Annotated in this window: 39 protein-coding genes and 1 tRNA gene (1 of these 40 only partly in view); 20 read left to right on the forward strand and 20 right to left on the reverse strand. The window is 68.0% G+C overall.

Going from position 1 to position 44,719, the window contains the following annotated elements:
- From ABIB15_RS06580 to ABIB15_RS06605, 6 genes are all read right to left on the reverse strand, one after another.
- Window positions 1-802 carry the 5' portion of an ABC transporter permease gene (locus tag ABIB15_RS06580; protein ID WP_354476194.1) on the reverse strand. It extends 170 nt beyond the left edge of the window, so 802 of the gene's 972 nt are visible here — the first part of the coding sequence; its start codon is at window positions 800-802; its stop codon lies beyond the left edge, outside the window.
- Complete coding sequence (locus ABIB15_RS06585) at window positions 795-1,694, reverse strand: ABC transporter permease (protein ID WP_354476195.1); 900 nt, start codon at window positions 1,692-1,694, stop codon at window positions 795-797. The genes ABIB15_RS06580 and ABIB15_RS06585 overlap by 8 nt, the downstream gene beginning before the upstream one ends.
- Window positions 1,691-2,428, reverse strand: a complete 738-nt coding sequence (locus ABIB15_RS06590; protein ID WP_354476196.1) for an ABC transporter ATP-binding protein — start codon at window positions 2,426-2,428, stop codon at window positions 1,691-1,693. Before ABIB15_RS06590 ends, ABIB15_RS06585 begins: the two co-directional genes overlap by 4 nt.
- 104 nt (window positions 2,429-2,532) lie before the next feature.
- On the reverse strand, window positions 2,533-2,913 hold the full coding sequence (locus ABIB15_RS06595; RefSeq protein ID WP_354476197.1) for a hypothetical protein: 381 nt from the start codon (window positions 2,911-2,913) through the stop codon (window positions 2,533-2,535).
- A 384-nt stretch (window positions 2,914-3,297) separates the two neighbouring features.
- Window positions 3,298-3,915: a hypothetical protein gene (locus ABIB15_RS06600; protein ID WP_354476199.1), complete on the reverse strand. Its 618-nt coding sequence runs from the start codon at window positions 3,913-3,915 to the stop codon at window positions 3,298-3,300.
- Window positions 3,916-4,938: 1,023 nt separating this feature from the next.
- Window positions 4,939-5,352, reverse strand: a complete 414-nt coding sequence (locus ABIB15_RS06605) for a heavy metal-responsive transcriptional regulator (protein WP_354476201.1) — start codon at window positions 5,350-5,352, stop codon at window positions 4,939-4,941.
- A gap of 46 nt (window positions 5,353-5,398) precedes the next feature.
- On the opposite strand from ABIB15_RS06605, the gene ABIB15_RS06610 reads away from it, so the two are divergent.
- Window positions 5,399-5,698, forward strand: a complete 300-nt coding sequence (locus tag ABIB15_RS06610; protein ID WP_354476203.1) for a thioredoxin family protein — start codon at window positions 5,399-5,401, stop codon at window positions 5,696-5,698.
- Window positions 5,695-7,056, forward strand: coding sequence for a dihydrolipoyl dehydrogenase family protein (locus ABIB15_RS06615; RefSeq protein ID WP_354476205.1), 1,362 nt, complete (start codon window positions 5,695-5,697; stop codon window positions 7,054-7,056). Before ABIB15_RS06610 ends, ABIB15_RS06615 begins: the two co-directional genes overlap by 4 nt.
- A 40-nt stretch (window positions 7,057-7,096) precedes the next feature.
- Here the strand turns inward: ABIB15_RS06615 and ABIB15_RS06620 are convergent, their stop codons facing one another.
- Complete coding sequence (locus tag ABIB15_RS06620) at window positions 7,097-7,315, reverse strand: hypothetical protein (protein ID WP_354476206.1); 219 nt, start codon at window positions 7,313-7,315, stop codon at window positions 7,097-7,099.
- 130 nt (window positions 7,316-7,445) lie between these two features.
- On the opposite strand from ABIB15_RS06620, the gene ABIB15_RS06625 reads away from it, so the two are divergent.
- Window positions 7,446-10,052 (forward strand): AMP-binding protein, encoded by a 2,607-nt coding sequence (locus ABIB15_RS06625; protein ID WP_354476208.1) that lies wholly within the window; start codon window positions 7,446-7,448, stop codon window positions 10,050-10,052.
- Window positions 10,053-10,087: 35 nt separating this feature from the next.
- Here the strand turns inward: ABIB15_RS06625 and ABIB15_RS06630 are convergent, their stop codons facing one another.
- A complete protein-coding gene (locus ABIB15_RS06630; RefSeq protein WP_354476210.1) occupies window positions 10,088-11,641 on the reverse strand; it encodes a PLL family lectin in 1,554 nt (517 codons plus the stop codon).
- Between the two features lie 147 nt (window positions 11,642-11,788).
- Between ABIB15_RS06630 and ABIB15_RS06635 the strand changes: the two genes are divergently transcribed.
- A complete protein-coding gene (locus tag ABIB15_RS06635) occupies window positions 11,789-12,073 on the forward strand; it encodes a hypothetical protein (RefSeq protein ID WP_354476212.1) in 285 nt (94 codons plus the stop codon).
- 214 nt (window positions 12,074-12,287) lie between these two features.
- Here ABIB15_RS06635 and ABIB15_RS06640 read toward each other — a convergent pair.
- The 3 genes from ABIB15_RS06640 to ABIB15_RS06650 form a co-directional block, all read right to left on the reverse strand.
- Window positions 12,288-12,361: transfer RNA gene (locus ABIB15_RS06640), tRNA-Met, on the reverse strand.
- 152 nt (window positions 12,362-12,513) lie between these two features.
- Window positions 12,514-15,429, reverse strand: a complete 2,916-nt coding sequence (locus ABIB15_RS06645; protein WP_354476214.1) for a UPF0182 family membrane protein — start codon at window positions 15,427-15,429, stop codon at window positions 12,514-12,516.
- A gap of 90 nt (window positions 15,430-15,519) precedes the next feature.
- Window positions 15,520-16,629 carry a YlbL family protein gene (locus ABIB15_RS06650; protein WP_354476216.1) on the reverse strand — a complete coding sequence of 370 codons (1,110 nt, stop codon included), beginning with the start codon at window positions 16,627-16,629 and terminating at the stop codon, window positions 15,520-15,522.
- A gap of 136 nt (window positions 16,630-16,765) precedes the next feature.
- Here ABIB15_RS06650 and ABIB15_RS06655 point away from each other — a divergent pair, with 136 nt between their 5' ends.
- The gene (locus ABIB15_RS06655; protein WP_354476218.1) at window positions 16,766-18,145 is read left to right on the forward strand and encodes a zinc-dependent metalloprotease; all 1,380 of its coding nucleotides are present in this window, start codon (window positions 16,766-16,768) and stop codon (window positions 18,143-18,145) included.
- An 816-nt stretch (window positions 18,146-18,961) separates the two neighbouring features.
- On the opposite strand, the gene ABIB15_RS06660 is transcribed toward ABIB15_RS06655, so the two are convergent.
- Together ABIB15_RS06660 and nudC are read right to left on the reverse strand one after the other, a co-directional pair.
- Window positions 18,962-20,707 (reverse strand): ATP-dependent helicase, encoded by a 1,746-nt coding sequence (locus ABIB15_RS06660; protein ID WP_354476220.1) that lies wholly within the window; start codon window positions 20,705-20,707, stop codon window positions 18,962-18,964.
- Between the two features lie 25 nt (window positions 20,708-20,732).
- Window positions 20,733-21,659, reverse strand: coding sequence for an NAD(+) diphosphatase (nudC, locus tag ABIB15_RS06665; RefSeq protein WP_354476221.1), 927 nt, complete (start codon window positions 21,657-21,659; stop codon window positions 20,733-20,735).
- Window positions 21,660-21,756: 97 nt separating this feature from the next.
- Between nudC and ABIB15_RS06670 the strand changes: the two genes are divergently transcribed.
- Complete coding sequence (locus ABIB15_RS06670) at window positions 21,757-22,749, forward strand: phosphotransferase (RefSeq protein ID WP_354476223.1); 993 nt, start codon at window positions 21,757-21,759, stop codon at window positions 22,747-22,749.
- Here the strand turns inward: ABIB15_RS06670 and ABIB15_RS06675 are convergent.
- Entirely contained in the window at window positions 22,746-24,128 is a 1,383-nt protein-coding gene (locus tag ABIB15_RS06675; protein WP_354476225.1) for an MFS transporter, read from the reverse strand. The two genes, ABIB15_RS06670 and ABIB15_RS06675, sit on opposite strands and share 4 nt — an antisense overlap.
- Window positions 24,129-24,215: 87 nt before the next feature.
- Between ABIB15_RS06675 and ABIB15_RS06680 the strand changes: the two genes are divergently transcribed.
- Complete coding sequence (locus tag ABIB15_RS06680) at window positions 24,216-25,085, forward strand: LysR substrate-binding domain-containing protein (RefSeq protein WP_354476227.1); 870 nt, start codon at window positions 24,216-24,218, stop codon at window positions 25,083-25,085.
- A 29-nt stretch (window positions 25,086-25,114) separates the two neighbouring features.
- Here the strand turns inward: ABIB15_RS06680 and ABIB15_RS06685 are convergent, their stop codons facing one another.
- Window positions 25,115-28,336, reverse strand: coding sequence for an ATP-dependent helicase (locus ABIB15_RS06685; protein WP_354476229.1), 3,222 nt, complete (start codon window positions 28,334-28,336; stop codon window positions 25,115-25,117).
- Complete coding sequence (locus ABIB15_RS06690) at window positions 28,329-31,553, reverse strand: PD-(D/E)XK nuclease family protein (RefSeq protein WP_354476231.1); 3,225 nt, start codon at window positions 31,551-31,553, stop codon at window positions 28,329-28,331. The genes ABIB15_RS06685 and ABIB15_RS06690 overlap by 8 nt, the downstream gene beginning before the upstream one ends.
- A 109-nt stretch (window positions 31,554-31,662) precedes the next feature.
- Here ABIB15_RS06690 and ABIB15_RS06695 point away from each other — a divergent pair, with 109 nt between their 5' ends.
- Both ABIB15_RS06695 and ABIB15_RS06700 read left to right on the forward strand, forming a co-directional pair.
- Entirely contained in the window at window positions 31,663-31,887 is a 225-nt protein-coding gene (locus ABIB15_RS06695; RefSeq protein ID WP_354476233.1) for a DUF3107 domain-containing protein, read from the forward strand.
- A 10-nt stretch (window positions 31,888-31,897) separates the two neighbouring features.
- The gene (locus ABIB15_RS06700) at window positions 31,898-32,188 is read left to right on the forward strand and encodes a hypothetical protein (RefSeq protein ID WP_354476235.1); all 291 of its coding nucleotides are present in this window, start codon (window positions 31,898-31,900) and stop codon (window positions 32,186-32,188) included.
- Between the two features lie 41 nt (window positions 32,189-32,229).
- Here ABIB15_RS06700 and ABIB15_RS06705 read toward each other — a convergent pair whose 3' ends face one another.
- Complete coding sequence (locus tag ABIB15_RS06705) at window positions 32,230-32,907, reverse strand: ferritin-like fold-containing protein (protein ID WP_354476237.1); 678 nt, start codon at window positions 32,905-32,907, stop codon at window positions 32,230-32,232.
- A gap of 221 nt (window positions 32,908-33,128) precedes the next feature.
- Here ABIB15_RS06705 and ABIB15_RS06710 point away from each other — a divergent pair, with 221 nt between their 5' ends.
- Window positions 33,129-34,679, forward strand: a complete 1,551-nt coding sequence (locus ABIB15_RS06710; protein ID WP_354476238.1) for a DEAD/DEAH box helicase — start codon at window positions 33,129-33,131, stop codon at window positions 34,677-34,679.
- 201 nt (window positions 34,680-34,880) lie between these two features.
- Here the strand turns inward: ABIB15_RS06710 and ABIB15_RS06715 are convergent, their stop codons facing one another.
- Window positions 34,881-35,732, reverse strand: coding sequence for a PHP domain-containing protein (locus tag ABIB15_RS06715; RefSeq protein WP_354476240.1), 852 nt, complete (start codon window positions 35,730-35,732; stop codon window positions 34,881-34,883).
- A 102-nt stretch (window positions 35,733-35,834) separates the two neighbouring features.
- Here ABIB15_RS06715 and ABIB15_RS06720 point away from each other — a divergent pair, with 102 nt between their 5' ends.
- Window positions 35,835-36,857, forward strand: coding sequence for an endonuclease/exonuclease/phosphatase family protein (locus tag ABIB15_RS06720; protein WP_354476242.1), 1,023 nt, complete (start codon window positions 35,835-35,837; stop codon window positions 36,855-36,857).
- A 48-nt stretch (window positions 36,858-36,905) separates the two neighbouring features.
- Window positions 36,906-38,417: an aminopeptidase P family protein gene (locus tag ABIB15_RS06725; protein ID WP_354476244.1), complete on the forward strand. Its 1,512-nt coding sequence runs from the start codon at window positions 36,906-36,908 to the stop codon at window positions 38,415-38,417.
- Between the two features lie 118 nt (window positions 38,418-38,535).
- Here the strand turns inward: ABIB15_RS06725 and ABIB15_RS06730 are convergent, their stop codons facing one another.
- Window positions 38,536-39,033: a YflT domain-containing protein gene (locus ABIB15_RS06730; RefSeq protein WP_354476246.1), complete on the reverse strand. Its 498-nt coding sequence runs from the start codon at window positions 39,031-39,033 to the stop codon at window positions 38,536-38,538.
- 36 nt (window positions 39,034-39,069) lie between these two features.
- On the opposite strand from ABIB15_RS06730, the gene ABIB15_RS06735 reads away from it, so the two are divergent.
- Genes ABIB15_RS06735 through ABIB15_RS06745 form a run of 3 tightly spaced genes read left to right on the forward strand, consistent with a single transcriptional unit; the run spans window position 39,070 to window position 42,053 of the window.
- Entirely contained in the window at window positions 39,070-40,425 is a 1,356-nt protein-coding gene (locus tag ABIB15_RS06735; protein WP_354476248.1) for a magnesium transporter MgtE N-terminal domain-containing protein, read from the forward strand.
- Window positions 40,412-40,933, forward strand: coding sequence for a DUF1003 domain-containing protein (locus ABIB15_RS06740; protein ID WP_354476250.1), 522 nt, complete (start codon window positions 40,412-40,414; stop codon window positions 40,931-40,933). Before ABIB15_RS06735 ends, ABIB15_RS06740 begins: the two co-directional genes overlap by 14 nt.
- Window positions 40,926-42,053 (forward strand): Mrp/NBP35 family ATP-binding protein, encoded by a 1,128-nt coding sequence (locus tag ABIB15_RS06745; RefSeq protein WP_354476252.1) that lies wholly within the window; start codon window positions 40,926-40,928, stop codon window positions 42,051-42,053. Before ABIB15_RS06740 ends, ABIB15_RS06745 begins: the two co-directional genes overlap by 8 nt.
- A gap of 92 nt (window positions 42,054-42,145) precedes the next feature.
- On the opposite strand, the gene ABIB15_RS06750 is transcribed toward ABIB15_RS06745, so the two are convergent.
- On the reverse strand, window positions 42,146-42,280 hold the full coding sequence (locus ABIB15_RS06750; RefSeq protein WP_354476254.1) for a hypothetical protein: 135 nt from the start codon (window positions 42,278-42,280) through the stop codon (window positions 42,146-42,148).
- 132 nt (window positions 42,281-42,412) lie between these two features.
- Here ABIB15_RS06750 and ABIB15_RS06755 point away from each other — a divergent pair, with 132 nt between their 5' ends.
- The 5 genes from ABIB15_RS06755 to ABIB15_RS06775 all read left to right on the forward strand — a co-directional run.
- Entirely contained in the window at window positions 42,413-43,333 is a 921-nt protein-coding gene (locus ABIB15_RS06755; RefSeq protein WP_354476256.1) for a LysR family transcriptional regulator, read from the forward strand.
- Window positions 43,334-43,361: 28 nt separating this feature from the next.
- Window positions 43,362-43,610 (forward strand): aldehyde dehydrogenase family protein, encoded by a 249-nt coding sequence (locus ABIB15_RS06760; protein WP_354476270.1) that lies wholly within the window; start codon window positions 43,362-43,364, stop codon window positions 43,608-43,610.
- A complete protein-coding gene (locus ABIB15_RS06765) occupies window positions 43,543-43,857 on the forward strand; it encodes an aldehyde dehydrogenase family protein (RefSeq protein WP_502908919.1) in 315 nt (104 codons plus the stop codon). Before ABIB15_RS06760 ends, ABIB15_RS06765 begins: the two co-directional genes overlap by 68 nt.
- Window positions 43,812-44,168 carry an aldehyde dehydrogenase family protein gene (locus ABIB15_RS06770; RefSeq protein ID WP_354476258.1) on the forward strand — a complete coding sequence of 119 codons (357 nt, stop codon included), beginning with the start codon at window positions 43,812-43,814 and terminating at the stop codon, window positions 44,166-44,168. Before ABIB15_RS06765 ends, ABIB15_RS06770 begins: the two co-directional genes overlap by 46 nt.
- Window positions 44,169-44,349: 181 nt before the next feature.
- On the forward strand, window positions 44,350-44,719 hold a 370-nt coding region (locus tag ABIB15_RS06775), incomplete at its 3' end, for a hypothetical protein (protein ID WP_502908915.1).

Below are 44,719 nucleotides of genomic sequence, written 5' to 3' on the forward strand. Positions count from 1 at the left end.
GTCGCTCGAAGTGCTTGGTGATCGAGGAGACCTCCAGGCCGTTACGGACGCCGTCGAAGGCAGCGAAGTTCGCCAGCACCTTTAACTCGTCCGGCTTCTGTATTTGCAGGGTGGCGAAGAGGCCGCCGGGAACCTGGTTGTCGGGGTCCATGGTGTCGCCGATCTGCGGGATGATGAGCACAAATGCCAGCCACACCACAATCGCGACAATGAGGCCCGTGCTGAGCCTGTGCGAGAGGGCTGTGATGCCGATTGCAAGCGAGCTCCAGAACACCAAATAAAGCCACGCGACAACCGCAGCAATGAGAGTCCGTACGATGTCGATCGGCTGCAACGGTGCATTTCCGATCACGAGGATCGCAGCCGTGGTCATCACTGTCAGCACAGCGACGACGACGAACCAGACCACCGCCAGTCCCAGCACCTTGCCTGCCGGAATCGCGAAGCGACCGACGGGCCGGCTCAGCAGAAGTTGCAGGGTCCCCCGGTACTTCTCCTTGGCCACGGTGCCGTATCCGAGAACTATCGCGAACAGGGCGCCGAGGATCTCGAGGTACTCCACTCCCCCACGCAACAACTGCAACGGGAAAAGTTGGGGTGCAGTAGGCGCGGTCGTACTGCCACTGGCCGCCAGCTGCTGAACGTACAAGTTGTAGGCGTCCAGCTGGGTGCGGAAGCTTGCTGCCGCGACCCCGACCGAGATCAGCGTCGCGACCGCGAGAAACCCGATGAGAACGGCGAAGAGCCGGTCGCGGCGCAGGTCGAGCAGTTCCTTCGCGGTGATGACCCAGGTGCTACTCATTGAGACCACTCCTCATTCGGATACGCGGAGTTGCCACGACGGCGACCGTCATGACGGCCAGGAAGACGAGGAGGACGACGATGCTGGATGTCGGATCGCCGGACACGGTGGTGTCCTGCAGGATGATGCTGGATGCCCGCTTGAACTGCTCGGTCAACGAGAGCGGGCCAGTGATTGTCGACACGATGTCGAAGTAGCCGCCCGTCGAACTCAGCGCCGGAACCGGATTGAGCAGCGAAACAGGGCGGGCCGCAGTGCCGATCTGCGGAAGCACGAAAGCGACCGCGCTCCAGATCACAAACGGCACGAGCAGCGCGGTTGTCTCCTGCTTGCTTCGAAGTCCGGTGAGCATCCCGAGCAGCGCGAAAGTCGTCAGGAGCACCCACGACAACAGGCCGAACGCGATGACGCGGCCCGTATCTGCCCAGCCGAGTGGCGCCCCGTTGATGAAGCTGATGATGATCCAACTCACCGAGAAGCTGATGCCGATAACCGCGGCGAGTACCACTCCGAGCCCGGCCAGCTGCCCGAGCAGTCGTGCGGCGGATCCCACTGGGCGACTGAGCACCAGGTCGACGGTGGACGCCTTCCGGTCGCGCAACGTGGCCTGCACGCCGAGCACGATTGCCATGAGGGAGCCGATCAGCAGGACATAGATGACGGCATTGCGGGCGTAGTACAGAGGTGTCACCCCGGCGAAAGGGTTCGGCGCTGTCGTCAGGCCGTCGGCGACGACCTTCTCGTAGACACCAGTTACCGTTTGGTTAGTGACCCATCCGATCACGGATGACGCAATCACCATTCCGATGAACACGATCAGGAGCAGGTGCACTGTGCGGGCGCGTCGGGTGTTCAGCATCTCGTGTCGGGCGCTCACCAGAAACGTGTTCACGAGACTGGCTCCGACTCCAGCTGGAAGTAGATCGCCTCTAGGGAATCCTCTCCAGGGAAGTCGGCGAGAGTCTTCGCCAGAGTGTCGTGGTGGACTAGCGTGCCGCCTCGGAGGATCCCGATGCTCGTGCACGTCTTCGTCACCTCGGAAAGCAGGTGAGTATTCATGAAGATGGTCATTCCGAACTCGGAGTTCAGCCGCACGATCGTCTCGCGAAGCGTGCGCACACCTTCCGGATCCAGGCCCGATGTGGGCTCATCGAGAAACAGCACCGACGGCGAGTGCAAGATCGCCTGGGCGATGCCGACGCGCTGCCGCATTCCCTTGCTGAACGTACCCAAGCGTTGGCGATCGTGACCTTGGAAGTCGAGGATGCGCAGAACGTCTCGGATGCGCTGGTCCGGCCGACGTAGGCCCGACAAGTGGGCAAAGAACCGCAGATTCTCCATCAGCGTGAGGTTGTCGTAGAACTGCACATTCTCGGGCAGGTATCCGATCGCACTACGGACCGCCCGCGCATCGGCGAAGACACTGTGGCCAGCGACTTCCGCGTCGCCCTGCGTTGGCTCAAGCAGGGTCGTGAGCACGTTCACGGTGGTTGTCTTCCCGGCGCCATTGTGGCCGAGAAGGCCGAACACTTCACCGGCGGCGACTTCCAAGGACAGCGCATCCAGCGCCAACTTCGATCCGTACGACTTCGACAGGTTGTCAGTCGCGATTGCTGATTTCGTCATAGCGCCGACCGTATTCAGGACATCGTGAGAGCACGATGAGTGCCCTCAGATGCACTGCGGACTACCTACGTGCCCCAACGTGGCGTAGCCGTGCTGCGGCGAGATCATCGACCGCGGTCGCTCTGCCTGCCGATGGTGATGGTCGAAGTCTGTGTCTGTGGCGACTCGGCGCGTCTTCCTATGACAGCTCCGCGCGGGTGGCGTGCCTGGTCGAGGTCGGCCTGTTTCCGTGCGGCAGCGGCGGCCGCCTGGTCGGGGCCGGCCTTGATTCCTACGACGTGCAGCTCGCGCCGCTCGGCCGAGTCCCACGACAACTTTGCGACGTGCTCGACATCGGCGGCGAGGTCGCGCAGTTCCTGCGCTTCCTCGGCCTCCGCGAGCTCCGCGGGCACTTCGAGCACTTCGGCGCCGACCAAGAGGCCGCCGGCGAGGTCCTCGTCGCGGAACGTAACCGCCGTCTCGTAGGCGCGGGCAACGTCGTGCACCTGGGCTTGGTCCCACGACGACTCGTGGACGGGGCACGAGCTGCGAAGTCGGGTTCCAGGACGGGGCTTCTCGACGCGAGCGCGTCCCAGCACGGTCCCTCACCAAGGTCGAACTGCACCTCATCGACTCGTTCCGATATCGCATCCGAGGCCGAAATGGTTTCGGCACCAAGAAGCGGTCCGAGGGTCGAGACCGAAGCGCCCGTCACCGGCAGAAACTGAACAAACGGTCGAGCCAGTTCCGAGACGCGACCGTCAAGACCGGACAGGGCCTTCGACGCTATCTAGAATGGATCCGTCGCCATCGATTCACCCCATCTCGCCCTCGACAACGCTAGGCGAAACGCCGAACCGGCAACCACCCCGGCGACCTGCGCGGTCGCGTCAGGAAGTGAGATCACGTGTCGGCGTTCGCGCGCGCAGGGTGCTGGCGCCGAATTGTGCCCAGCCGATGCCGGCACCGAGGTGAGCGAATACGCCGTAGATTCTGTATCCACCAATCGAATCGCTGAGCGGGCCCGGCAGCAGGGCCCATGCAAAGGCGATCGCGAGGCTCGCTCCGATGGATACCAGCATGACGCGGCTTGGCTTTCCAACACGGGGGTTGTGACGGGTTCCAACCGCGAGGAGCACCAGTCCGGTCGCGGCGACAGGAAGAAAGAAGGGGGCGCCCAGCGCCTGGATGCTGAGATCGATGAGCGCCGGAACGATGAGCCCGATCAGGAGCGGCGCGTACCCGACCCGCGCCAACCGGCCGGTGACCAGCGCCAGGCGCGAGGAGAGAACGACCAGCCCCGTCGCGATCAGCAGATTCGGAATACCGCCGAGCAACATGCGCCAGAACAACATCGAGCCACCTAGAACCGCGCGGTCCTCGTTGAATGAAGTCGGACCATGCACGGTCGCGAACACCAGCCAGAGTGGGGCCATGAGCAGGCCCCCTGCCACCACCGCCATCACGCCCGCAAAACCAACTCGATCGGGGGTTTTCTCCGCCCACATGCCGAAAACACTATGACCCGACCGTCAACGTGACTAGGTCCCGGCGAGAACCCTAGAGCCGCCAACCAAGGGGGCATTACATCAGGGACCCTGTCGAACTCCTCGAGGCCGGCGATCCGGGCCTTCACATCGGACAGGCGTAGGCGCAGTTCCTGTCCCACGCGGAAGCTTCGCATACCGCGGCCGGCGTGACGTAGGGCGTCGATGGTAAGCCAGCACGCCCGAGTTGCGCGGCATGAGCACGGGCTCGAGATAGGGATGCGCGCAGCAGAATCATTCAGGGGCCAGAGGCCCATCAGTTGCCCCGAGCGCTGTCGAGGCGGGGCGAGCCGCGCGTCGCCTTAAATAGAGAAATCCGGCGCGGGATTCACCAGCGCCGGATTTCCGCCGGATCTACCGCTGTTACCTGCCCTGTTAGGGGCGAAGAGAAGGGCCTGACCTGGACTTTTGTTGCGGGGATAGGATTTGAACCTGCGACCTCCGGATCAATCCCTTGGTCAGCGGTTGTTCCCTGATGTCTCGGAAACCGCCGAGTTCCCTTTAGTTGACAGGGATGCAGGCGATTGGCCTCGTCTGAGTTTAGCGGGTTCGTTGCGGTCAGTCACGGGTGATTTCGATGGGTAATCTGTGGGCGCGCGCACCCACGGGCTTGGCGTCGACCCACCAATCGTGAAGTCGACTTCAATCGGTGTCAGTCCAGACGAACGTCAATCGTCGACGACAAGCCTCGCCTCGCCTCGCCTCACCTCGATGGATCTCATCCCGATCGCGTACGCAGCTTTCTTCGGGAAATTGGGCAACGCATGAACCGGTTTCTCGCTGCTCGAGGACATCCCTCCCTCCCTCTCCCCCACCCTGCGCCGGTGCGCGGACGGGGTCCCGGCGCATGGCGAGTGTCACCTCAACGGAGGAATGGTGCGGCCGGCCGCGCTGCCGCCCAACGATGTGGCGCAGGATGGATGTCGGGTGGCGCTCTCCTTGCCGATCTCGGCGTCTCTGTCCTGCCCTGTCTCAATTTGCCCCTCAGCCTGCGGGTTGGGTGATGATGTGGCAGACGCTGCCTTCTGCGCAGTCGGCTGGGTTGAGGCCGTGGCTTGCGCTGATGAGCTGGTGTAGCTCTGTTTCGAGGAGTGCGAGTTCCTGTTGCCGGCGGTGTACATCCTTCAGCTTCGTGTCGAGGAGGGTGGAGACGTGCTCGCAGGGTGCTGTGCCGGCTTCGCGGACGGTGATAATGCTGCCGATTTCGGTCAGCGTGAGAGCGGCCGTCTGAGCCGACCGGATGAAGTGGAGCCGGGAGACGGCCCCCTCGTCGTACTGGCGGTAACCGTTCCGATCACGCGCGGCGGGGGGCAACAGGCCGCGCCGTTCGTAGAACCGGATTGTCTGTGCCGGCACACCGGTCGCGATGGCGAGGTCTCTTATCTGCATACTCCCCATTCCACCACTTGACCTTGCAGCGTGGTGCAACGTTTAGCGTGATGACATGGAAATCACATTGCAGTACTTCGACGGGTGCCCGAACTGGACGGTCGCGGCCGAGCGGCTCGCGGTGATCACGGCAGAGCTCCCCGATGTCGTCGTGAACCGACGGATGGTCCAGAACCTGGAGGACGCGGAGGCGATCGGATTCCGGGGATCCCCGAGCATCCTGATCGACGGAAGCGACCTGTTTCCCGATGCAGCGACTGCGGTGGGGCTCGCCTGCCGAATCTATGCGACCCCCGCCGGATTCGCTGGCGCCCCGACGATGGAGCAACTGCGGGCGGCGATCGGCGCAGCATGAGCGGCATAAGCGGGGAATTCGACCTGTTCGTCATTGGCGCCGGAATGGCCGGCAGCACGGCGGCGAACAGGTGCGCTGCGAAGGGGTGGCGTGTGGGCATCGTCGACGCGCTGCCATACGGGGGCACCTGTGCGCTGCGCGGGTGCGATCCGAAGAAGATCCTTCGCCGGGGCGCGGAAGTGATCGATGCCGCACATCTGATGCAGGGCAAGGGCATTAGCGAGAACGAGCTGGCGATCGACTGGCCGGCGCTCATGCGTCACAAGCGGGGCTTCACCGATGCTGTGCCTCAGGGCATGGAAGACGAGCTCGTGCGAAACGGCGTCACCACCTTTCATGGCACCGCCCGATTCACGGGGCCCCAGAAGCTCGAGGTCGACGGGGTGCAGCACCAGTCGAAGCGGTTCCTGATCGCTACCGGCGCGAAGCCGCGCCCGCTCGTTTTCCCCGGCCAGGACCACCTGATCGACAGCACCAACTTTCTCAACCTCGATGCCTTGCCCGACCGCATCGTGTTCGTCGGCGGTGGTTTCGTTTCATTCGAGTTCGCTCATATCGCAGCCCGCGCCGGTGTGGACTGCGTGATCATCGATCACGGCGACCGGCCGCTGCGCGCGTTCGACCCCGACCTCGTCGACCTGGTCGTGCGCCGGACCGAGCAGGCCGGGATACGTGTACACCGCAGCAGCTCGGTCAGCGGAGTGACTCGCACCGCGACGGGGCTTCAGGTGGCGGCGGAGCAGGCCGGCATCACGACGACGATCGAAACCGACCTGGTCGTGCACGGGGCCGGCCGGGTCCCGGACCTCGACGGCCTGAACCTTGCGGCTGCGGGTATCGCGTGGGGCCCGCGGGGCGTCGACGTGTTCGGGCACCTGCAAAGCCGCAGCAATCCCGCGGTCTTCGCCGCCGGCGACGCCGCCGACACCCGGGGAGAGCGCCTCACGCCCGTCGCAGTGTTCGAGGGCAAGGTGGCCGCGTCCAACATGCTCAAGGGCACGACAACCGTGCCCGACTACACCGGAACCCCCACAACCGTGTTCACGATCCCGGAGCTGAACCGCGTCGGCATGCTCGAGCACGAAGCCCGACGTGACGGCCGGGACGTTACCGTCCGGTACAACGACACCAGCGGCTGGTACGCGAACTACCGGGTCGGCGAGACAACCGCGGCGACGAAAATCATCATCGACAACACAACCGATCAGATCCTCGGAGCACACCTGCTCGGCCCAGGCTACGCGGAGCTGGTCAACATTTTCGGCCTCGCGATCAAGCTCGGCCTCACCACTCGACAGCTAAAAACGATGACCACAACCTACCCCTCGGTCGGCTCCGACCTCGGCTCCATGCTCTGACCCAGGGCGCCGGTTGGGCGTCGTCGCGTGCACCGATCGTTCATCGATCCTGCTGCACCATGTAAGTGGTCGGAACAAGCTCCCGCGCCATGCGGCTTGCTTCGCGTTCCAGGGCGGCGTCGCCACCGACCTTCGCCGCCGTGATGGCCGCGTCGTAGACCAACACGAGGCGCGAGACCGAAACGGAGGCGGGGTCCTCCCCGAGGGTGCGCACGGGAACACACTCAGGCAGCTCGATGACCGCGTCGGTGAGCAGCACCTCGCGCGAGCAGTTCCGTGAGCAGTTATCTGGCCACCTCGGCACAGCGCCACAACGAACAAAGGGTAGGGTAGGGTAGGGTAGGGTAGGGTAGCCTAACCTAATCTCTCCTCTTGTCGAAGGCACCTGCATGATCACGACCGCGCCCGCACCGCACCTCAACTTTCTCGGCGGCGCCGCCGGCGACGTCGCGATCATCGCCGACGATGGCGAACTCAGCTACGCCGAGCTTGCCGGCAGGGTCGGGCGCCGGCGCATCGAACTCGGCGGCGTGCGCAGGCTAGTGATGCTCGAAGCAGCGAATTCGGTGGAGGCGATCGTGACCTATCTGGCGGCGCTGGAAGGCGGGCATCCGGTGCTCCTTATCGCCCCGGGAGACGATGAGGCATCAACGAAGCACCGCGCGTCGCTGGCCGAGCGGTTTGACCCCGACGTCATTGCAACCAGTGGCGAGACGAGGGCCGCGCTGCACGAGGTGCGCACCGGCACCGCCCACGATCTCGCGGCTGACCTTGCGCTGCTGGTCAGCACCTCGGGGTCAACCGGCACTCCGAAGCTCGTTCGCCTATCGCGGCAGAACCTACTGAGCAACGCGCAGGCCATCGCCAGTTACCTGCGCCTCACCCGCGACGACCGGGCCGCAACCACGCTGCCGATGCACTACTGCTACGGGCTCTCGGTCATCAACAGCCACCTCCTGGCCGGAGCGAGCCTCATGCTCACCGACCGCTCGGTGACCGACGAGCTGTTCTGGACTGATGCGACAGCGCAGCGGATCACCTCCTTCGCCGGCGTGCCGTACACCTTCGACCTGCTCGAGGCCGGCAAGTTGACCGATCGACTGCCGGCCAGCATCCGATACCTCACCCAGGCCGGCGGCCGTCTGGCGCCCGAGGCGGTGCGCCGGTTCGCCCGACTCGGCGAACGCCGCGGGTTCGAGTTCTTTGTCATGTACGGCCAGACCGAGGCGACGGCGCGGATGGCCTACGTGCCCGCGGAGGTGGCCGAGCAGGCCGCCGGGAGCATCGGCCGGGCAATCCCCGGAGGCCACTTCCGCATCGATGCCGAGGCCGGAGCGCATGTCGGCGAACTCGTCTACGAGGGCCCCAACGTCATGCTCGGCTACGCCGAAACACCCGCCGACTTCGCGCTCGGGCGCACGGTGAGCGAGCTCCGCACGGGCGATCTCGCGCGTCAGCGCGATGACGGAATGTTCGAGGTCGTCGGGCGGATGAACCGGTTCGTGAAGGTATACGGGCTGCGGGTCGACCTCGACTCGGTGCAACGCCTGCTCTCCGAGGAGGGATTCGATGCGCGGACCGCGAGCGCCGGCGAGCGGCTGCTCGTGTTCGTCCGTGCCGCCCGGCAGGTCGACAGCGCGCGCACCCGTGCGGCCGCGCTGCTCGGCATTCCCTTACACGCGGTGCGGGTGTACGCCCTCGCGGACTTCCCGTGCACGTCGAGCGGCAAACCTGACTTCGCCGCCCTCGTGCGGTACTCGCAGACGATCGAAGCGCGGGAGGAATCGGCGGCGCCCACCGATCAGACCGTCACCGCGGAGTCCCTCCGGGACCTGTTTGCCGAGCTTCTCGGGCGCCCGGACGCAACGATCGATGACAGCTTCGCGGGGCTCGGCGGGGATTCGTTGAGCTACGTCGAGGTGTCCGTGCGGCTGGAGGAGCTAGTCGGGACGCTGCCGCGGGAGTGGCCGGCCCAGTCGGCCCGGCAGCTGGCACCGCCCGTCAATGTTTCCGCCCGCGCCGAGGCCGACGACGTGCCGCAACCTGCACCGCAACCCCCAGCCACTGTCGGCGGCTGGCGGGGCGGTTTTCCCCGGATCGAGACCCCGGCCGTGCTTCGCGCGCTGGCGATCGTGCTGATCGTGGGCACCCACGCTGATCTCATCATCGCGGAGGGCGGTGCACACCTGCTGCTCGCCGTCGCCGGCTACAACCTCGCCAGGTTCCAACTCGCCGATGTGCCGGGGGCCTCGCGGGCGCGCCGCCTGGTGGGAAGCGCAGCCCAGATCGCCCTGCCGGCCGTGCTGTGGATCGGTGCCGTCGCCTGGATCAGCGGCAAGTACACAACGACCACGGCGCTGCTGGTGAACCACTTCGTTCCCAGCGACGGAAGATGGAACGAGCAGTGGCAATTCTGGTTCCTCGAGGCCGCCATATGGACGATGCTCGGCTTCGCCGCGATGTTCCTCATCCGTCCGATCGACCGCCTCGAACGCCGGCACCCTTGGGTCTTCGCCCTCGCCCTGTTCGTCCTCGCGCTCGCGGCCCGTTTCGCGCTGGTGGGAATCGAGGCGAGAGGTGTCGAACGGTACACGCCAATCATCGTGCTCTGGTGTGTCGTGCTCGGATGGCTCGTCGCGCGGGCCGACACGATCGGCAAACGCGTGGCCGTGTCGCTCGCGACGATCATCGCGACAGTCGGTTTTCTCGGAGAACCGGCACGCGAAGCGGTGGTGATTGCGGGGGTTCTTGTGCTGATCTGGGTGACGCGGGTGCGGCTTCCGCGGCCCCTCGTCCCGGTCGTGCGGCTGCTCGCGGGCGCGTCGTTGTTCATCTACCTCACCCACTGGGTGGTCTACCCCGCCTGGGAGCAAAGCGCCCCCTGGTTCGGCACCCTGTTGTCGCTGGCCGTCGGCATCGCGGTCTGGATTGTGTATCGACTGATCAGCCGAGTGATTGGTCAGACGGCCAACGCGCGTATCTGTGTGAACGCCTGATCGGGCCGGGATATCACTGCCGGCGGAGGTGAATCCTAAAGGTCCTCCGGTCCTTGCACTGTTTGCATCCCGTCATCAGACCAGTGATGCCTGGTCGCTCCGCTTCTCGATACGACGAACGCATCGTATCTGGTGCGATCCTCGGGCGGGTCCCAGGAGGCGATGGAAAATCCGATCGGGTCCTCCGCGACGAAGGCGAGTCTCCATTCCTCGCTGTGATCGGTGACTTTAACGTGGTGAACGAGCCCGTCGGTCCCGGTTACGAAGATCTCGAGTTCGTCTCTGTTTGTCAGCTTCTGACCAACCTTGAGGCCGATACGTTGTGTGAAGAAGATCGATGGGTTGGGTCCGCTGTTGGCATCCAATCGCTCCAGCCCAGACGGCATCAGAATGTTTGTACCGGTGACGTTGCCATCGTCTTCGGTGCGGAAGCGGGTTGTCTGCAACTTCCCGTCCCGGTTGACTGCTACGGCGGCCAATGCGTCGGCGTTGATCGGGCAGAGCGCGAGGCGCTTTGTTACCCAGGAGTCGTAACCTGCGACAGAGTCGTCGTGGTGCCATTTCGCGTCGTTGCCACTCCAATAGTGGTGATCAACGCCGGTCTGCGTGGCTATGAGGACATCGATTCGATCCGGTGTTACGGATGCAGCGGCGACCGCCATACTGCCATTTACGCCAACCGTCACGCGCTCCCAGCCGCCCCAGCGGCCGTTCTCGTACCAAGCGTGCAGGAGAGCGTCGCGGTCGTCGCAGGCGAAGACGTCGAGCACTCCGGGCTTGCGAGTTGACACCGCCACGAACTGAATGCTCCCAATCTTGTCGCCAGTAATCTGCTCCCATCCTTGGAGCGGATGATTCGGGGTCTGGTGCCAGATGTGGGCGATCAAACCATGATCTCGGCCGAACGCGTCGATGCGCCCCTCTCCCCAGCTGACTGCGCCGATCGGTCCCGGTTCCGGCTTTCCGCTCGGCCGAAGAATCGCTGGTACGACGGGAAAAGATCCTAAGCCTTCGGGGATCCGAACGTCGACAACCGCAGCATTGCCATCTCTCTTGCCGCTCTGAACTGCTCTGACTTCCAGGTGATAGTCGTGCTCCGCCAGCGGATTCTTGATGTCGTACTGACCGCTCTTGTTGTCTTGCTCCCCAAAGTCCGCGACAGCCCACCCGCGCAGCTTCACTGATGACCGATGCTTGTACTGGGTGCCGCCACTGAATTTGAACGTGAGCGCGGACGCCGAAACTGTCCAGGTGAGCGAGGTGATGTCAGGAGCCTGATTCTTCGGCGGGGTGACCGGAACCCCGACAAAAGTTGTTGCGCTGCTTGAGAGCTTCGACTCGAACGTGTAGCGGACCCCGACTGCGGTCATTCCCGTGGTCGCGCTTCGAGCCTTCGCCAGCTCCTTCTCGGGGATGTCGATCACGTCGTGCGCTGTGAGCGACCGCCCAGGATCCCACTCAAGCACGCCAAGGAAGATCTCGACGAGGGCGACTGTGCCCTGTCCTAAGCCGTCGTTTACTGGAGTCCAACCGACTCTCCAGCCGTCAGCCAACTTCGTGTGAGGAGTGACAAACTGCGGCTTGGTCATGGACTCTCCGATGCTTTGGGGTTCGCAAACTGCGTTAGAGACCGATCGTGAAAAAAGATTAGTACCACCCAAACAGCGCCGTCCAGCACTAACGAAGCGAAGGATCCCCTCCCCCACAACGGCACGGAATGGCGCGGCTACTTCGGCATGCGCAGCCTTGTCGAGAGCTCGAACAACCTGCTGAAGTCCCCCGCCCACGGCGATATTGAGAACACCAAGAAACGCTCCGGACGCGGCTACGCCGCCACCTTCCTCGCCCTGACATTCGCCGTCGTCACCTCGAACCTCAAGCGAATCGCGTCGTTCTTCGTGGCCGAAGCGAACCGCATCGAGAAATCACACACAAAGACCCGAGCCAGGCGACGAAGTGACGAGCGCGGCACACCGCTTCGCCGAGCAGAGCCGGCACCACCGCCGACCACTCTCGTCTAGCGACCGGTACTCACACTTCTCCCGCAACACCGAACAATTCGACCTGCCCAAACGCAGGTCGATTCGTCAGTTAACGACCTGCACGACGGCACACGCCCGCAGGAACGTCCATTTCCGGGCATGAAAAAAGGACCGGAACGGTTTCTCAACCATTCCGGTCCTTCTTCAGTCAATATCCGGAAACTCTCTCGAGTATTTCCGGAATGACCCTCTGTTGCGGGGACAGGATTTGAACCTGCGACCTCTGGGTTATGAGCCCAGCGAGCTACCGAACTGCTCCACCCCGCGGCGTAAGCACAACGATACCAGAGTATTCGACCGCCGATTCCACCTTGCGGCCACCGGCAGCATGTGCGTCCCACCTCGGGCCGCCCGGGGTAACGACGAAGGGCGGAACCCCGGCGCCATCGGCACCCGGATTCCGCCCTGGTCGTCCCGGACTACGGCGACGCGGTGATCGCCCGCTCGATGGCAGCCTGCAGTGCCTCGTCGGCCTCAGCGGCCGCGACCAGGTCGTTGGCCGCGTAAGCGGCCGCGCGGTCGAGGAGCGCCTGGCGGGCGTCCTCGAGCGCCGCCGTGAGCGCCGGGCTGTCGCTCGGCGTCGTGGGCGTCGTGGGCGCCTCTGGCTCAGGGGCGTCGGGATCGACCGGCTCGCTCGGATTGATCGGGTCGACCACCACGTCCTCGTCACCGGCATTTGCCCCGGAGTCGCCCCCGAAGACCGAGTTCAACGCGGCGTCGAGGGTGTCCTCGAAGCCGATCTGGTCGCCGAACGAGACGAGCACCTTGCGCAGGATCGGGTAGGTCGTCTCCGCCGTCGACTGCACGTACACGGGCTGCACGTAGAGCAGTCCCCCGCCGACCGGCAGTGTCAGCAGGTTACCGCGCACGATCTCGGTGTCACCCCGCGCGAGGAGCGCGAGCTGGTTGGCCACCTCGGTGTCGGTATTGAAGTTGTTCTGCACCTGACCCGGGCCCGGAACGGTGTTCTGCTTGGGCAGGGTCAACAGCGTGAACTTGCCGTAGGTGTCGGCCACCTCACCGGCTGTGCTTCCGGCATCCGCATTCACGGCCATGTAGCCCGTGAGCACGTTTCTCGTGCCCTCACCCGACGACTGCGGGATGAAGGTCGTGTAGAGCGAGAAGTTCGGCTGGTCGGAACCAGGCACCTGCATCGTCAGGTAATACGGCGGCTGGAACTCCGCCGTCGCAGCGGTCTTCGTCGGGTCGTTCGGCGTGATCCATGCGTCATCGCTCGAGAAGAACGAGTCGCTGTCGGTCACGTGGTACGTGCTCAGGATCTGGCGCTGCACCTTGAACAGGTCGGCCGGATAGCGCACGTGGCTCAGCAGGTCGCCCGACATCTCGCTCATCGGCGCGACCGTGGTCGGGAAGATCTTCTGCCACGTCTTCAGGATCGGATCCTCGTCGTCCCAGGCGTAAAGGGTGACCTCGCCGGTGTAGGCGTCCACTGTCGCCTTGACCGAGTTGCGGATGTAGTTGATGTTGTCGATCGCGTAGGCGGGAGTCGGCGTGTACGTGTCGACGATCGCGTTGCTGAGCTGCTTGACGTCGGAGTACGGGTAGTTGTCGCTCGTCGTGTAGCCGTCGACGATCCACACCACCTTGTCGTCGACGACCGCCGGGTAGGCATCGCTGTCGAGGGTGAGGTAGGGGGCGACCTTCTGAATGCGCTGCTTCGGGTCGCGGTCGTAGAGAATCTGCGACTCGTCGTTGACCGCGTCGGAGAGGAAGATCTGCTCCGACTGGAACTTGATCGCGTACAGCACCTTCTTGAACACGTTGTCGAGCGCGGGCCCGCCGTCGGCGGCGTAGGTGGTGGTGGCGTTCTCGGCGCCCTCCTCTTCACCGGACGGGAAGTCGAGCTCGACCGGGCGGTCGCCCTCCGGCGCGCCGACGATCGAGAACGGCGGGGACTGCTCGCCGAAGTAGATGCGCGGCTCGAAGTCGCTGCCGAGTGCCCCGTCGTTCGGGATTCCCGACTGCAGGAACACGGGCAGGCCCTCGGCCGACCGCTGGTTTCCGAACGCCGCGACGACGCCGTAGCCGTGGGTGTAGACGAAGGTGCGGTTGTAGAAGTTGTTCGCGCCGCCGAGGCCGTCAAGGTTGAGCTCGCGCACGGCGATGACGGTGTCTTGCACCTTGCCGTCGATCTCGTAGCGGTCGACGTCGAGTTCGGGGGCGAACTGGTAGTACTGGCGGAACTGCTCGAGCTGCGCGAAGGTCCGCGTGACGAGAGCAGGGTCGATGATGCGGATGTTCGCGGTCGTCTCGGCGTCGTTCTGGAGCGCGCCGGCCTCGGTGTCGGTCGACGGGTCGAACCGCTGCTCCTCGACGTCGGCGACGTCGTAGGCCGCGCGGGTGGCCTCGATGTTGCGCTCGATGTACGGGGCCTCGACGCTTCGCACGCTCGGTGCGACCTGGAAGCGCTGCACGATCCACGGGTACACCGATCCGATCAGCAGGCTGCTGACGATGAGCAGCGCGGTGCCGACGATGGGCAGGCGCCAGCGTCCGATGATGGCGGTGATGATGAAGAGGACCGCCACGATCGCGGCTATTCCGGCGAGGATCGCGCGGCCCGGGATCACGGCGTTGACGTCGGCGTACGAGGCGCCGACGAGCAGGTCGCTGCTGCTATTCACGAGGGTCGCGTACTGGTCGAGCCAGATGCTGACCGCCTGCACCGCGAGGTACACGGCGGCGATGATCGCAAGCTGGATGCGGGCGGCCTTGGAGATTCGCACCTCGCGTCCGTTGATGCGGATCGCGCCGTAAAGGTAGGAGGTCGCGAGGGCCGCGATGCCGGAGATGAGCACGATGGCCGACGCGAAGGCGACCACGGACTGGTAGAACGGCAGCTCGAACAGGTAGAACGAGATGTCGAGGCCGAACTGCGGGTCGGTCTCGCCACTGGGCGTGCGATTGAGCCACTGAAGTGCCACCGGCCAGCGGGACGAGGTCGCGACGCCGGCGAACAGCCCGAGCACGGCGGGGATGCCGAACATCGCGAGGCGACGAAGCGGCTCGATGACCTGCTGGTAGCGGTCGAGCTGCGAGTTGAGCTTGGCGTAGACCGGACGCGCCCTGAACGCGAGCGCGATGCTCACGTAGACGGGCACGGCCATCGAGAAGAAGCCGATGAGGAACATCACCGACGCGGCGATCCACCCCGTCGTGAGCACGTTCGCGAATCCGAGCTGGTCGAACCACAGCCAGTCGGTATAAAGGCTCGCAAAAATGAAGAAGACAATAACGAGTGCGGCGATTACTCCGGCTGCGATGGCGAGTGGTGCCCGCGTGCGCGAGGCCGGACGTGCTTCCGTGGAAGTCAAGAGACTGCTCCTGGCTGTAGATGGCTGTGGATTCCCATCTTAAGGGGCCTGCGCTGCGAGATCGCCGACGGGGCGCCTCGGAGCGCCGGATCAGCCGTCGCAGCCGGGCAGAGCGGCGGTGTCGCCGCCCTGCGCAACGACCTCGAGCGCCGCGAGGGCCTCGTCGAGGGTGCCGACGGCGAACACCGTGAGACCGTCGGGGATGTTGCCGGTGACCTCGCCGCAGTTCGCTGCGGGGGCGAGGAAGAACTCGGCGCCGTCATCCTTCGCGCCGTAGAGCTTCTGCCGGATGCCGCCGATCGGGCCGACCGAGCCGTCGACTGCGATCGTGCCGGTGCCCGCGATGTCCTGGCCTCCATTGAGGGCCCCCGGGGTGAGCTTGTCGATGATCCCCAGGGCGAACATCATGCCGGCGCTCGGGCCGCCGACCTTCTCCAGCTGGATCTTGACCTCGAACGGGAAGTCGTAGTCGGCCCCGACCGTGATTCCAACGATCGGGTTGCCATCGCCGTCGGGGTTCTCCCGCGGGGTCACCTCGACGGTTTCGGTGCTGCCCGCCCGCTCGATCTCGAGCGTCACGGGCGACGTGGTGCCGTTGTCGGCGATGATCGAGCGCAGCTGCGTGACGTCGAGCGGGTCCTCGCCGTTCACGCGCAGGATCTCGTCGCCCTCCGCCAGGATGCCGTCCGAGGGCGAGTCGGGCGAGAATCCGGCCACCGTCAGGGTGGCCTCGAGCGGGTAACCGAGTTCGGTGAGCGACGCGGCGATCGCGTCTTTCTGGGAGTTCTGCATGTCGACGGCGCTCTGCTCGTTCGACTGCTCGAGGCTCTGCCCCGGGGGGAAGACCTCGTCGAGGGGAAGGACGGCCCTGCTCGGGTTGCCCCAGGAGGTGATGACCTCGAACCAGTTCGGCCGGGTCTCGCGGTTGCCGACCACGTTGACCGTGAGCATGCTGAGTGTTCCCTCGGTGGGATAGGTCTCCTCGCCGGGAATGGAGATCAGCGGGACGGCCTCCCCCTCGACACTCACCTCGCCGAGGGTGTCGAAGACGGGTCCGGGGCGCTCGATCACATAGGGCGACGGGACGAAGGAGAGCGCGAGCGCGCCCACGATGCCCACCGTGAGGAGCGTCCAGCCGGCGCGGAGACGGCGCCGCGACCGTGGCGACGGCTCGGCATGGTCGTTCGAAAAGAGCGCCACTACAGTCCATTCCCGGGCCAGATCGGTCCCGTGCGTTCAAAGTTCGGCGGTGTGTTCGCCACGGGCGCACGACCAGTCGCACAGCCTAGGTCAAAATCCAGCCACCCCCCGCTGTGCACGGGCTAGCGTAGTTTGCATGCCTGAAGATCCTCAGCACGAGCCGAACGACGAGTTCCAGGACATGCTGCGCGAGTTGCTGTCGGGCAACTCCGACATTGACCCCGCCAAGCTCGCAAGTGCGGCGGGCCTGCCCGACGACCCGGCGATGCTCGCGCAGCTGATGGCCCAGTTGCAGGCCGCGATGCAGTACAGCGGCGAGGGAGTCAACTGGGAGATCGCGCGCCAGCAGGCAACAACGATCGCCACGAGCGAGACGCAGCCGACGTCTCCCGCCGACCGGGCCGCCATCGAGCAGGCCTACGGCATCGCGGCGCTGTGGCTCAGCGAGGCAACCTACGTCTCCGAGCTCAGCGTCACCCCAAGGCTTATGACGAGGACGGAGTGGGTCGCCGCCACCATGCCCGTCTGGACCCAGCTGGCCGAGCCCGTCGCACTCAGCATCTCCGACGCCCTCACCGACGTGCTGCGCCAGCAGGCGCCGGAGGAGATGACGGGAATGCTCGACAGCGCGAGCAAGCTCATGCGCAACATCGGCGGAACCCTGTTCGCGATGCAGCTCGGCCAGGTTGTCGGGCAGCTCTCGGGCGAGGTGGTCTCCGGAGGAGACATCGGCATCCCCCTGCTCGACTCGGCCAACGGCACCGAGCTCCAGGCCGCGATCCTCCCCCAGAACGTCGCGCCGTTCGGCGAGGGCCTCGACATCGAGCCCGACCAGATCCGGCTCTACCTCGCCGTTCGCGAACTTGCCCACGCCCGGCTGTTCCGGCACGCGAAGTGGCTCCGGCTGCAGTTGATGACGTCGATCACCGGCTTCGCCCACGGCATCCGCATCGACACGGGTCTCATGGAGCAGCTCGCCTCGGACTTCGACCCGTCGAACCCGGAGGAACTTCGCAAGGCCATGGCGAGCGGGGCACTCATCCCGCCGAAGTCGGAGGCCCAGCGAGACGCCCTCGACCGCCTCGAGACGATGCTCGCCCTCGTCGAGGGCTGGGTCGACGTTGTCACCGCGCAGGCGACGACGCGACTGCCCAAGTCGGCCGCGATCGCCGAGACAGTGCGCCGGCGGCGTGCCGCCGGCGGACCTGCCGAATCGGCGTTCTCGACCCTCGTCGGCCTCGAGCTGCGACCGCGGCGCCTGCGCGAGGCCGCCGCCATGTGGCAGGAGGTGACGGATGCCGTCGGCGCCGAGCGCCGCGACGAGCTGTGGTCCCACCCGGACGTTCTGCCGGGCTCGGGCGACATCGACGACCCGGCGGCCCTCATCGCGCGGCTGACCTCGACGACACCGGCTCACGACGACGTCGATCAGGCGATCGAGGACCTCCTCAACGACACGAGCGACGACCGACCGCACGAATCGGGCGACGGGCCGGCGGAGGACCCGCGCGGATAGCGCTCCCGCCCAGCCTGCGCGGCTGCCGCGCCTGTGCACTCTCGGCGACGACGTTGGCGCACGGCTGGCATCATTCGACGATGGTGCTTCGAATCGATCCTCGACTGCCACTGGTCTGGCGCAGTCCGAGCAGCCTCCAGTTGGGGGTCGACGCGCCGCCCGTCACCCTCGTCGACGTGTCGGAGGCGCAGGAGCGCATGATCTCGGCGCTCGTCGCCGGAATCACCCGGCCCGGTCTCGCCATGCTCGCGGCCACCGCCGGCGCCGACTCCGGCGAGGCCGACCGGATGGTGCGGCTCGTGAAACCAGCGCTGCTCGACAGCGTCGTCCCGGCTCCCAGCCCCCGCACCGTCGTGATCGCGGGGCGGGGCAGGGCGGTGGAGCGGCTGGCGGATGCCCTCGCCTCGAGCGGGGTGGAGCCTCGGCTCGTCGGCGGTGATCTCGCGGCAGCCGGAAACGCGCGGGACGTCGCGGTCGTAGTGGGGCACTTCGTACTCGACCCCGCGTTCCACGGCCTCTGGCTGCGACGCGACCTGCCCCACCTCCCGATCGTGTTCGGCGACACCGGCGCGCGAATCGGACCGGTCATCGAGCCGGGCCACGGCCCGTGCCTGCACTGCCTCGAACGCTGGCACACCGACGCCGACACGTCGTGGCCGGCGATGGCGTCCCAGCTGCTCGGCCGGCGGAGCCCGGTCGACGCCGGCATCGTCGCCGGAGAGGTGGCGGCGATCGCCGCCCGGATCGTGATCGCGCGGCTGGCGGGAGGCCCCGCCGCGACGGCGGTGTCCGTGCGACTGGATGCCGCGACGGGAGCTACCGCCCCGACACCGTGGCGGCGGCATCCGGAATGCGGTTGCGCAGCTCTGCCAGGAACCGGGACGGCTGACGCGGCGTCGACCGCTTCGGCGCAGCCTCGGCGAAGGACAGGTGCAGCCGCTCCCGCGCGCGCGTGACGCCGACGTAGAGCAGCCGGCGTTCCTCATCGACAGCCGCGGGGGTCTTCGCATAGCTGATCGGAACGAGTCCCTCACTCAGCCCGATGACGAAGACCGTCTCCCACTCCAGACCCTTGGCCGAGTGCAGGGTCGCGAGGGTGACGGCATCCATCGTCGGCTCGTGCTGCCCCGCCGACCGCTCATAGAGGTCGTCCGAGAACTGCCGCAGCGTCGTGCCCGGCACCGCCGACTCGGCGAGGCCCATGATCGCGTTGAGCGACTCCCACCGGTCGCGGACGGCACCGCGCGCCTCGGGCGCCTCCTGGGTCCAGCCGAGCGAGCGCAGCACATCGCTCACCGTCTTGAACAGCGGTTCGACGGTGTTCGCGACCGACGCGCCTTTGAGCATCATGAGTGTCTGCTTGACCTCGGGAAGGTCGAAGAACCGCTTGCCGCCCTTGAGCTGGTAGCCGATCCCGGCATCGCCGAGAGCGGCCTCGAGCACCGCGCCCTGCACGTTGATGCGGTAGAGCACGGCGATGTCCTGGGGGCGAGAGCCTGCGGCGACGAGGTCGGCGATCTGGCCGGCGACCCCGCGCGCCTCCGCGCGGTCGTCGCGGTAGGTCGTCACCGACGGCGCGATCGCCTTCGGATGCGCCTTGCCCGGCACCGGTGCCGGCCGGTCCGCGGCGCGCAGGCGCAGCGAGCCGGCCCGGCCGCGCATGAGCTGGTTGGCCGTCTCCACGATTGCGGGAGTCGAGCGGTAGTTCTGCTCGAGCCGCACGACAGTCGAGTTCGGGTAGCGGGACGGGAACGACAGAAGGAGGTCGGAGGACGCCCCGGCGAATGAGTAGATTGTCTGGCTCGCATCGCCGACGACGCAGACGTCCTGCCGGTCGCCGAGCCAGAGCTCGAGCAGCGACTGCTGCAGCGGCGAAACATCCTGGTACTCGTCGACGACGAAGAAGCGGTACTGCTCGCGCACCTGTTGCGCGACCCACGGTTCTGACTCGAGCATTCCGGCGGTGGCCAGCAGCACGTCCTCGAAGTCGATCTGGCGGCGTTCGTCCTTGACCTGCTCGTAGGCGCCGTGAAGGGCGACCATGCGGGTGGCGTCGAGGGAGTCGGGTGTGACGCGGCTTTCGACGACGGCCGCGTATTGGTCGAGGGTGAGCCTCGAAACCTTGCGCCACTCGATCTCGGCGGCGAGGTCGCGCAGCGTCGGGGTGTCGAGTTTGAGACGCAGGCTCTCCGCCGCGTGGGCGATCAGCCGCCCCTTCGACTCGAGGATGCGCGGCATGGTGCCGCCGACGACCTGCGGCCAGAAGAAGCCGAGCTGCGAAAGCGCGGAGGCATGGAAGGTACGGGCCGAGACTCCCCCGGCGCCGAGCTGGCGCAGCCGGCCGCGCAGCTCTCCGGCAGCCCGCGAGGTGAAGGTGAGTGCCATGACCCGGCCCGGAGGGTAGACGCCCGTCGCGACGCCGTAGGCGATGCGGTGGGTGATGGCCCGCGTCTTGCCGGTGCCGGCGCCGGCGAGCAGGCAGACCGGGCCGAGGAGAGCCTCGGCCGCGACACGCTGCTCCTCGTCGAGGCCAGCGAGCAGGGACTGGGCGGTCAGTGCCACGCGGTCGCCGTTCCCGAGACGGCGGTCACCAGTCGCGCCGATCGATAATCGGCCCGCCGAACCAGTCCTCGAGGATCGCGCGCGCGATCGACGTCGGGCCGGGCAGCGCGATCTCGTCGAGGGAGGCGGCGAGCTCCTCCCGGCTGAACCAGCGCAGGTCGAGAATCTCCTGGCCGTCGGGGGTGAGGCGTGACTCGAGGCTCTGGTCGACGATCGCGCGGAAACCCAGCATGATCGACGCGGGGAACGGCCAGGGCTGCGAGCCGAGATACACCGGCTCGGCGATGCGGATGCCGGATTCCTCGAACACCTCGCGCACGACGGCGTTTTCGAGCGACTCGCCCGGCTCGACGAAGCCGGCCAACAGCGAGTAGCGGTTGTTCTTCCAGAGCGCGTTGGATCCGAGCAGGATCCGGTCCTCGGCATCCGTCACGCCCACGATGATCGCCGCGTCGGTGCGGGGGAAGAGCTGGTGGTCGTCGTCCTCGGCCTTGCGCACCCACCCTCCCTGCACCGACAGCGTCGGCTTGCCGCTGCGCGGCGAGAAGCGGTGCGAGTCATGCCAATTGGCCATCGCGAGGGCCTCGGTGAACAGTCCGGCGTCACGGTCGCCGAGGCTCGCGCCAAGTGACCGGAGGTCGCCCCAGCGCGCATCGCCGCCGAGCGTCGCGGCGGCGGGCTCGGACAGCTTCGCGGCGACGAAGGGTGTCGCGGCGGCGTCGATGGAGCGGCCGAGGTAGATGAGGTACTCCGCCTCCGGGGCCTCGGCAGCGCCCAGCAGGGCGAGCGCTCCGTCGTCGGCCAGCAGCGCCTGCCCGTTGTGCAGCAGAAGCACGCGGGTGGAGTCGTCCGCCCACAGCTCGGCGAAGAGGTCGGGCCGGCCGCGTGCGAGGTAGTCGCGGTCGAGCTCGTGCCGCGATAGCGGCAGACGGGCCGTGAACTCAAATGACATCGACGAACCTTACAATCTCGGGGATGTTCATGGCCTTCGGGAGGATTGTGCGTGGCGCACGACCGCGGCCGCCGCTCGACAACTTACCCTTGAGACCATGGCCAGATCCCCACTCACTCTAGCCGCGCTCGCCACCTCGGCCGTAGCCGGCCTCGACGTCACGACAGCGAGCCGCCACGGCTCCGGTTCCGGGGGCGACTACGAGCAGGCCGCCCTCTCCACGCGTGACGGGCAGCGCCTGCTGATCCGTGTTCCCCGCAGCCCATCGGCTGAAACGCAGGCTTCCGCCGACCTGATCGCCCTGAGGGCGTTGAGCACCGGCATCCGCGCGCGCCTGCCCTTCTCGGCACCGACGCCCCTCGGCCACGCGCCCGTCGGCGGAACGCGCGCGGTCGTCTGCGACCTTCTGCCCGGCTCCCCCGTCGGGCTCGAGCACGTCGCCGATGCGGACCTCGCCGAGTCGATCGGCCGTGCTGTCGCCGCGATCCACGCGCTACCGACGAGCTTCGTCGCCGATGCGGGACTCAGCATCGTGCGGCCCCTCGACGCCCTCGCCGCCGCCGTGACGATCATGGACCAGGCCGTCGCGACCGGTCTCGTGCCCGCTGCGCTCGTCGTGCGCTGGGAGAACGCGACGGAGGACCCGACGCTGTGGCAGTTCGCCCCGACCGTCATCCACGGTGCCATCACCGGCGGCACGCTGCTCACCGACGGCCAGAGAATCACCGGAGTCGTCGAGTGGCACGCCCTGGGCGTCGGCGACCCGGCGCGCGATCTCTTCTGGCTTCTCGGGGCCCCATCCGGAGACGGGGCCGACGCGCTGCTCGACGCCTATAGCGCGGCGAGGGGCTCGACCGACCGCCAGCTGCGCAAGCGGGCGATGCTCTACGCCGAGCTCGAGATCGCCCAGTGGCTCCTCCACGGCACGACGCAGCGCAGCACCGAGATCGTCGATGACGCCGTCGGAATGCTGCACAACCTCGTCGACGTCGTACAGCACGACATCAACCGCCGGATCGACACGAACACGAGCCCGGTGATGACCGTCACCGAGGTCGAGGACATGCTCGACCGGAACGGCCGCAACTAGCCGGCTTTCGACTCGTCCCCGGCCGGGCGGGCGACGCGACGGGCGACGCTGCCGCTCCGGCGCGACACGATGCTCACGGGCGCCCGCGGGCTGCGGACGTTCACGCGGATGGTGAGCTCACCCGTGCGGGCGAGGGTCGCCGCGATGGCGAGGCCGGCGATCGCCGGAACCAGTCCGGCCACGGCGAGGGCGGAGCGCGCGCCCCACTCCTCGGCGATCCAGCCCATGAGCGGGCCACCGATCGCCTGCCCGCCGAGCAGAACCATGATGTAGAGCGACATGACGCGGCCGCGGATGCTGGTGTTGGACGACAGCTGGGTCATCGACTCCGCGGCCATCGCGAACAGCAGCCGGGACAGCCCGATGCCGACGAGCGCGACGAGGAAGATGCCGATGACGGGCGCGACGCCGGCTGCCGCGGTGATGAGCCCGTAGATGACGGCGCCCCCGACGATCGAGCGCAGCCGCAGGCTTGTGCGCCTGGTCGACAGCAGGGCGCCGAGGAACGCGCCGACGGCCGCGAGCGAGCTGTACAGGCCGTAGCCGCGTGCCCCCGTCTCGTAGACGTCGTTCGCCATCGCCGCGAGGAGTACGGGCAGCGACATGCCGAACGTCGACACGAAGAAGAGGGTGACGAGGCTCCAGAAGATCGCGGGCTTCGACATCGCGTAGCGCAGCGCGGCGCGGATCTGGCCGGTGCTGCGGGCGAGACGCGGCGAGGTGCGCAGCTCGCCCATCCGCATCGCGCCGAGGGCGGCGAGCACCACGAGGCCGGCGACAGCGTTGGCGGCGATCGACCAGCCGGACCCGACGACCACGATGAGCATCCCGCTGAGGGCGGGCCCGAGCATCCCGCCGAGGTGGAAGATCGACGCGTTGACGCTGATGGCGTTGCGCAGCCGCGAGTGCCCGACCATCTCGGAGATGAAGGCCGAACGGGCCGGTCCGTCGACGGCAGCGGCGGTTCCGAGCAGGACCGCGGCGAGAAAGACATGCCAGACCTGCACCACTCCCACGATGGTCAGTGCCGCGAGGAGCGCACAGAGCACGACCACGACCGCCTGGGTCTGGATCAGCAGCGAGCGCTTGGCGTACCGGTCGGCGATGACACCGCCCCAGGCGCCGAACAACAGGATCGGGCCGAACTGCAGGGCCACCGTGAGGCCGACGAGCGCCACGCTGCCGGTGAGCTCGAGCACGAGCCAATCGATCGCGATGCGCTGCATCCACACCGAGGTGTTCGCGACAACCTGCGACAGAACGTAGAGCCGGTAATTGCGGATACGCAGGGAGTCGAAGGTGTCGCGCCAGCGGGGGCGGTCGAGCACGAGCGGGATGGGTTCGGTGGCGGGGGCGATGTTATTCGTTGTCGGAGCCACTGCTCCACTGTAAGCTCGGCCTCTCCATAACGGGAAATAATCGACTCTATAAGTCCCATTGATTTTCTCAATGATAGGGTCAGTCGTGTGTTCGATCCCGTGCTCCTCAAGACCCTCATCTCGGTGGCCGAGACACTGAGCTTCACCCGCTCCGCCGAGCTTCTGTCACTGAGCCAGCCGACGGTGTCGCAGCACATTCGCAAGCTCGAGAAGGCGGCGGGGCGCATCCTTGTGGCGCGCGACACCCGCGACGTGCGCCTCACCGACAACGGCGACGCGATGGTGGGGTTCGCCCGCACGATCCTCGCGGCGCATGACGAGGCGACGGCGTACTTCACCGGGTCGGCGATGCGCGGGCGGCTCCGGTTCGGTTCGGCCGATGACATCGCGCTCACCCAACTGCCGCAGATCCTCCGCGACTTCCGCCAGCTCTACCCGCACATCAACCTCGAGCTCACCGTGAACCAGAGCGGCGTGCTCTCTCGCCGGCTGGGCGCCGGGCAGCTCGACCTCGTCTTCGTGAAGCAGGAGCCGGGCGAATCCGACGGGCGGGTGGTGCGCCGCGAGCGGCTCGTCTGGGCGGCGCACAAGTCGCTCGTCCTCGACCCGAGCGCGCACGTGCCGCTCATCGCGTACCAGGCGCCGAGCATCAGCCGCGCCGCCGCCATCCACGCCCTCGAGGAGTCGGGGCGCACCTGGCGCATCACCTGCAACACGCGCGAGGTCAACGGCGTGATCGCCGCGGCACGTGCGGGCATCGGCATTGCGGTGTTCCCGCAGACCATGATCCCGCCGGACCTCGTCGACGTGACGAATGCGTTCGACCTTCCCGCCCTCGGCGAGGTGGAGTTCGCGCTGCTGTCCAATCCCGCCACGGCGCGAGAGCCGATCGAGGCCCTCGTCTCGGCCATCCTGAAGCGACCGAGCACGCTCGCATCGGCGTGGGACTCCGCGTGACGCGCACCCTGACGGTCAGGCCGTGACCATCAGGCCGTGACGCCCCGCCACAGCGTGACCAGTTCGTCCTCGTCGAAGATGCGCTCCGGAGTGATGATCGTGTCGTCGCTGACGAAGTAGAAGACAGCGTCGATGAGGTCGGGGTCGATGCCACGCCACTTCGCGTACGCCAGCCGGTAGAGCGCGAGCTGCAGCTGCTTCTGCTCGAGGTCCGCGGCATCCTTCGGCGCCTTTCCGGTCTTCCAGTCGACGACCTGGTAACGCTCGCCGTCGAAGTAGACCGCGTCGATCTTGCAGATGATCACCTGGCCGTCGAGGGGAAGGTGAATTTCCCGCTCGACGTCCACCGCGGCGAGGCCCGCCCACGGCGAGAGCTCGAAGGTGCGCTTGAGCCGGTCGAGCTCGTCGAGCTCGACCGGGGCGTCATCGTCGTCGATCTCTTGCGCGAGCGCGTCGATCACGTCGGTGGATCCGCCGACGCCGTAGCGCTGCTCGACCCAGTCATGGAAGAGCGTACCGAGCCGGGTGGCCCGGTACGGGCGCTCGGGCATCGGCCGGCGGAGGCTCGCCGCGACCGTGGCCGGGTCGGTGACGAAGTCCTTGAACCGGGATGCGGAGACCCGGCTGGGCACGTCGACGACGGCCCCCTCGCTCAGCCGGCGGCGGCGCTCCTCGAGCAGAAGGTCGAGATCGCGCGCCCAACGGCCCTCGTCACCGGGAACCGCGCCCCGCACGGCGCCGGCGGCCCACTCGACCCGAACGCGACGGTCGCCGAGCGGGTCGAGCGGCCAGGTGAGGGTGTCGACGCGGTCGCCGGCGGGGTTGCTCTCCTCGTCCGGAGACCCGGGAAGCGGCCCGATGACACCCGACTCGGCCAGCGGCAGCAGGAACGGGCTCGGCGTTCGCGGCTTGGTCTGGCTCGCCCAGAATGACCCGGTGAGCAGCAGCGCGTGCCGGGCGCGGGTGACGGCGACGTAGGCGAGTCGGCGCTCCTCGAGCTCGTGCCTTTCGCGAACCTGCTCCGAGAACAGCTTCTGCGCTGCCACGAGCTCCTTGCGGGTCCCGGCGCCCTGCCAGTCGAAGACGGGCAGCTCGGCTGCGTCGCCGCGGAACTCGTAGGGCAGCGTGCCGTAGGCAAGCCAGCCGGTGTAGCCGTCCCCCGGGGCGCCCGGCAGCTCTCCGCTGACCATCCGCGGCACCACCACGATGTCGTGCTCGAGCCCCTTGGCGCCGTGGATCGTCATCAGCTGCACGGTGCCCGGTTCCGGCTCCTCCGGCCGCGGGGCGAGCCCGTCGCGCCACTCGGCCTCGCGCAACCAGCCGAGGAATCCGCTGAGCGAGGCAGACTCGTCGACCGCGAGATAGCCGGACAGCGCGTCGAAGAAGGCGTCCATGTTGGCCCCGCCGAGCGAATGGGTGTCGTTCGCGATCACCTCGATGTCGAGGCGGAGCTCCTGCTCGACGAAGGTGACGGTCTCGAGCAGGTCGAGCCCGGACCGGGCCCGCAGCCGGGCGAAGGTCTGACCGGCGGCGCGCAGTCGCTCGAGCCCGAGCTCGCTGAACGCGCCGAGCGCGCCGTGGCCGGGCCTCGCGGTGGCGACGAAGTCGAGCGCGTCGACGATCGAGCCGCCCTCGCCGTCGGCGACCGAGTTGCGCAGGAGGGTTCGCAGATCATCGTCGAGCGGCTTCTGGGCGTAATCGCGTCCTGCCAGCCACGAGGCGACCCGCCCGAGCGCTTTGAGGTCACGCACCCCGACCCGCCAGTGCGCCCCCGCGAGCAGGCGCACGAGCTCGGAGCCCGCCGACGGGTCGCCGACGACCGCGAGGGCGCAGACGAGGTCGGCAATCTCCGGCTCGGCCAGCAGCCCGCCCACGCCGAGCACGTGGAACGGCACACCGTGACGGCGGAGCGCGTCGATGAAAACGCCCTGCGTCTTGCGGGCCCGGAACAGCATCGAGGCGCTCGGCGGGGAATCGGCGGCCGGCCTGTTCTTCGTCCAGGCGCCCGGCGCCGTCGCGAACTGGTCGCGCAGCCAGCGGGCGGCCGCGTCAGCCTCCTCGGCGAGCGTCTGCTCGAACACCACCTCGACCGTGACGTCGGATGCGGCCGGGGAGGCCTCGAGTCGCTGCACCCGAACGGTGCTCTCGCCCGCCAGCGGCTCGACGATGGCGTTCGCGACCGCCAGGATGTCGTGGCCGTTGCGCCAACTCGTCGAGAGGGCGAACTGCTGCACGCCGCCGGCCTCCGCCGCGCCGAACTGCCGCTCGAAGCCCTCGAGGTTCGCGGCACTCGCGCCGCGCCAGCCGTAGATCGACTGGTTCGGGTCGCCGACGGCCATCACCGGGTGGTCGGCAAAAAGCTCCGCGAGCAGCCAGGTCTGCACGACGGAGGTGTCCTGGTATTCATCGAGCAGCACGATGCGGTACCGGTCGCGGATCTCGGCGACGACCGTGGGCACGCCGCGCACGATCTCGAGGGCGAGGGCCACCTGGTCGGAGTACTCCACGAAGCCGCGCGCCGTCTTCGTCGCGGCGAACTCGGCCGCGAGCTCGACGAGAACCGGCAGGGCGCCGACCTTCGCCGCGAGCTTGTCGACCTCGGCGTAGGCGCCCTTGCCGCCCAGCGGCAGGTCGGCGATCGACACGAAGCGCTCGGCCATCGCGACGACGTCGGCCGGGTCGACCACGTTCTCGCTGATCGCCCGGCTGAGGGTGAGCATGTCGTTTGTCAGGGTGTCGACCGATCGGCCCAGGCCGGCGAGACGTTTGTCGCCGCTCGTCACGACGATGCGCCGGGCGAGCTGCCAGGCCGAGGCCTCGCCCAGCACGGCGCCGTCGCTCTCCCGCCCGAGGAGGATCGCATTGTCGCGGAAGATCGTGTTGGCGAACGAGTTGTAGGTGGCGACCAGCGGCGGGTCGAACGCGTCGTAGTCGCCCGCGACGAGGCCTTTTTCGGCAAGCTGGGCGATGCGCTCGCGGATGCGGGTGGCGAGCTCGCCCGCCGCCTTGCGGGTGAAGGTGAGGCCGAGAACCTGCCCGGCGGTCGCGTGGCCGTTGGCGAGCAGCCACAGCACCCGGTTGGCCATCGTTTCGGTCTTGCCGCTGCCCGCCCCCGCGATGACGAGCGCCGGCGCGAGTTCGGCCTCGATGACGGCGCGCTGCTGCTCCGTCGGCCGCGGCTGCCCGAGCGCATCGGCGATGTCATAGGCGCTGACGGGCCGCCCCGTGCCCTGCTGGTCGCCCTCAGTCACTGGATACCGCCCTCACCCGGTGGAGCTTCGCCGCGGAATCGACCGAGGCACCCCAGCCGCTCACGTCCACCGCGCCCGTGAACTCGGCCGCGGCCATCAGCGTCGCCGCCTCGCTTATCCGTCGACGGAATCCCTCGAGCGCCTCTGCATCGAGCTGCGCCTGCTCGGCAACGCGATAGCTCTTGCCGCGCAGCCCCTCCTTCACGAAGAGCAGCTTTGCTCCCCCACCGCTGTGAGCGCCGAGGGCATCGAGAAACTCGTCGAGCTTGCCCTCGGCGTAGGCGAGTTGGTAGGCGCCCAGCTGCGGATGCTCGTCGATCTCGTTCTGCCTCGTGATCGCCCGACCGGTCTTGAGGTCGACGATCACCACGGATCCGTCGGCCGCGCGCTCGACCCGGTCGATCGAGCCGTTCACGGTGGCCCGCCCGATCTCGAGCTGGAATCGTCCCTCGGCGGCGACGAGCGCCTTGCCGTCGCGGTCGAAGTCGGCGAGGTACTCGGCGACGCCGGCGGCGAGGCGGCGGGCGGCGACCTTCTGGTGCTCGGACATCCACTCCGATTCGAACAGCAGCTCGCCCCAGCGGCCCTCGATCGCGCGGATCAGGGAGTCGACGCTCGCGTCGGTGGCGGTCTCCATCGCCCAGTGGATGATCGTGCCGATCGCCATCGCACCGCTGGCCTGCGTGCCGCCGACCGAGCCGATGAACCAGTCGAGCGGGGAGTCCTCGAACGAACCAAGCGCAGACGGGGAGACCGGAATGCTCTCGTCGTCGAGGTAGAGCGGCTCGGTCGTCGACGGCGCCAGCAGCCCCAGCCACTCGTCGGGACTGGCGCCGGGAACCCCTTCGACCGCGAGGTGGGCGAGGGCGGATGCCGCGGCGGCGCGCTCGGACGGTGCCCGGTTCGGCTGCACGAGCTCCCGGCGGAGCCGCCCGGTGAAGCCGCGCAGCGACAGCGGCGGCATCGCGGAGGTGTCGGTCACGGGAACGTCCGGCGGGAGGAAGCTGAAGAAGACGCTCGGCGCTTCGTCGTCGCTCGCGACCGCGGCGACCACCACCTGGCGGCGTGCGCGGGATACCGCGAGCGCGAACATCCGCAACTCATCGTGCAGCACGAGCCGGCGGGCATCAAGGGGGGTGTCGGCCTGGCCTGTGACGGCCTCGACGAGCTGCTGCGCGCCGAGCAGCGACCCGCGCAGCCGCAGGTTCGGCCAGATGCCCTCCTGCACGCCGGCGACCACGACGACGTCGAACTCGAGGCCGACCACCCCGGACGGGGTCGTGACGAGCACTGCGTCGCCGGAGGACTGCGGTGACAGCGTGTCTTCGGGCACCTCGGCGTCGAGCACCGAGTCGAGGAAGACGCTCGCGGGGGCCGCAGGCTGGCGTTCGACGAAGCGCTTGGCCGCGGTGAACAGCGCCACGATGCCGTCGAGGTTGCGGTTGGCCTCGGCTGCCGTTATTCCCGCGCCCAGCGCCTGGGCGAGCCACGGCGCAGACAGCGCGCTGCGCTCCCACGCGTGCCAGAGCAGCTCCTCGACGGTGCCGCCGCCCGCCGCGAGCTCGCCGACGGAGGCGAGGGTCTGGGCGAGCCGGTCGGCGTTTCGGGCGACGCGGTGGTCGATGCTCGTGAAGCGGCCGGGCGCGGCGAGACCCTCGACGAGCAGCACGTCGCTCTGGCGGGTTCCGCCGCCGGCGAGTTCCTCCGCGCGCAACGCGAGGCGCAGTCGGCGAAGGCCCAGCCGGTCGAGCCCGCCGAACGGGCTGAGCAGCAGGTCGACCGCAAGGTCGGGCGTCATCGCCGTTCTGCCCATCCCGATGTCGACAACGGCGAGCAGACCCCTCGCCGACTGGTCCTCGCGGAGGGGCCGGCCGCCGACCGCGGTGCGGGTGGGCACGTCGGCGAGAGCCAGCGCCCTGGCCACGACGGGCACCTGCGCACCACTGCGCACCACAACGGCCATCGAGTTCAGACCGATGCCGTCGATGAGGTGGCGTTGGCGCAGCACCCGCGCGATCGCCGCGCACTCGCGCGAGGGCGTTGCCGCTTCGATGCGCACGATCGGCTTCAGGAGGGCGCCGGTGGTGGGTTCGACGGGGCCCTGGGTGTCGGGGGCCGGGGCGGCGGCGTCCGACGCAGCATCCGGGCTCGGCACGCTCGCCGCTGCCCGTTGGGGTCCGGCGGCGGCGGTGCCGATCCTCGCGACAACGGCGGAAGTCAGGGTGCGAAGCTTTGGCACCTGCCGGTGGACGGAACGCAGGTACAGGGTGCCGGCCCTGGGCAGCCGCAGCAGGCTCGATAACCGGCCGAGCGCATCGGGCTCGCCTCCGCGGAAGGCGTTCGCGGCGACATCCGGATCCCCCAGCGCGACGATCGCGACGCCGCGCCGGGCGAAACCGCGCAACAGCGTGAGAGTGGACGCCGTGGCCTCCTGCATGTCGTCGACGACGACCAGTCGCAGGCCCTCGATGCGGGCGCTGACCTCGCCCGACTCGAGTGCGGCCGCGGCGCGGTTCACAAGCTCGCTCGAGTCGCACTGGCCCGGGCGCAGCCACCCGCTCACCTGAAGGTACTCGTCGAAGAAATCGGCGGCAGCGGCCCACTCGTCGCGGTCGTGGACCGCCGCGAGCTCCCGCAACACGGTGGTGGAGATGCCGTATTCGGTGATTCGCATGAGCAGGTCGCGCAGTTCCGTGCGGAACCCGCGCAGCGCGCGCACCTGCGGGCCGAGCAGTTCCGGCCACGCCGGCCCGGAGCCGTCTTCGAGGTGCCCAGCAAGCAACTGGGCCATGTCGTGGTCCTGCTCACCGCCGGTGATCAGGCGCGGCGCCGCTCCGCCGGCGAAAGTCGCGGCGTGGCCGACGATCTCGAACGCGAGCGAGTTGACGCTGCGCGCGAGCGGGCCGTTTGTCGGCACGGCGAGGCGCACGGCGAGGATGTCCCGCAGCCTCGTGGCCGTGCTCCGGCTCGGCGTGAGGGCAAGCACCTGCTCCGGAGCGAAACCCCGCTCGAGCACCCGGTTCGCGACCAGTTCGATCAGCGTCGTCGTCTTACCGGAGCCCGGGGCGCCGATGACCGCGGCGGATGCGTCATCGGGGAGGTCGAGGACCGCGCGCTGCGAACGGTCGAGCTCGACGTCGACGAGCGTGAGAGCAACGGATGCCGGCGCGCGCACCGGGGCGGCCGCGCGCCGCCGCTGGAATCCACTGATGCTCACCCGACCCAAGCTAGCCGCTGCCACCGACATCGCCGCGCCGGCCACGCGCACGGTTGCGCTCACAACGAACGGTCCGGGAAGGCAGAGAACTATGTCGTAATCTGAGGACGTGGACATTCGTATCGGCATTACCAACTCGCCCCGCGAGATCAACTTCGAGTCATCGCAGAGCGCGGGCGAGATCGAGAAGATCGTCGCGACCGCCCTCGAGGCGAAGAGCTCGCATATCTCCCTGAAGGACGACAAGGGCAAGCTGTACGTCATCCCGACCGCCGCACTCGGCTACGTCGAGATCGGCTCCGACACGTCACGGCGTGTCGGGTTCGTGGCCTGACCCACTAGCCATGGAGCTTCTCTTCGTCTGCATCGCGGCAGCCGGCATCGGTGCTATCGCGCGCTACCTGCTGCCCGGTCGAGAGTCGCACGGAGTGCTCCTGCTGCCCGCGATCGCGACAGTGGTCGGTGCGGCCGTCTGGGCCCTTCTCACCTGGATTGGGATGCCCTTCAACGGGGGCTGGATCTGGTTCGCGACGCTCGCGCTGTCCGCCCTTTCAGCGGTTGGCGCTGGCATCCTGCTCCCCCGCCGACGCCGGGAAGCCGACTCACGGCTGCTGGCCACCCTCGCCCGCCCGTAGTGCTGCACGGCGCGTGAGCGGCGTCGCCGCAGCGGACCGCTCTAAGCCGTGAGGCCGAGCGCGTCCATCCTGCGGGTGTGCGCGGCAATGAGCTCGGTGAAGACCGGCTCGAGCCTGGCCTCGTCCGGCGCCGTGTTCTCGGGAACGGCGAGCGCCGACCTGGCGATGAGCAGCGTGTCGCCCACGAGACGCCGCCCCCACATTGCGAGGCGGGATGCGAGGCGGGGGTTCGCCCCGATCGCCTCGAGCAGCTCGCCGATGATGAACGTGCTGCCGGCATCCGGAGTCAGGAGCGCGGCGATGCGCTTGCTCTGGTCCTCGGGAAGTCCGCCGGCGAGGCGCACGAAGAAGTCGTCGAGCAGCCCGGCCGTCACATAGACCGTCACGAGGTTCTCGTACCAGTCGGCACCGCGGGTGTCGCGGTGGAACTCGTCGATCGTGCGTCGGAACGGCTCCATCGTGGCCACCGGGTCGTGCCCGGTACGCGTGAGCTCGGCGATGAGCCCCTCGTACTTGGTGAGCGACTGGTGAGCGACGCGGCTCATCGCGTTCTTCCCGCGCGTGTGCGGGGCGGAGCTCACCGCGCCCGCCGCGGTCTCGAAGTTCGTCAGCTGCAGGTAGGCGGCCCGGCCGAGGAAATTGGCCAGATCGGGCGTCAGTTCGCCGAGCGCGACACGGTTGACGTTGTCGGTGCCATCTCTGGACGCGCGGGGCCTCAACCGGGGAATCTCAACATGAGTCCTGCGCTGAGAGAAGAAGGAGGCCACGCCGCTCAGCCTAGCCGTCACCCCTCGCGAGGCACTAACGACGCCCCAACCGGCGCGGAAATGCCATATTCCCAGACCCTCGCCGCTAAACTGGCGACAGGCCCTTTTCTGACAGGGGCATCTGCGCCCCAGGAACAAGCGGGCGTACTCGCATTCATGATGGGCATTCACACGTGACTTTTGCAGAACTCAATATCGATCAGGACATGGTCGACGCTCTCGCCTCCAAGGGCATCGTCGAGCCATTCCCCATTCAGACCCAGACGATCCCGATGGGGCTGGGCGGCCAGGACATCATCGGCCAGGCCAAGACCGGAACCGGCAAGACCCTCGGCTTCGGGCTTCCGCTGCTGCAGTCCCTCGGGCTGAACCCGGAGCCAGGCGTCAAGGCCCTCGTCGTCGTGCCGACCCGCGAGCTGTGCGTGCAGGTCGCCGAAGACCTGACCCTCGCGGCATCCAATCGGGCAACGCAGGTCGCCGCGATCTACGGCGGCAAGGCCTACGAAGGCCAGGTGGAACAGCTCAAGGCCGGCGCGCAGGTCGTCGTCGGTACCCCCGGCCGCCTGCTGGACCTCGCCAACCAGCGGCTGCTGTCGCTCAAGGACGTCAAGGTCATGGTTCTCGACGAGGCCGACAAGATGCTCGACCTCGGCTTTCTCTCCGACATCGAGAAACTCTTCGCGCAGACCTCACCGACCCGCCACACGATGCTGTTTTCGGCGACGATGCCCGGACCGATCGTCGCCCTCGCGCGCCGCTTCATGAACCGGCCCATCCACATCCGCGCGACAGATCCCAACGAGGGACTCACGCAGGCGAACATCAAACACGTCATCTACCGCGCCCACAACATGGACAAGGACGAGGTGATCGCGCGCATCCTGCAGGCCGAGGGCCGCGGCAAGACCGTCGTGTTCACCCGCACCAAGCGTGCGGCGGCGAAGCTCGTCGAGGAGCTCAACGACCGCGGATTCAACGCCGCTGCCGTGCACGGCGACCTCAACCAGGAGCAGCGCGAGCGCGCCATGGCCGCGTTCAAGGCCGGCAAGAAGGACATCCTGATCGCCACGGATGTCGCCGCGCGCGGCATCGACGTCAACGACGTCACCCACGTGATCAACCACACCATCCCGGACGACCACGACACCTACCTGCACCGCGCCGGCCGCACCGGCCGCGCCGGCAAGACCGGCATCGCGGTGACCTTCGTCGACTGGGACGACCTGCACAAGTGGGCGCTCATCAACAAGGCCCTCGACTTCGGCCAGCCGGAGCCGACCGAGACCTACTCGTCGTCGCCGCACCTCTTCTCCGATCTCGACATCCCCACGGATGTGCGCGGCCGCCTCGCGCATGCTGGCCCGCCGCGCGTTCGCGAGCCGCAGTCATCCGATCGCGGCGGCGACCGCGGGGCACGCTCCGGCGGCGACCGCGGTCGCTCGGGTTCGGGCGCCGGCGCCTCGGGTCGCAGCAGCTCGGGTCGTTCAGGTTCGGGCGGCTCGGATCGTGGCGGCGAGCGCGGCCGCTCCGGCGACTCGGCGTCGACCGGCTCGGCGTCACGCTCCCGTGGTGGCCAGCGCACCGGCGATTCCGGAGCGGCATCCGGTTCCGCCGGCACCGCGACGGCACCGACATCCGGCGAGCACCGCGACGGCTCACGCCCCCCGCGCAGCCGCCAGCGCACTCGTCGTCGCGATCCAGGAGCGGCTCCGCCCGTCTCGTAGCCGTCGGTCGTGTGGACGTCGGTCGCGTAGCCGTCGGTCGCACGCTCACCCGTCGCGTGGCTGCTCCTTGCCCGGCTGGCCTGCTCTCGCGCGCATGTTCTTCAGTCCCGCGGCTGTAATCGCAGGCGCACAAGTGAACAACAACCGCGCGAGCGCGCGTGTGCGCCGCGCGAGCCTGCCCGAGCGCCGCGCCGACGCGCCTCAGCCCCGGTACGGGGCCGACCCGGTCGCGCGTGCGACGATGCGCTCGAGGACCTCCGGCGCCGTCGTATTCTCGCCGAGCCGGTTGGGCTTGCCCTCGCCGTGGTAGTCGCTCGAGCCGGTCTGGGCCAGCCCGAACTTCGCGGCGAGCTCGCGCAGCCGTTCCTTGCCGCTGGGCGTGTTCTCCCGGTGATCCACCTCAAGAGCGAACAGTCCAGCATCCACGAGCGTTCGCAGCTTTTCCTCCGGCATCACGTCTCCGCGACCGCGCGTGCCGGGATGGGCGAGCACCGGCACTCCCCCGGCGGCGACGACGAGCTTCACCGCCGTGAGCGGATCCGGCGCGTAGTGCGGTTCGAAATATCCCTGGCGCGGGTGCAGGATGCTCTCGAACGCCGCACTCCGATTGGGGACATGTCCGCGCGCGACGAGCGCGTCTGCGATGTGCGGGCGGCCGACGGTCGCCCCGACGCTCGTCTGGGCAAGCACATCCATCCAGGTCAGGTCGTAGTCCGCCGCGATCCGCTGCACGATGTTCTCCGCGCGCTTGAGCCGCGCATCCCTGATCCGCGAGGTCTCGGCGACGAGGCCCGCGTCGAGCGGGTCGAACAGGTAGGCCAGCAGGTGCACGCTCTTCCAGCCGAAGAAGGTGCTGAGCTCCATGCCCGGGATGACCGTGAGTCCGGTTCCGGATGCCGCCGCGATGGCTTCGGTCCACCCGGCGGTCGAATCGTGATCGGTGATCGCGATCACATCAAGGCCGGCGGTGACCGCCGCGCGCATCAGCTGGGCCGGCGTCTCGGTGCCGTCGGACACGCTGCTGTGGGTATGAAGATCGATCGGGGACGGCATGCTGCAATCGTAGAGGGGCCGCTTGCACGGCCGCCGAGTGCCCCAGTCTGGGGGCTGGCCCCTCAGCCTCCGCACGGCGCGCGGCGGCTATGGTGATCTCAGATGATTCGTAAAATCGCCGCCGCCGTGCTGACCATCGGACTCGCCGGCATCCTCCTCGTCGCGGTCTGGCCGCAACTGCTTGGGCTCGAACTCGTACCCGTGGTGGCCCACATCGTGTCGCTGCGGGCGGTGGCCGCCGTCGGCGCCCTCGCCGGGATCGTCGCGCTGCTTCTGGTCGCCCTCGTGATCCCGTCGTTCCGGCGACTTGGCGCATCCCTCTCCGTTCTGCTACTCGTGTTCATCGCCGCGACCGGCGCCGTTCTCGCCACCCGCGGATTCGGGTCGGCCGACGCGGCGGCCACCGCCGACGGCGCGGGGGACGATCTGACCGTGCTCACCTGGAACACCCTTGGGGATGAACCGGGTGCCGCGGAGATTGCCCGTCTCGCTCTCGAGACCGGGGCCGACATCGTCGCGCTCCCGGAGACCACTCGGGAGACCGCGGTCGAGGTCGCGGTCATCATGAAGCGGGAGGGACGCCCGATGTGGGCGCACACCCTCGCCCTCGACGAGATCTCCAAGGCGAGGTCGACCTCGCTGCTCACCAGCGCCGACCTCGGCACCTACTCCCGCGACACCTCGAGGGGGTCCACCTCTGTGGTGCCCTCGGTGATCGTGACGCCCGACGACGGCACGGGACCCACGATCGTGGCCGCACACCCTGTTGCCCCGATCACCGGATACTTCGACGACTGGCGCGAGGGCCTCGAGTGGGTGAAGGGAGCATGCACGGGCGAGAACATCATCGTCGCGGGTGACTTCAACTCCACAATCGACCACAACAGCCGACTCGCGAACGATAGCGCCAGCACGATCGGGGATTGCGTCGACGCCGCGCTGACAACGGGGGCCGCCGCCGTCGGAACCTGGCCGACCGACGTGCCACCGCTGCTCGGCGCTCCCATCGACCGCGTCATGGCAACAGACGACTGGACGGCGACCAGCGTGAGGGTGGTCCTCGACCGGGACGGCCTCGGCAGCGACCATCGCCCGGTCGTCGCGACACTCAGGCCCACGGGCTGAGAACCTAGGTACCCCGCTCGCCGTGCGCGAGCAGTGCGACAATGATGCATGGCTGATCCCACGAAGACCACCTCGCGCGCGACCGAGAACCGTTCGACGACCCCCAGCTCCGATGCGTTCAAGGACTACATCGGCAGCAACTGGGCCGACCGGGTCGATGTCGTCCCCCCCGCACGCGAGCAGGCTGCCTACGCGGCGGCGAGGAGGCAGCGCCTCTCCGCGCTGTACCCCAACGCGACGATCGTGATTCCCGCCGGCTCCCCCAAGGTGCGATCGAATGACACCGACTATCCCTTCCGAGCGCACTCCGGATTCGCGCACCTCACCGGCTGGGGCAGCGACACCGTTCCCGGCAGCGTGCTCGTGCTGCTGCCGACCGCGCAGGGCCACGACGCCACACTGTACTTCCGAGAGGCCGCCGGCCGCGACTCCGACGAGTTCTACGCGAACTCCGACATCGGCGAGTTCTGGACCGGACCCCGCCCGGGACTGGCGAGCGTCGCCGCCGATCTGGGACTGGCGACGGCCAGCATCCACGAGCTCGCCGGGGTGCTCGAGTCGCTCGCGACCGACTCCGTTCTTCTGCGCGAGGTGGACGCGGAACTCACCTCGACCATCGACACGCGCCGCATCGCCACCTCGCGGGCGGATGAGAACGGCGATTTCGCCTTCGTCGCGAACGGAAATCCCTTCGAGGAGCGCGACATCGAGCTCGCCCGCGACCTGAGCGAGTTGCGTCTGGTGAAGGACAGCTACGAGATCCACGAGATGCGCCTCGCGGTCGACGCGACGAAGCTGGGCTTCGACGACGTCGTCGCCGACCTGCCCGCGATCATCGCGCACCCCCGCGGCGAGCGCCTCGTCGAGGGCACATTCAACCGTCGCGCGCGGGCGGAGGGCAACACCGTCGGGTACGACACGATCGCGGCATCCGGCCCCCACGCCTGCATCCTGCACTGGGTGCGCAACGACGGTCCCGTCGTGCCCGGCGACCTGATCCTGCTCGATGCCGGCATCGAGCTGGAGAGCTACTACACGGCCGACATCACCCGAACCCTGCCGGTGAGCGGCACCTTCACCGAGGTGCAGCGCCGGGTCTACGAGGCGGTGCTCGAGGCGGCGGATGCGGCGTTCGCCATTGTGCGCCCCGGTATCCGGTTCCGCGAGATCCACCAGGCGGCGATGGCCGTCATCGCGAAGAAGACGGCCGAGTGGGGCCTGCTGCCGGTGACCGCCGAGGAATCGACCAAGCCGGAGAACCAGTTCCACCGCCGGTACATGGTGCACGGCACGAGCCACCACCTCGGAATCGACGTGCACGACTGCGCGCAGGCGCGCCGCGACCTCTACCTAGACGGTGTGCTCGAGGCGGGCATGGTGTTCACGATCGAGCCCGGCCTGTACTTCCAGCCCGACGACCTGAGCGTGCCGGAGGAGTTCCGCGGCATCGGGGTGCGCATCGAGGACGACATCCTGGTCACCGAGTCCGGTGCGGAGAACCTGTCGATCGGCACCCCACGCACCGCGGACGACGTCGAGGCCTGGCTGGCGCGCGGCTGATCAGCCGCGCGGGCGCTGTGTGTCCGCGCGGGTGTTCTTGGCGGTCCCGCGGGTATTGTTCAGCCGCGCGGGTGCGAATACTACGGCGGGAGTGAACAACACCCGCACGAACGCGCGACTACTCGGTCGGTTCCGGGCGCGCGAGCAGCTCCTGCGCGCGAATGGTGAGCGAGGGGTCGATGATGATCTCGTACTGGCTCGCGAGAACCTGGTTGATCGAGGTGAAGTCGTGGCGGCGGCGGTTGAGCGCGTAGGAGACAAGGCTGAAGATCATGCCGAATCCTCCGCCGATCAGCACGGCCGCGCCAACGAACACGAACGACGACGGCTCGGCCGAGAATAGGAACAGGATGAGCCCGAAGAACAGGCCGAGCCAGGCGCCGCTCGCCGCTCCGGCACCGGCCGCCTTCGCGTTCGTGAGCTTGCCGGTCACCCGCTCGACGGTCTTGAGGCCGCTTCCCACGATCGAGACCTGCTTGATCGGGAACTCGGCCTTGGCCAGCCGGTCGACGACTGCCTGTGCCTCGGGGTAGGTCTCGTAGGTTCCGAGCACGTCACCCCGGGGCAGGGTCGGGAATACCTGGGAACGACGGGAGAAAGCGCTGGGTGTGGTCACGAGTCCATTCTTTCATCGGTCAAGTAGGGTTTTAGCGTGAGTGCCGCGAGAGTCTTCGTCGCCCGGCTTGGCGGGTGCTCCGTTTTCGACCCCGCCGGCGACAAGGTCGGACGGGTGCGCGACGTCATCGTGGTCTACCGGACTACCCAGTCGCCCCGCGTCGTCGGCCTCGTCGTCGAGGTGCCGGGGCGCCGGCGGGTGTTCCTCTCGATCGGGCGGGTCACGAGTATCGGCTCCGGCCAGATCATCACGACCGGGCTCATCAACATGCGCCGCTTCGAGCAGCGCGGCGGCGAGGTGCGAGTGATCGCCGAGGTGCTCGGCCGCGAGGTCAAGTTCGTCGACGGCTCCGGCGCGGCGACGATCGAGGATGTCGCGATCGAGGAGATCGGTCCGGGCGAGTGGCAGGTCAGCGAGCTCTTCGTGCGCCGTCCGAAGCCGAGCCCGTCGCCGTTCGCCAAGGGGCAGACCCTGTTCGCGCGATGGTCGGACGTGCTCGACACCACCATCACGGGCGCGCCCCAGTCGGCGACGCACCTCCTCGCCACCTACGAGGACCTGCTCCCCGCCGACCTCGCCAACGCACTGCTCGACCTGCCAGAGCAGCGCATGCTCGAGGTCGCCGACGAGCTCTCCGACGAGCGCCTCGCCGACGCGCTCGAGGAGATGCCGGAGAGCGATCAGGTCGGCATCCTGAACCAGCTCGAGGACGATCGGGCCGCCGACGTGCTCGACCAGATGCAGCCGGATGACGCCGCCGACCTCATCGCGCAGCTGAGCGACGAGCGCGGCGAGGCCCTGCTCGACCTCATGCAGCCGGAGGAGGCCGACGATGTGCGGATGCTCCTCGCCTACGCGCCCGATACCGCCGGCGGGCTGATGACGACCGATCCGATCATCGTCAGCGCCGACGCGACCGTCGCCGAGGGGCTCGCGCTCATCCGCCGGCACGAACTCGCCCCCGCCCTCGGCGCCGCCGTGTGCGTCACGCTGCCGCCGTATGAGCCGCCCACCGGCCGTTTCCTTGGCATGGTCCACTTCCAGCGGATGCTGCGCTACCCGCCCAACGAGCGCCTCGGCACCCTCCTCGACCAGAAGCTCGAGCCCGTGCGCGCAGACGCGTCGGCCGCCGAGGTTTCCCGCATTCTCGCAAGCTACAACCTCGTTTCTGTGCCCGTCGTCGACGAGAACCACCGTCTGGTCGGGGTGGTGACTATTGACGACGTCCTCGACTACCTGCTCCCAGATGACTGGCGAAGTTCCGACGGTGATGAACCGGCCCTGCCGCCGAGAGCCCGTCCCCGCACGGCCCTGTCGGCCGACACGAAACCGATCACCACGATCAAACAGAGACTGACGCAGCGAAGGAGGGCGCCAAGTGGCACGGATTAGCCGTCAGGACATCCGCCTCGACGCCCCTAAGGGCTCGCGGGGCCCGTTCTCGCCGCGCCTGGGCGCACGCCAGAGCCGTGACCGGTTCGGCCGGTTCACCGAGTGGATCGCACGCAAGATGGGGACGCCGTGGTTTCTCATCGGGCTGACAATCTTCGCCGCGGCCTGGCTGATCTACAATGTCACCGCCCCCGCAGCGTGGCGCTTCGACTCGGCCGCGAACGGATTCACCGCCCTCACGCTCATCCTGTCGTTGCAGGCCTCGTACGCCGCCCCGCTCATCCTGCTCGCGCAGAACCGTCAGGACGACCGCGACCGCGTGCAGATCGAGCAGGACCGACAGCGCGCCGAGCGCAACCTCAATGACACCGAGTACCTCGCCCGCGAGGTCGTGTCGCTCCGTCTGGCGATGAAGGACATGGCGACGAAGGAATTCATCCGGGGCGAGCTGCGCTCCCTCGTCGAGGAGCTCGACCGCGACAAACGGGAGGAACACCCCGTTGACTGACGGATCGGTCGAAGACGGCATCCGCGCGGCGCTTGTCAGGGTGATCGATCCCGAGATCCGCAAGCCGATCACCGAGCTCGACATGGTCGGCGAGGTGTCGGTCGATGCCGCGGGCTCCGCGACCGTCGGCATCAAGCTGACGATTGTCGGATGCCCCGCCGCCGACACCATCGAGCGTGACGTGCGCGCTGCCGTTGCCTCCGCGCCCGGCGTCACGAGCACGACGGTCGACATTTCGATCATGACTCGCGAGGAGCGGGCGGCGCTCACCGAGAAGCTGCGGGGCGGCCGGGCGAAGACGATCCAGTTCGGTCCCGACTCACTCACCCGCATCTACACGGTCTCCAGCGGCAAGGGCGGCGTGGGCAAATCAACCCTGACGGCCAACCTCGCCGTGGCCCTCGCCGCGAAGGGGCTGGCGGTCGGGGTCATCGACGCCGACGTGTTCGGATTCTCGATCCCCGGCATCCTCGGCATCGCCGGAATGAAGCCGACCCAGATCGACGGCATGATCCTGCCGCCGGTCGCGCACGGTGTGAAGGTCATCTCGATCGGCATGTTCGTCGATGGCAACGCGGCGGTCTCGTGGCGCGGTCCGATGCTGCACCGCACGATCCAGCAGTTCCTCACCGACGTCTACTTCGGCGACATCGACATTCTCCTGGTCGACCTGCCTCCGGGAACCGGTGACGTGGCCATCACCATTGGGCAGCTGCTGCCGCACGCGGAGGTGCTTGTCGTCACGACCCCGCAGCCCGCGGCGGCCGACGTCGCCGAGCGATCCGGTACCGTCGCACGGCAGACCGGGCAGAAGGTGATCGGTGTGATCGAGAACATGGCCGGCTTGGCCCAGGCCGACGGCACCGTGATCGAGTTGTTCGGCACGGGCGGCGGCGAACTCGTCGCGGCTCGCCTGTCGGAGGGGCAGGATGCCCCGGTTCCAGTGCTCGCGTCGATCCCGCTCAGCGTGGCCCTGCGCGCGGGCGGCGACTCCGGGCAGCCGATCGTGTTGTCGACCCCGGACGACGCCGCTGCGGCGAGCATCATCCGGGTCGCCGACGATCTTGCGCGGCGCGGGCGCGGCTTGGCCGGGCGCAAGCTCGGTTTCAGCGTGCGCTGAGCAGGCGAGGCGCCCCGGCACAGCAAAAACCCCGACCGCGAGGGGTCGGGGTTGGATGCTCGGCAGCAGGCGAGACCGGCTGCGCGACCGGCCTATGCGTGTTGGCGCAGGGACAGTTCGGTGTGGCGGGTCGGGATGGGGCGGTAGCCGTCCCGAGCGGTGACGACCACGGTGGTGGCCGAGAGGCCGATCGTTGCGATGAGGACGACTGCGAGAAGTGCGAACATGATTGACCTTTCTGACTCCGGGCGACAGGGACGCTGCGTGCGGGAGTGGTGATGTGTAAGTTCCTCTAGTTCACCGCGTTTTGCTCTTTAGCACAATCGCATAATTATGAAATAACTGTGTAGCATCACTACATGGACGTGCGCCGGCTGGAATTGCTCAGGGAACTCGCCGAGCGAGGCAGCATCACCGCGGTCGCGCGCGCGACCCGGCGCACCGTTTCTGCCGTGTCGCAGCAGCTGAAGGTGCTCGAGCGGGAGGCCGGAACCCCGCTCACCGAGCGCGCGGGCCGTGGCATCGTGCTCACCGGAGCCGGCAGGGCACTCGCGCGCACCGCAACGGATGTCTCGGTGGCGATGGCGCGCGCCGATGCTCTCTGGGAGGACTTCAAGCACGCACCGCAGGGCGAGGTCACCCTCACGACGTTCCCCTCGGCCGGGCAGATGCTCCTTCCCGGGCTCCTCTCCGCCATCGCCGACCTGCCCGGGCTCGTGATCCTCTGTACCGACCAGGACCCGCTCGTCGTCGATTTCGCCGACCTGACCCCGGACTTCGACATCGTGCTCGCCGACTCCCCCGGCAACCTGCCGTCGTGGAAGGAGCGCGGCCTCGCGGTCGTGCCGCTCATGCAGGAGCCTCTCGATGTTGGACTGCCACTCGGCCACCGCCTCGCCGCGAAGGCGACGCTGCTGCCGAGCGACCTCGTCGACGAGACCTGGATCGGCGTTCCGCACGGATTCCCGTTCGACCGCGTTCTCCGCGAGATCGAGGTGGCCAACGGCTCGCCCGCGCTCATCGGGCAGCGGTTCGCCGACAACGGCATCGTCGAGGCAGTGGTCGCCGCGGGCCACGGAATCGCCGTGCTGCCGAGGTACACCACGAACGACCACGAGAACGGGCTCATCACTCGACCGCTCAGCGGCATCCGTGCCACGAGGCAGATCTCTGCCCTCATGCGGCCGGACCTGGCCGAGCGGCCGTCGGTGCGCCGCGTCGTGAAGGAACTTCGCGCGGAGGCGCAGCGATTCCAGGCCGCTCACGAAGGAGTGGTCTAGGCGGGGATCCTCCAGTGCAGCCGATGTTCTGGATGCCGTCGCCCGCGCCCGGCGCGCCCAACTCGCGTGGGCGCGGGCGGGCTGGGCCCACCGGCGATCCATCCTGCTGCGCGCGCACGACCTGCTGCTGTCGGGGAAGGAGCTCCTGCTGGACGCGGTGCAGACCGAAACCGGCAAGACGCGCGGCCAAGGGTTCGAGGAAGTTCGCTCTGCAGACCGCCGCCCTGCACCAGGGCTCCGCGCTCGACTGGTCGACCGACGTCGGCTCGCTGACTGACCGGGCCCAGTTCCAGCGCACGCAGGCCCACGTCGACGATGCGATCGCGCGCGGAGCCAGCGTGCTCGCCGGCGGGGCCGCGCGCTCGGACCTCGGTCCGCTTTTCTTCGCCCCGACGGTTCTCGCCGGCGTCACCGAGGAGATGTTGTGCGCGCGGGAGGAGACGTTTGGACCCCTTGTCGCTTCGCCGTCGCCGACTCGGTGGCCGAGTCGATCGTCGCGGCCAACTCCGGGGACTACGGGCTGAACGCATCCGTCTTTTCCGGTTCGATCTCGCGAGCCCGTCGCGTGGCCGACGCTCTGAATGTCGGCGGCGTGAACATCAACGAGGGCTATCACGCCACGTTCGGATCGGTCGATGCCCCCATGGGCGGGACCAAGCAGTCGGGACTCGGAAGGCGCAATGGTCGAGAAGGTCTGCTGAGGTTCGTCGAGCCGCGCACGGTCGCCAAGGCGACGGGCCTGATCACGCTCCCCGGCGCCGGTTCCGAGTTCGCCCGTTTAGTCGGGGCGATGATCGCGGTGCTGGTGGCGTTGAAGTCGATCCGGCGCCGCTGAGGCGGGCACGGGTACGCCGATAGAGCAGGTTCGCCGCGGCCGTGTCGAAATCCGGCACGGGGTGCCTTCGACTCCTCCTCCACAGGGCCTGTTCCGGGAGGGTCGTCCACAGGCAATACCCCAGATCAGGGTGTTGTTTGGTATTCGCGGGAATGTCGGTGGTGCCTGTCAGTATGTGGGTATGTGCAAGACAACCGACACCCTCATCGACAGCGCTTCTGCGTTCGCGGCCGTGTGGGCTGGTGCGCTCACCGGGTTCGGCGACCAGGTCGGTGTGCACCCGGCCACTGGCGCGCCCGGCGCTCCCGGCACGGCAGCCGGCACATCGTTTGGGACAATCAGTGTCGCCCCCGCCCAGCTGGATGTGGAGACCATGTCCGACGCGGGCCTGCTGCGGGCGCTCCGGTCCGGGTACGACCTGAAGCGGCAGGTTGATGCGCTGCTGGTGCGTGCCGTGGGGGAGCTCAGTGTGCGCTCCCGCCCCTCGCTGGGCCAGGGCGGGCTCGCGAAATCGTCCGGGCACACCTCGCCGGCATCGCTGATCACCGAGC

Origin of the sequence: Marisediminicola sp. UYEF4, assembly GCF_040546025.1 — a bacterium.
Classification (GTDB): Bacteria; Actinomycetota; Actinomycetes; order Actinomycetales; family Microbacteriaceae; genus Marisediminicola.

Coding starts and splice junctions, on each gene's coding strand:
- ABIB15_RS06590 (WP_354476196.1), bottom strand. CDS start 2,428: ATGACGAAATCAGCAATCGCGACTGACAACCTGTCGAAGTCGTACGGA.
- ABIB15_RS06600 (WP_354476199.1), bottom strand. CDS start 3,915: ATGTGGGCGGAGAAAACCCCCGATCGAGTTGGTTTTGCGGGCGTGATG.
- ABIB15_RS06605 (WP_354476201.1), bottom strand. CDS start 5,352: ATGGGGAGTATGCAGATAAGAGACCTCGCCATCGCGACCGGTGTGCCG.
- ABIB15_RS06610 (WP_354476203.1), top strand. CDS start 5,399: ATGGAAATCACATTGCAGTACTTCGACGGGTGCCCGAACTGGACGGTC.
- ABIB15_RS06615 (WP_354476205.1), top strand. CDS start 5,695: ATGAGCGGCATAAGCGGGGAATTCGACCTGTTCGTCATTGGCGCCGGA.
- ABIB15_RS06625 (WP_354476208.1), top strand. CDS start 7,446: ATGATCACGACCGCGCCCGCACCGCACCTCAACTTTCTCGGCGGCGCC.
- ABIB15_RS06630 (WP_354476210.1), bottom strand. CDS start 11,641: ATGACCAAGCCGCAGTTTGTCACTCCTCACACGAAGTTGGCTGACGGC.
- ABIB15_RS06635 (WP_354476212.1), top strand. CDS start 11,789: ATGCGCAGCCTTGTCGAGAGCTCGAACAACCTGCTGAAGTCCCCCGCC.
- ABIB15_RS06655 (WP_354476218.1), top strand. CDS start 16,766: ATGCCTGAAGATCCTCAGCACGAGCCGAACGACGAGTTCCAGGACATG.
- nudC (WP_354476221.1), bottom strand. CDS start 21,659: ATGTCATTTGAGTTCACGGCCCGTCTGCCGCTATCGCGGCACGAGCTC.
- ABIB15_RS06670 (WP_354476223.1), top strand. CDS start 21,757: ATGGCCAGATCCCCACTCACTCTAGCCGCGCTCGCCACCTCGGCCGTA.
- ABIB15_RS06700 (WP_354476235.1), top strand. CDS start 31,898: ATGGAGCTTCTCTTCGTCTGCATCGCGGCAGCCGGCATCGGTGCTATC.
- ABIB15_RS06715 (WP_354476240.1), bottom strand. CDS start 35,732: ATGCCGTCCCCGATCGATCTTCATACCCACAGCAGCGTGTCCGACGGC.
- ABIB15_RS06720 (WP_354476242.1), top strand. CDS start 35,835: ATGATTCGTAAAATCGCCGCCGCCGTGCTGACCATCGGACTCGCCGGC.
- ABIB15_RS06725 (WP_354476244.1), top strand. CDS start 36,906: ATGGCTGATCCCACGAAGACCACCTCGCGCGCGACCGAGAACCGTTCG.
- ABIB15_RS06750 (WP_354476254.1), bottom strand. CDS start 42,280: ATGTTCGCACTTCTCGCAGTCGTCCTCATCGCAACGATCGGCCTCTCG.
- ABIB15_RS06755 (WP_354476256.1), top strand. CDS start 42,413: ATGGACGTGCGCCGGCTGGAATTGCTCAGGGAACTCGCCGAGCGAGGC.